The sequence below is a fragment of the Blautia difficilis genome (assembly GCF_014297245.1).
Taxonomy (GTDB): Bacteria; Bacillota; Clostridia; order Lachnospirales; family Lachnospiraceae; genus Blautia_A; species Blautia_A difficilis.
The window spans coordinates 57672-115342 of record NZ_JACOQG010000006.1 but is presented as its reverse complement, the minus strand read 5'-3'; the positions used below and the strand labels follow the sequence as shown (position 1 = coordinate 115342).

Sequence of the window (57671 nt, the reverse complement as noted above, 5' to 3'; positions counted from 1 at the left end):
AAAGCCTGCGTGCAAAGATCGGACTGGGAGTGGAAGATATCCGGGAGTCCATAGAAAACAGTGAGGTTTTGAAGAAAAAATGAAAAAGCGATTGGATATGCTCATGATGGATCGTGCCCTTGCACCTTCCAGGGAAAAGGCAAAAGCGTATATCATGGCAGGAGATGTATATGTAGATGGTCAGAAGGAAGACAAGGCAGGAACAATGTTTCCTGAGACCGTAAAAATAGAAGTAAGGGGAAATACACTTCCCTATGTAAGCAGAGGCGGCCTGAAGCTGGAAAAAGCAATGAAGAATTTTGATGTGACTCTGGAAGGCAAGGTCTGCATGGATGTGGGAGCGTCCACAGGGGGATTTACAGACTGCATGCTCCAGAACGGGGCTGTGAAGGTATATTCTATTGATGTAGGATATGGACAGCTGGACTGGAAACTTCGCAATGATCCAAGGGTAGTCTGCATGGAGAAAACCAATATCCGTTATGTGCTTCCGGAAAATCTGGAAGGTCCGGCAGATTTTTCTTCCATTGATGTTTCTTTTATTTCTCTTACCAAAGTACTTCTGCCTGTGAGAAATCTTCTCACAGAAGAGGGAGAAATCGTGTGCCTGATTAAACCTCAGTTTGAGGCAGGACGTGAGAAAGTAGGTAAAAAAGGAGTTGTGCGGGATCCGGCGGTTCACAGAGAAGTGATCGAGAAGGTACGGGACTATGCTATGAGTATTTTCATGGAGCCTTGTCATCTTTCGTTCTCCCCTATTAAAGGACCGGAGGGCAATATTGAGTATCTGCTCCATTTGAAAAAGCATCCGGAGGGCAGTGAGATCACGGACAGTCTGCAGGTATCGGTGGAGGAAGTTGTTGCAGCTGCCCATGGGGAGCTGGATAAATAGTAATCCGGAGAAAAGAATTAACAGGAACGAATATTATGGACAGGTTTTATATTATTACAAACAGTGACAAGGATCCGGAATTTGCGTTTACAGGCAGGATTGTAGAATATCTGGAAAAATTTCATAAAAGCTGTACTGTGCAGCAGGCATCCAGAAAACAGGAGGGAAACTTTCATTATACGGATCCCTCTAAAATTCCGGAGGATACAGAATGCATTATTGTTCTGGGAGGAGACGGAACACTGCTTCAGGCTGCCAGAGATATGGTGCACAAAGACATTCCTCTTCTGGGTATTAATCTGGGACATCTGGGATTTCTGGCAGAGGTTGACCAACAGTCTCTGTACAGTGCACTGGATAAGCTGATGGCTGGAGATTATGAGATTGAAGAAAGAATGATGCTGGAGGGATCTGTCTATCGGGGACAAAAGCTCATAGGCAGGGATATTGCCCTGAATGATATTGTGATCGGCAGAGATGGACATCTGAGAGTGGTACGTTTTAAAAACTATGTGAATGATGTCTATCTGAATTCCTATAATGCAGATGGTATCATTATTTCCACTCCTACAGGTTCTACAGGCTACAGCCTTTCGGCGGGAGGTCCTATTGTGTCTCCAAGCGCGGAAATGACCATTATGACTCCGGTTGCACCTCATACACTGAATACCAGGAGTGTCATTTTTCCGGCAGAAGATGTGATCACTGTAGAAATCGGCAAGGGCCGGCATAATGACTGTGAAAAAGGACTGGCTTCCTTTGACGGTGATACCACGATCCCTATGGTTACCGGGGATTGTATCATTATACGGCGGGCCGATGCGAAAACCAGAATCCTGAAGCTGAACCATTTAAGCTTTGTGGAAGTTCTTCGAAGAAAAATGCGTGACAGTTAAGGAGGAAAGGTCATGAAGGTAGCAAGACATGAAAAAATTATAGAACTGATTCATCAATATGAGATAGATACGCAGGAGGAGCTGGCTTCCAGATTGAATGAAGCCGGATTTAAGGTTACACAGGCTACGGTGTCCAGAGATATCCGTGCATTGAAGCTTACCAAGGTGGCAGGAAAGGATGGAAAATCCAGATATGCCATTATTAATAATGATTCCGGAAGTCTGGGGGCAAAATATACAAGGGTATTGGAAGACACTCTGCTTTCCATTGATGTAGGGCAGAATATTATTGTGATTAAGACCGTTTCAGGAATGGCCATGGGAGTAGCAGCAGCGTTGGATGCACTGCATTGGCCGGAGATTCTTGGCTGTATTGCCGGGGATGATACCATCATGTGTGCAGCTAAGAATTCTGATATGGCTCTGGGTGCGGCAGAGAAGCTGAGAAGCTTTGTGCGTCTGAACATGTAATGACAGGTTTTTACCGATAACAGTTATGAGAACAGTAACAGGAGGCAGGAAATGTTATCTCATCTCCACGTAAAAAATCTTGCACTGATAGAAGAAATAGAAGTAGAATTTGGTCCGGGACTTAATATCCTTACAGGTGAGACCGGTGCCGGAAAATCCATTCTGCTGGGCTCCATGCAGTTGATCCTGGGAGCCAAGACATCAAAAAACATGATAAGAGAAAATGCGCCCTATGCCCTGGTGGAACTGCTTTTTCAGATAGAGAATGAGAAAGTGGCCCAGGCATTGAAAACACTTGATATTTATCCGGAGGATGGACAGGTTCTTCTTTCCAGAAAAATTATGGAGGGAAGAAGTATCAACAAAATTAACGGTGAGACAAGTACAGTAAGTCAGATGAAGGCAGCAGCAGCCTGTCTTTTGGATATTCACGGACAGCACGAGCACCAGTCCCTGTTATATCAGGATAAGCAGCTTTCTATTCTGGATGCTTATGGAAGAGAAAAAATTTTACCGGTAAAAGAAAAGGTTCAGGAGGCTTTCCACGAATACAGTGCATGTAGGGCAGAGCTGAAATCCATGGATATGGATGAAGAGCAGAGAAACCGTGAGCTTGCTTTCCTTGAATTTGAAATCAAAGAGATTGAAAAAGCCAACCTCAGACCTGGAGAGGACGAGGAACTGGAGCATATATACCGGAAAATGAATAATGGAAAGCAGATTGTAGATTCTCTTCAGATTGTACATAATCTCACAGGCTACGAGGCGAAGGAGGGAGCAGGTGAGACTGTGGGGGAAGCTTTGCGTGAGCTTGCTCGTGTGACACAGTATGATTCTGAATTGAATACTCTGGAGGAAACTCTTACTTCTGTGGATGGTCTGTTGAATGATTTTAACAGGGAGTTGTCTGCATATTTGGAAGAGCTGACCTTTGATGAAGGTGAGTTCTATGAGACAGAAAGACGTTTGAATCTGATTAATGGCCTGAAAGCAAAGTATGGACGTGAAATAAAGGATATTTTTGTTTACAGAGATCGACAGAAGGAAAAACTGGAAAAATTACACAAATATGAAGAAAATTTACAGGAACAGAAAAACAGACTGGAAAAGCTGGAAGCTGTTTTACTGAAGAATTCGAATGAATTATCCAAAATCCGCAAAGAATATAGTGAACAATTGGAAAAAACGGTTATACAGGGATTGAAGGATCTTAATTTTCTGGATGTAAATTTTGCCATTGATTTTCAGAAAAAAAAGAATTATACAGATAACGGACTGGATGATATCCAGTATCTGATCTCCACCAATCCCGGGGAGAGCCTGAAGCCTTTGGGACAGGTCGTATCCGGCGGTGAGCTTTCCAGAATTATGCTTGCACTGAAGGCAATTCTGGCAGACAGAGATCAGATTGAGACATTGATCTTTGATGAGATCGATACAGGAATCAGCGGCAGGACAGCACAGAAGGTATCTGAGAAAATGGCGGTGATCGGAAGAAACCATCAGGTAATCTGCATTACCCATCTGCCCCAGATCGCCGCAATGGCAGACAGTCATTTTGAAATTGAAAAGCATTTAAGAGGAACAGAGACCATCACACAGATCCATGTGCTTCAGGAAGAGGATTCCATCCGGGAACTGGCTCGTCTCCTTGGCGGTGCGGAGATCACACCGGCAGTTTTTGAAAATGCCAAAGAAATGAAAGAATTGGCACAGAAACAAAAAAATACAAGATTGAAATAAATCAGGAAACCATATACTAAGAGAGGATAACCTTTGAGAAAAGGCATTCTCTCTTATTTTTTGTACCCAAAATCCGAAAGAAAGGATGGATAGAGATGAACAGAAGAAAAAAATACAAAATTTTTATCCTGTGCTGGCTGGCTTTGGATCTGATGACTATGGCGTGGCTGGGATACAGGTACCTGGACAGACAGATTCCCGATGAACTCCAGATTTCCAGGGGAGAAACTGTGAGTGTATCTGCGTTGCTGGATCATCCACTGGTAAGCTTTGAAGAAGCTATAGAGGTATCAGCAGACGGAAGCTATACCCTTCCCTGTAAAATTCTGGGATATATTCCTTTTAAAAGCATAAAGGTCACTCCTGTGGATGATAAAGCTGTATATGTCAGTGGCAGCACAGTGGGAATTTATCTCAGAACCAGGGGCGTTCTTGTGGTGGATACCGGGGAAATCCAGTCTCAGAGTGGAGAGACGAAAGAACCCTCCAAAGGTATTGTCAAACCGGGAGATTATATTTTGTCCATGAATGAAGAGCAGATAAAAGATAAAAAGGAACTGATCCGTGATTTGGATGAACTGGATGGAACTCAGGTACAGCTGGAGTTAAACAGAGAGGGAGAAATCCTTCCGGTCTCTGTAACTCCGGTGAAAGATTCCAAGGGCGCTTATAAGCTGGGACTTTGGGTGAGAGATGATACTCAGGGAATCGGAACCCTCACTTATGTGGATGAGCAGGGAAAGTACGGAGCTCTGGGACATGGGATCAGTGATGTGGACACAGCAGGACTTCTGGATATTCAGGAAGGAACTTTATATAAAGCCCAAATTTTGGCAGTGTCCAGAGGCAGCAGGGGAAATCCAGGTGAACTTGCCGGAATGATCCGTTATGATAACAGTAATGTGCTGGGAAGTATACAGGAAAACTGTAAAAACGGAATATATGGACAGATGGATTTGCCTGATGCACAGAAACTTAGTCTGGTGAAGATGCCGGTAGCTCACAAGCAGGAGATAGAGACCGGACCGGCACTAATTAGATGCAGTGTGGACGGACAGGTAAAAGAATATGAAGCACAGATCAAACGGATCGATCTGAATCATGAGGATTCCAATAAAAGCTTTATCCTGCAGGTAACAGACGAAGAGCTGCTGGAGAAAACAGGAGGAGTAGTACAGGGGATGAGCGGATCTCCGGTCATACAGAATGGGAAGTTGGCAGGAGCGGTGACTCATGTGTTTGTACAGGATTCTACCAGCGGATATGGAATTTTTGCTGAGACTATGATGGAACATGAAAACTATAAAATGACATAGATGATACAATTGCTGTCGAAGGTAAACTTATCATATCGAATCCTGAAGATTTCGGTATGAAAAAGGCAAAACAGCTCGATGGAAAATGGCCTGTACTGCCCTGTTTCGGCTTGATTTCTCCCTTCTTATTCCACTATAATAGTTGATGTGCCAAAAAAAAGAAACTAATTGACAGGATTTTTAAGCAGGGAGGAGACAGGCCTCATGGAAAAATTAAATGTGGCAGTTGCGGATGATAATGAGAAAATGGTGGAAATACTTGGTCAAATCATAGAAGAAGATAAAGACCTGGAATTGGTGGGAAAAGCTCACAATGGTGAAGAAATCTGTAAGATTATACGGGAGAAAGAACCGGATGTTGTAGTATTGGATATTATTATGCCGAAGATGGATGGGCTGGCAGTTATGGAGCAATTTGTACATAACAGTAATCTGAAGAAAATCCCGGCGTTTATTGTGGTTTCGGCAGTGGGAAAAGAGAGGATCACAGAGGATGCGTTCAGTCTGGGGGCGGATTATTATGTGTTGAAGCCTTTTGATAACCGAATGCTGCTTAACCGGATTAAGCATATACGAAGTATAGGAGAAAAGAAATACAGAGAAATCAACAGGCAGCCGGCAAAACAGGAGGAAAGCAGTGTGGCTTTGGGAAACCTGGAGACAGATGTGACAAATATTATCCATGAGATTGGCGTACCGGCTCATATTAAGGGGTATCAGTATCTGCGGGATGCGATTATTTTGTCAGTAAATGATATGGAAATGTTAAATTCTATCACAAAGATCCTGTATCCGACCATTGCAAAAAAACATCAGACTACTTCCAGCCGGGTAGAACGGGCAATCCGTCATGCGATTGAAGTGGCCTGGAGCAGAGGAAAAATGGATACGATAGATGCACTGTTTGGCTATACGGTAAGCACAGGAAAAGGAAAACCTACAAATTCAGAATTTATAGCACTGATAGCGGATAAAATCAGACTGGAATATAAAAATCGCTCTTTTCAATAGTCAAAAATTGGGGTATAATTATTTTAACAAAGGCTACCAAGGAGGGGTATACACATGAAAAATATCTTATTTGCAACATCTGAAGCAGTGCCGTTTATTAAAACGGGAGGACTTGCCGATGTAGCAGGCGCTCTGCCGAAATGTTTTGACAAAAAATATTTTGATGTACGTGTGATTTTACCGAAATATGCCTGTATGAAACAGGAATGGAAAGATAAAATGGATTATATCACACATTTCTACATGGATCTGGGGTACAAGAACTGCTATGTGGGAATTATGCATATGGAATATCAGGGGATTCAGTTTTATTTCATAGATAATGAATATTATTTTAGTGGTCCAAAACCTTACGACAGTGCACCATGGGATTTAGAAAAATTTGCTTTTTTCTCCAAGGCAGTTTTATCAGTTCTTCCGGTGATCGGTTTCCGGCCGGATGTGATCCACTGTCATGACTGGCAGACAGGTCTGGTTCCTGTATATCTCCATGACAGCTTTCAGCAGAATGAGTTTTTCTGGAATATAAAAACTGTTATGACCATACATAACCTGAAATTTCAGGGTGTTTGGGATGTTAAGACTGTACAGGATATTACAGGGCTTTCTGATTATTACTTTGCAGCGGATAAGCTGGAAGCTTATAAGGATGCCAATTTCCTGAAGGGCGGTATTGTATTTGCAGATGCGGTGACTACAGTCAGCAACACTTATGCTGAGGAAATAAAGACACCGTTCTATGGAGAACGTCTGGACGGACTGATGTGTGCCCGTGCCAACAGTCTCAGAGGTATTGTAAACGGAATTGATTACGATATTTTCAATCCGGAGACAGATTCCTGTATTGCACAGAATTATAATGCCACAACCTTCCGCAAGGAAAAAGTGAAGAATAAGATTCAGCTCCAGAGAGAACTGGGACTGGAGGAGAATCCGAAAGCAATGATGATTGGAATTGTTTCCCGTCTTACAGATCAGAAAGGATTTGACCTGATCGCTTATGTGATGGATGAGCTTTGTCAGGATGCAGTTCAGATTGTGGCATTGGGAACCGGTGATGAGAGATATGAAAATATGTTCCGCCATTTCGACTGGAAATATCATGGCAAGGTATCTGCACAGATTTATTATGATGAAGCACTTTCACATCGAATTTATGCAGCGTCTGATGCATTCCTTATGCCGTCATTGTTTGAACCATGTGGCTTAAGCCAGCTGATCAGTCTTCGATATGGTACGCTTCCTATTGTTCGTGAGACTGGCGGACTGAAAGATACGGTGGAACCATATAATGAGTATGAGGGAACTGGAACAGGATTTTCTTTCCGCAATTATAATGCCCATGAGATGTTGAATACAGTCCGGAATGCAGAACGTATTTTCTACGACAAAAAGCGGGAATGGAACAAGATGGTTGACCGTGCTATGGCAACAGATTTTTCATGGAATAATTCTGCACGTCAGTATGAAGAAATGTATAACTGGCTGATCGGAGAAAAATAAAAAAGAACGATACTGAAAGATAAAACAGGAAATGTGTGGATAAAAACATGTTTCCTGTTTCTTTTCTCAGATGTTGTCAGAAGGAAATGCTTGACAGACTGGAAAAAGTATAATACTATATTAACAGGGACACGAACATAGGTTCGAAATACGCTCAAGGAGATTAAATAGATGATTAATGAAGAAAAGCAGAAAGCGCTGGAGGCAGCGCTTGGACATATTGAAAAGCAGTATGGTAAGGGATCAGTAATGAAGCTGGGAGAATCCGGGGCAAATATGCAGGTAGAAACTGTACCCACAGGCTCCTTAAGCCTTGATATTGCATTAGGAGTAGGTGGTGTGCCGAAGGGTCGTATCATAGAGATTTATGGACCGGAGTCCAGTGGTAAGACTACAGTTGCCCTGCATATGGTGGCAGAGGTCCAGAAGAGAGGTGGAATTGCCGGATTTATTGATGCTGAGCATGCTCTGGACCCGGTATATGCCAAGAATATTGGTGTGGATATTGACAATTTATACATATCCCAGCCGGATAACGGAGAACAGGCATTGGAGATCACAGAGACTATGGTACGATCAGGTGCAGTGGATATTGTAATTGTGGATTCTGTAGCTGCACTGGTTCCAAAGGCAGAGATAGATGGAGACATGGGTGACAGCCACGTAGGTCTGCAGGCCAGACTGATGTCACAGGCTCTCCGTAAGCTTACTGCAGTTATCAGTAAATCCAATTGCGTGGTTATCTTTATCAATCAGCTTCGTGAAAAGGTTGGGGTTATGTTCGGTAATCCGGAGACTACTACCGGCGGTCGCGCGCTGAAATTTTATTCTTCTATCCGTCTGGATGTCCGCAGAGTTGAGACACTGAAGCAGGGCGGCGAGATGGTTGGTAACCATACCAGGATCAAGGTAGTGAAGAATAAGGTGGCGCCACCCTTTAAGCAGGCAGAATTTGATATTATGTTTGGGACAGGTATTTCCAAAGAGGGAGATATCCTGGATCTGGCAGCTGACTGCGGAATTGTAAATAAAAGTGGTGCATGGTATGCATACAACGGTGACAAGATCGGTCAGGGACGTGAGAATGCCAAGATATTCCTGAAGGAGCATACAGATATCTGTGATGAAATTGAAAAGCAGGTCAGGATCCATTATAATCTGCTTCCGGGGGAAAATGCAGAAGTTCAGTCAGACCCAGTTGGGGAAACTGAGGAATAAGTATGGAGCTTTTGGAAGAGGAACATAAAAAAGCAACCCGTAAAGCGATGCAGCTTCTGGAGCATATGGACCGTACAGAAAAGGGGCTGCGGGACAGGCTGGTGCAGAATGGATTTTCACAGACAGCGATTGAGGCTGCTATGGAGTATGTGAAATCCTATGGATATATTAATGATGAACGCTATGCCAGAACTTATATAGCATATCGAATGGATAGCAGGAGCCGTCAGAAGATCCTGCAGGAACTGATAGGAAAAGGAGTAGACAGAGACATTGCTGTGGCTGCCTGGGAAGCGGAGGCAGCTCTTAATACACCGGATGAGCATATGCTTTTAATAAAAACAGTGGAGAAAAAAATTGCTCCTGGTTCAGAGTTGAATGAGAGGGAAATGCGCCGCCTTTATGGTTATCTTATACGTCGGGGCTTTCAGGGTTCTGATATATCGCATGTTCTGGAGGAACTGGAGATAAAATTTAGCAGAAATTTTCTGAAAAACTTGACATAAGTATCAAAAAAAGATAAACTTGTATTGTTGTATTTGTACAATGAAAACTAAATAAGGAGGTGCTCCTGTGACAACAACAATTATTGTTGCAATTGTCGCTGTGGTAGTCGCGCTACTTATTGCGGTTCCTGTTACTTGCAAAATTGCTGTGAACAACAAAATTCAGAAGGACGCTGAAACAGTTGGAATAGCAGAAGACAAAGCAAGAAGCATCATAGATGAAGCTCTGAAAACAGCAGAAACTAAAAAAAGAGAAGCTTTATTGGAAGTGAAGGAAGAATCTCTCCGTACTAAAAATGAACTGGAGAAAGAAACCAAGGAACGAAGAAACGAACTGCAGAAGTATGAAAACCGTGTATTAGCTAAGGAATCTGCGGTGGACAAAAAAGCAGATGCAGTGGAGAAGCGTGAGGCGGAATGCACAGCGAGAGCAGCTGAGGTGCAGAAAAAAGAGAAACGAGTAGAAGAACTTGAGCAAAAAGGAGTACAGGAACTGGAACGAGTTTCAGGTCTGACCTCCGAACAGGCAAAAGAGGAACTGCTCAAATCTGTTGAAGATGATGTAAAAGTAGATGTAGCTAAGCTTTACAGAGAATTGGAAGGCAGAGCAAAGGAAGAAGCAGGAAAGAAAGCCAAAGAGTATGTGGTGAATGCCATTCAGAAGTGTGCAGTAGATCATGTTTCCGAGACTACTATTTCTGTAGTGCAGCTTCCAAGTGATGAGATGAAAGGTAGAATCATCGGACGTGAAGGTCGAAACATCCGTACACTGGAGACTTTGACTGGTGTGGATCTTATTATTGATGATACACCGGAGGCAGTTGTATTGTCAGCCTTTGACCCGATTCGACGTGAAGTGGCCAGAGTAGCTTTGGAGAAACTGATCGTAGATGGCCGAATTCATCCGGCCAGAATCGAGGAAATGGTTGAGAAGGCACAGAAGGAAGTAGAAGCCCAGATCCGTGAAGACGGTGAAACTGCTGCAATGGATGTGGGAGTTCATGGTGTTCATCCGGAATTGCTGAAGCTTCTGGGACGAATGAAATTCCGATCAAGCTATGGTCAGAATGCGTTGAAGCATTCTATTGAAGTAGCACAGCTGTCAGGAATGCTGGCTGGAGAGGTTGGAGTGGATGTCCGGATGGCAAAACGTGCAGGTCTTCTTCATGATATCGGTAAGTCGATTGACCATGAAGTAGAAGGCTCACATATTCAGATTGGTGTGGATCTTTGTAAGAAATATAAGGAATCCCCCATTGTCATCAATACAGTTGCATCCCATCATGGAGATGTAGAACCGGAATCACTGATTGCATGTATTGTACAGGCAGCGGATGCTATTTCAGCAGCCAGACCTGGTGCAAGACGTGAGACGCTAGAGACATATACAAACCGTCTGCAGCAGCTGGAAGATATTACAAACCAGTTCAAGGGCGTTGATAAATCTTTTGCTATTCAGGCAGGCAGAGAAATACGTGTAATGGTCGTACCGGAACATGTAAACGATGCAGATATGGTTCTTTTGGCACATGATATTGCGAAACAGATTGAATCAGAGCTTGAATACCCTGGTCAGATTAAAGTCAATGTGATCCGCGAAAGCAGAGCCATAGACTACGCTAAATAAATAGTTCTTTGCAGATATAAGCCTTGCAGATTGTGTAAAAACAGTCTGTAGGGCTTTTATTGTGCTACGTGAATCTGATGACAGACGGTTTTGAAAATAACAGATGCCACGCATAATTTTCCTGAGCAGGGAGTAGACTGGTACAGGGTGAAGTTATGGAAGAAAAAAAGAGATTTCCGGGCTTGATTTTGTGTATGTGTGGTTTCCTGCTGGGCAGTTTTATACCTAATTTGATCTGGAAAACAGAGTGGCATCAGGGAACTCTGGAAGCAATCTATTATCTGACATCATTTACTGCATCGGGAAGTGTGTCAGGGGTAGAATATCTGAAAGAGATTATAAAGTTCAGGGGAAGCCTTTGGAGTTTATGTATGATCTGTGGATTTTCTGTTTTTGGGGCACCATTGGCAGTGACAGGGCTTCTGATCCTGGGATGCCGGATAGGGATGGTGATTGCTGTCTCGATTCTGGAGTTTGGATTATTGGGTGGTCTGATCGGAACAGGGCTTCTGTTCCCACAATATCTTTTGTATATTCCGGGATGGATTTTTTTGATGGAACAGATATGGGAACAGTCCATAGATATCTGGAAACACAGAGAATTATTTCCTGTGAACAAAAAACGTTATTTGGGAAAAACAGGTATATCTGCATTGTTTTTGTCCGGAGGGATTCTGGCAGAATGTTATCTGAATCCCTGGATCGCAGAAAAAATTCTGGATTATCTGAAATAATCACAGGAATCAGGCAGTATTCGCCAGATATAAAAAATTTTTACAATATTTTGTGCGGGTTGTCATAAAATATCCGATATGTGGTAGAATTCCTCGAAAAGCCTTGATTTTACTGGATTTCAGAATAAAAAAAGGTTTGATTTTATGTCAAATTAACAGTATAATACATATGCAATATTGAGAAACAAAATCAGGAGCGGAAAGTAGCACACTATGGAACTGGAAATTAGAGAATTTATTGCATATTTGCATGATATAAAGAAAACATCAATAAATACAGAAATGTCTTATCAGCGTGATCTGAAAAAAATGTGGGATTTTCTGAAAAATCGTGGCGTTATGTCTGTGGCAGAGGTAAAAGAACTGGAGCTGGAAGGATATATAAGCTATATGGAGAGGGAGAAATTTGCAGCTGCCTCTATATCCAGAAGCGTGGCATCGATCAGGGCATTTTTTCAATTTCTCTGGAAGGAAGGTGTGATCACCAGTGATCCGGCAGAGAATCTGAAACCTCCAAAGGTAGAAAAAAAAGCACCGGAGATTCTTACTGTGGAGGAAGTAGACAGATTATTGCAGAAGCCTGACCGTGAAAATGTAAAAGGCATTAGAGACAGTGCGATGCTGGAACTTTTATATGCTACAGGAATGAGAGTGAGTGAGATGCTTCATTTGCAGGTTTCGGATGTAAACCTGCAGCTGGGCTATGTGATTTGTCATGATCATGAAAAAGAGAGAATTATACCCATAGGAATTCCCTGCAAAAAGGCACTGGAGAAATATATGGCAGTGTCCAGACCTGCTTTCGTTGAGAACAAAGAAGAAACAGCGTTGTTTACCAATTGTTCAGGTAAAGCTATGAGCAGACAGGGATTCTGGAAGGTACTGAAGGGGTATGCAGATGCTGCAGGGATTAGGGGGGATATTACTCCCCATACATTGAGACATTCTTTTGCAGTTCATATGCTTCAAAATGGTGCTGATATCCGCAGTGTGCAGGAAATGCTGGGACATTCGGATATTTCCACGACCCAGATTTATCTGGGAATGAGTGTAAATAAAATGCGGGATGTATATATGAAATCTCATCCCCGTCATTAAAAAAGATCCGCCAGGTTAACTGGTGGATCTTTTTTGAACGCAGATATCGCGAAGCGACTGCGTTCATGAGCAAGTAGCGAAGCGGATTGCGAATGTCCGCTTTACTCAGCACATTTCTGCGATAGTATACAGAAGTTTTTCTGATTCTTCCCATCCCAGACAAGGATCGGTAATAGATTTGCCATATATGTGATTGCAGCCGATCTTCTGGTTGCCTGGTTCGATATAGCTTTCGATCATAAGTCCTTTTACCAGAGTACGGATTTCCGGGTCAACGAGACGGCTGTGAAGAACCTCTTTTGCAATTCGCACCTGCTGCTCATACTGTTTGTTGGAATTAGAATGGTTGGTATCTACGATTACTGCAGGGTTTTTCAGATTTTTCTGCTGATATTTTTCCAGGAGGAGTCGGAGGTCTTCGTAATGATAATTGGGAATAGTTTCTCCGTGTTTATTGACTGCACCCCGGAGAATGGTATGAGCAAGTTCATTACCGGTGGTTTCCACTTCCCAGCTTCTGTAAATAAAACGATGTCCACCCTGTGCTGCTACCACAGAGTTGAGCATAACAGACAAATCGCCGCTTGTAGGATTTTTCATACCTGCAGGAACGTCCATGCCGCTGACAGTCAGGCGGTGCTGCTGATCCTCTACGGAACGTGCACCTACAGCAACATAGGAAAGAAGGTCTGAAAGATAACGGTAATTCTCAGGGTATAACATTTCGTCTGCGCAGGTCATTCCACTGGTCCGAATAGCGTGGATATGCATTTTGCGGATCGCAATAAGGCCTGCAAGGAGATTTGGCTGTTTTTCCGGATCTGGCTGATGTACCATACCTTTGTATCCTTCGCCTGTGGTACGCGGTTTATTGGTATAGACGCGGGGCACAATGATAACCTTATCAGCAATTTTCTCCTGGACTTTGCGAAGTCTGGTCAGATAGTCCAGCACTGCATCTTCATTGTCTGCGGAACATGGACCAATGATTGCGAGAAATTTATCAGATTTGCCTGTAAAAACATCTTTAAGTTCTTTGTCGCGGGCATCTTTGATTGCCTGAAGTTCTGCATCAATAGGAAATTGATTGCGGATTTCTTCAGGGGTCGGTAATTTTTTTATGAAATCGAATCCCATGGTTTGTATCTCCTTTAAATCTTTTGTCGGCATTCAGAAGTATAAACCATTACAATCGGAATGTCGATACCAAAAGTAAAATAGTCAGAAGCATTTCGCTTAAAAGAAGTCCGCAGAAATATCCCCGGATTCCAAGAAGGGGTATGACAAGCAGAACAAAAGCAACGCGGATACAAATACTGATACTGCTGTAGAGCAGGCAGAGGCCGGACTTTCCAAGACCGTTCAGAATACTGGTGAGCGTTGTGTTTAGGTACAAAAAAGGGCAGACAAAGGACAGAGCCTGAATGCAGATGCCGGCAGTGGTATTGTGAAATAAAAAAGTTCCTAAAAATTGCCCCATAATAAAAAACAGAAACATACATCCGGTTCCCAGAACTGTACAGCATCCAAGGGTACGGCGGATCACATAATGGATCCGTTTTTGACAGCCAAGAGCCTGGAGTTCGGCAATGGAGGGCAGCAGCATGACCGATACGGAGTTCGTAAGGGTAGAGGGAAATAAAATCAGTGGCAGTGCCATACCTGTAAAAATTCCATATATTTCAAGAGAATCGGATCTGCTTAAACCGGATAACCGCAGTCTGTTGGGAATTAACAGAACCTCTATGCCTGCAAGTACTGTGAGCAGAACTTTGTTTAGAGTAAGGGGAACAGATATGGGAAAAAGTTTTTTTAAAGTATTAAAAAATTTTTTCAACAGTGGACCTGCTTTGGGGGATTGGCAGAAAAAAGTATATTTATCAAGATGAAAATGCATACTGATAAGAAATAATGAGAGAAACGCGGCTACAGCTTCTCCGATCAGGTTTCCGCCGGCTGCAATCAGCGGGGTTGCAGGACGTTTCTGTGAGATAAGGATTCGGTATATAAGATAACAGCCACCAATTCTGGAAAACTGTTCCAGGAGCTGGATGGCAGATGGAATACCTGCTTTTTTGATACCGAAATAATAGCTGTTTATACAGACATGAAGAGTGGCCGGAGGAAGGGAAAAAGCAAGCAGCCGGAGCAGACCCAGAGTCTGAGGTTCTTTTAATATTTCTTTCGACCAGAAATCTCCGAAGAAACAGAGCTGACAGGCCAGAATAACAGACAGCACAACAGAAAAAACTGCACCGCAGACAAAGTAGTCTCCTTTTTGATGGCTGTGATTTTGTGCTTTGGCAGAAGCAGTAAGACGGGAAATTCCTGTCTGAATTCCGGAAGCACACAGGGACATAAACAGAAGCTGCAGGGGAACTGTAAGCTGAAAAATTCCCAGCCCCTGCGCACCAATGGTATGGGAAAGGAATATTCTGTAAAAGAAGCCTGCCAGCCTGCTCAGTAATCCACTGAAGGTAAGCAGCAGGGTTCCTCTGATAAAGAGCTTTTTGGACATATTCAGGAACAATTCCTTTTTTTGTCAATATATGTGAAAAACAGCCTTGACAGAACAATTTGTTTTTGATAAAGTAATCATGAAATCCGAGGGAAACACTGGGAATTAAATGAGGTGAAAAAATGAAACTGTCAACAAGAGCCAGATATGGCTTGAAAGCGTTAATAGATCTGGGACTGCACAGTGAAAATGAAACCGTGTCATTACAGAGTATTGCAGAAAGACAGGACATCTCTGTAAGCTATCTGGAGCAGCTCATGGCCATGCTGAAAAAAGCGGGGCTTGTGACAAGCAGCAGAGGAGCATATGGAGGTTACCGCCTTGGCAGACCGGCAGAGGAAATCTCAGTAGGTGATATTCTTCGTGTACTGGAAGGTGGTCTGGAGGCTGCGGTCTGCCCGGGGATTGAGAATGACGGAACCTGCCACGGAAGTGATGTATGTGTGGCAAAGAATGTCTGGAAGAGAATTAATGACAGTATTACAAATGCAGTAGATACTCTGATGCTTGGCGAACTGATCGAAGAAAGCCGAATAGCACATGAGAAAAAAGGGTAAAGGATTCGTAACAGTGAAGATACTTTACAGTTGCGAATATACTATGAATAAATCAGGAGGATAAGAAAATGGGAAAAATGATCTATCTGGATAATGCTGCGACAACAAAGACAGCGCCTGAGGTTGTTCAGGCAATGATGCCGTATTTTTCAGAATATTACGGAAACCCATCCAGCATCTACGATTTTGCCGGAAAGAGTAAAGAAGCTATTACCAGAGGAAGAGAACAGATTGCAGAGGTTCTCGGTGCAAAAAAAGAGGAAATCTATTTTACAGCAGGAGGTTCAGAGTCTGACAACTGGGCACTGAAAGCTGCTTTTGAAGCATATAAATCCAAGGGAAATCACATTATCACAACTAAGATCGAGCATCATGCTATCCTGCATACCTGTGAGTATCTGGAAAAAGAACGTGGAGCAAAGATCACATACCTGGATGTTGATGAGAATGGTATTGTAAAGCTTGATGAACTTGAGAAAGCAATCACACCGGAGACGATTCTGATTTCTGTGATGTTTGCAAACAACGAGATCGGAACTATCCAGCCGATCAAAGAGATTGGCCGTATTGCAAAGGAACACGGAATTCTTTTCCATACAGATGCAGTTCAGGCATTCTGCCAGGTTCCGATCAATGTGGATGAGTGTAACATTGATATGTTAAGCTCCAGCGGACATAAGATCAACGGACCAAAAGGAATCGGTTTCCTTTATATCCGCAAGGGTGTGAAAATCCGTTCCTTTGTACATGGCGGAGCACAGGAACGTAAGCGTCGTGCAGGTACAGAAAATGTTCCGGGAATCGTAGGTTATGGTGCAGCTGCTGCCAGAGCAAATGCATCCATGAAAGAACGTACAGCTAAGGAAATCCAGATCAGAGATCATATGATCCAGAGGATTGAAACGGAAATTCCTTATGTAAAGGTAAACGGAGATCGTGTAAAGAGACTTCCGAATAATGTTAATGTGAGCTTTCAGTTTGTAGAGGGGGAATCCCTGCTTCTGATGCTTGATAATTACGGCATCTGTGCATCCAGCGGCTCTGCATGTACATCAGGATCTCTGGATCCATCCCATGTACTGCTGGCAATTGGCCTGCCTCATGAGATCGCACATGGTTCTCTGCGTATGACACTCAGCGAAGAGACAACCATGGAAGACGTGGATTTTGTTATTGACAGACTGAAAGAAATCGTAGAGCATCTGAGAAATATGTCTCCATTATATGAAGATTTTGTAAAAAAACATAAATAATTATAAAAGTACTTGTCAGGAGGAAGAACAATGGCTTATAGTGAGAAAGTAATGGATCATTTCCAGCATCCCCGTAATGTTGGAGAAATAGAAGACGCAAGTGGTGTAGGTACAGTAGGTAATGCAAAATGTGGAGATATCATGAGAATTTTTCTTGATATTGATGATGAAACACATATTATCAAAGACTGTAAATTCAAAACCTTTGGATGCGGTGCAGCGGTTGCAACCAGCAGTATGGCTACAGAGATGGTAAAGGGTAAGACAATCGAAGAAGCTATGCAGGTTACAAACAAAGCAGTTATGGAAGCTCTGGATGGACTTCCACCTGTAAAAGTTCATTGCTCCTTGCTTGCGGAGGAAGCAATTCATGCTGCGCTGTGGGACTATGCACAGAAGCATCATATTGAGATTGAGGGCCTGAAAAAACCGAAATCTGATATTCATGAAGGCGAAGAAGCTGAAGAGGAAGAATATTGATCAGATAAACTTCCGGCAGCCTGAATCCATAAAAGGAGTTTGTTCGTTATATAGAGTGAAAAAAGTGGGGCGGGTGATTATTATCATCTGCCCTGTGTTATTATAAAAGATATAAGAATAAGGCTGGAGGTAAAAATGACAGGACTTACAAGTGAACAAGTACAGGAGAGAATTGAACAGGGGCTGGTTAATGCCAATGAAAATCCTAATACCAGAACATATAAACAGATCATAAGGGAAAACACCTTAACTTTTTTTAACTTTTTGAACCTTGTGCTTCTGGTGCTGGTATTGTGTGTAAGGTCGTATAAGAATTCCATGTTTGTGGGAATTATTCTGATCAATACTGTGATCGGTATTATTCAGGAGGTACGTGCAAAGAAAACCATTGACAAGCTGGCAATTCTCACTGAGAGCAAAACGGTAGTGCTGCGTGATGGCAAAAAGTGGAGTATTTCTACAGAGAAGCTGGTGCAGGATGATCTGATATTTTTAAAAACAGGAGATCAGATTCCGGCAGATGCAAAAATGCTGGAGGGAACTCTGGAGGTAAATGAGTCACTTCTTACCGGAGAGTCAGATAACCTGGTGAAAAATACAGGAGATGAGCTGTATTCAGGCAGCTTTGTGACATCAGGAGAGGCCTGCTGCCAGGTGATTCATGTGGGCAAGGACAACTATGCATCGAAAATCACCAGTGAAGCCAAGGAGTTTAAACGCCATAATTCAGAACTTCGTAATTCACTGAATGCAATTTTGAAGGTGATCAGTATTATTATTGTTCCCCTGGGTGCATTACTGTTTTATAAGCAATATTATATTGTTGGGGACAGCCTGAAGGATTCCGTGGTCAATATGGTAGCAGCAGTTTTGGGTATGATACCGGAAGGACTGGTGCTTCTTACCAGTGTGGCTCTGACTTTGGGCTCTCTGGTGCTGGCAACAAAAAAAACACTGGTTCAGGAGCTTTATTGTATTGAGACTCTGGCTAGGGTAGACACTTTGTGTCTGGACAAAACAGGAACCATCACAGAAGGTACCATGTGTGTGGACAGTGTGAAATTATATAAAACAGAAGAGGTTTCTGAGAGGATTGCAGAAGAGGCGGAAGCTGCAGAAAATATAGAAAGTACAGAACAGATTTCCGAAGAAGATCAGGCAGCATTGAAAAATGTGGATTATGTTATGGGAAATCTGATGAATGTATTAACAGACCAGAATGCTACAGCAGATGCTCTGCGCCAGCGCTTTTCTGTCAGAAAGGATATGAAGCCGGTACATGCTATTCCGTTTTCATCGGACAGGAAATACAGTGGTGCTGTTTTTGAAGGACAGGGAACTTATCTGATGGGTGCTGCCCAGTTTCTGTTTCCGGAGGGAAATGAACAGCTTACAGCAGCCTGTGCCGGTTATGCCCAGTCTGGAATGCGTGTACTTGTGCTGGCTCACAGCGAACAACAGGCACAGGAAATGAAGCTTCCGGAGGGGCTGCAGCCCATAGCTTTCATTCTTATTACAGATGTGATCAGGCAGGAAGCACCGGATACCCTTGCCTTTTTTGACAGCCAGGGTGTGGATCTGAAAGTGATCTCCGGTGATGATCCGGTTACAGTAGCTGCAATTGCAAAGAGAGCAGGACTTAAGAATGGGGATCGTTATATTGATGCAACAACGATCACTACTCCGGAGGAAATGCAGAAGGCTGTGGCTGAGTACAGTGTCTTTGGACGTGTTACTCCTCAGCAGAAAAAGCAGATGGTACAGGCACTGCAATCCCAGAAGCATACAGTTGCCATGACTGGTGATGGTGTAAATGATGTTCTGGCATTGAAGGAAGCAGACTGCAGTATTGCCATGGCAGCAGGAAGTGATGCAGCCAAGAATATTGCCAATGTGGTGCTGTTGGATTCCAATTTTGCGGCCATGCCTCATATTGTGAATCAGGGACGCAGGGTAGTAAATAATATCCGAAGTGCAGCGTCCATGTTTCTGATCAAGACAATGTTCTCTGTAATGCTTGCACTGATCACTATCTTTTTTGGAAGTGCATATCCATTTGAACCCATACAGATGTCGCTGATCAGTGCCTGTGCAGTGGGAATTCCTACCTTTTTGCTGACACAGGAGAATAATTACAATAAGATTGACCATACTTTCCTGAGACATGTATTTATGAATGCATTTCCTGCTGCAGTTACGATTACAGGATGTGTATTTACCATTATGCTGGTTTGTCAGAATGTTTATCATTCAACTATAATGCTTAATACAGCATGTGTGCTGGTAACCGGATGGAATTATATGTCTGCCCTGCGTACGGTATATTCTCCGCTGAATACCTACAGAAAGACGATTATATATGGAATGCAGTTTATATTTTTCGGAAGTGCAGTCATCCTGCAGAATCTTCTGACCCTTGGATCCCTGGAATTTGGAATGATTATTCTTGTATTTCTGCTGATGACATTTTCTCCTATCGTCATTGATGCGCTCACTGAATGGATCAGAAAAATATATGCGAAGTCTCTGGATAAGGAAGATGCAGAAAAAGGCTTTTTTGCCAGATTTCTTGACAGAGTACAAAAATAAATTACAGAGGAAGAAATTCAGGACTACGGTTTTTGAAAACTGTATAATAACGGAATCCGCAGTCGCTTAATACGTTTGCGGCTTTGGCAAATTCCCAGGCGATTTTATCCGGGGTGTGGGCATCGGCACCTACAGTGATGATTTCACCGCCCAGCTCTCTGTATCGGCGAATGACGTCGATGCAGGGATTTGGCTCTCCCAGACCATAATGGTATCCGCCGGCATTCAATTCAATTCCTTTATTCATGGAAATCAGTTTCTTCAGAATTTCGTCCAGGATATCTTTGTACCGTCCGTATGAATATTCGCGGTTTTTGTTAGGACCGTATCTGACAACATAGTCAAGATGTCCATAAACATCAAAACCATGGTAAACAGACAGATTCTCCAGGATGGATTCAAAATATTCCATATAACATCGGAATTCTTTGCGTCCTTCAAAAAAATCAGGATAATAAGGGTCATACCCATGGACTACATGGGAGGATCCGATTACAAAGTCAAAGGGAGTATTCTCTGTCAGATTGTGGAAATATTTTTCAAGCTGGGGCTGGAGCCCAAGCTCAATGCCGAAACGAAGCTGTATTTTATCCTTATAGATTTCCTGCAGCCGGAACAGCTCTTTCCTGTAGGAAAATAGATCCAGAGAAAAATCAAGAGATTCCGGAGTGGAAGGATAATCGGGATCCAGATGTTCGGTAAAAGTGACACCTTTCAGTCCAAGAGAGAGGGCTTTCAGAACCATGTTTTCCATTGGAGTGTCAGAATCAGCAGAAAAAGAAGAATGCATATGACAGTCCCATAATATACCTTTTTTCATGCTATACCTCCTGTTAAACAGTAGAGAAAATCTACTATAGTATATTAATATTGTTCAGTATAACATAGGTCCTGGGAATTTTTACTTATTTTTAATTGTTTTTTATAAAATCCCCTTGAATTTTTGTTTGGAATTATGTACAATACAATACAGGTTGATGATTCTTTAACAAACAAAAGAATTATTATGATTAACCACTTAATTCATAGGAGGAATTTTATCATGGCAGTAAAAGTTGCAATCAATGGTTTTGGACGTATCGGACGTCTTGCATTCCGTCAGATGTTTGGAGCAGAAGGATTTGAAATCGTAGCAATCAACGACTTAACATCTCCTAAAATGCTTGCTCACTTATTAAAATATGACTCAACACAGGGAAGATATGCTCTTGCAGACACAGTTCAGGCTGGAGAAGATTCCATCACAGTTGACGGAAAAGAAATCAAAATTTATGCAAAGGCTAACGCTGCTGAACTTCCATGGGGAGAAATCGGCGTAGACGTAGTTCTTGAGTGTACTGGATTCTATACATCCAAAGACAAAGCTCAGGCTCATATCGATGCTGGCGCTAAACATGTTATCATTTCCGCTCCTGCAGGAAACGATCTTAAGACAATCGTTTACAATGTAAACCATGATACTCTTACAAAAGAAGATCATATCATTTCCGCAGCTTCCTGTACAACAAACTGCTTAGCTCCAATGGCTAAAGCACTTAACGATCTTGCTGCAATCAAATCCGGTATCATGTGCACAATCCACGCTTACACAGGCGATCAGATGACACTTGACGGACCGCAGAGAAAAGGCGATCTGAGAAGATCACGTGCAGCTGCAGTTAATATCGTTCCGAACAGCACAGGTGCTGCTAAAGCAATCGGTCTTGTTATCCCAGAACTGAACGGAAAACTTATCGGTTCTGCACAGCGTGTTCCAACCCCAACAGGTTCTACTACAATCCTTACAGCTGTTGTTGAAGGAAATGTAACTAAAGAGCAGATCAACGCAGCTATGAAAGCAGCTTCTAACGAATCTTTCGGATACAACGAAGATGAAATCGTTTCCAGCGATATCGTTGGTATGAGATTTGGTTCTCTGTTCGATGCTACTCAGACAATGGTTCTTCCACTTGAGAATGGCACAACAGAAGTACAGGTAGTTTCCTGGTATGACAACGAGAACTCCTACACAAGCCAGATGGTTCGTACAATCAAACACTTTGGTAAATTACTGAACGCTTAATTTTCAGTAAGTGTAAAGGAATAGACTCCAACGAAGGGTCCGGTCTGATTTGGACCGGACCTTTTTCGCGTTGTAACAGTTAAAGAATATTATTAAGGAGGCACCACAAATGCTGAATAAAAAATCTGTTGATGATATCAATGTAAAAGGCAAAAAAGTTCTTGTAAGATGTGACTTCAATGTTCCGCTTCAGGATGGAAAGATTACAGATGAGAACCGTCTGGTTGCAGCTCTTCCTACAATCAAAAAACTGATCGCTGATGGCGGAAAGGTTATTCTCTGCTCTCACCTTGGAAAACCGAAGGGAGAACCGAAACCTGAATTATCTCTTGCACCGGTTGCAGTACGTCTTTCTGAATTGTTAGGACAGGAAGTTAAATTTGCAGCAGATCCTGAAGTAGTAGGACCAAACGCAAAAGCAGCAGTAGCTGAGATGAAAGACGGAGACGTTATCTTACTTGAGAATACACGTTACCGTGCAGAAGAAACAAAGAACGGAGACGAATTCAGCAAAGAACTCGCTTCTCTTTGTGATGTATTTGTTAATGATGCATTTGGTACAGCCCACAGAGCACACTGCTCTAATGTTGGTGTTACCAAATATGTTGATACAGCAGTTGTTGGTTACTTAATGCAGAAGGAAATCGATTTCCTTGGAAATGCAGTAAACAATCCTGAGAGACCATTCGTTGCTATCCTTGGCGGAGCTAAGGTTTCCAGTAAGATTTCTGTAATCAATAACCTTCTTGATAAAGTAGATACACTTATTATTGGTGGTGGTATGTCTTATACATTCTCCAAAGCTATGGGCGGACATATCGGTGTGTCTCTCTGTGAGGATGACTATCTTCAGTATGCATTAGACATGATGAAAAAAGCAGAAGAAAAAGGTGTAAAACTTCTTCTTCCTGTAGATAACAGAATCGGTGACAGCTTCTCCAATGACTGCAATATTCAGGTTGTAAAACGTGGCGAGATCCCGGACGGATGGGAAGGAATGGATATCGGACCGGAAACAGAGAAGCTTTTTGCTGAGGCTGTAAAAGATGCTAAGACAGTTGTATGGAATGGACCGATGGGCTGCTTCGAAATGCCGAACTTCGCTCATGGTACAGAAGCTGTTGCCAAAGCACTTGCTGATACAGATGCTACAACTATCATCGGTGGTGGTGATTCTGCAGCAGCCGTTAATATCCTTGGCTATGGCGATAAGATGACACACATCTCTACAGGTGGCGGTGCATCTCTTGAATTCCTGGAAGGAAAAGAACTTCCTGGTGTTGCAGCAGCAAATGATAAATAAACATTGAACGTTTAATTAAGGAGATAAATTATCATGGCAAGAAAGAAAATTATCGCTGGTAACTGGAAAATGAACATGACACCAAGCGAGGCAGTCAAATTAGTAGAAACATTAAAACCATTAGTAGCTAACGAAGAAGTTGATGTAGTATTCTGTGTACCTGCAATCGATATTATCCCGGTTGTAGAAGCTGCTAAAGGAACAAACATCCAGGTTGGTGCTGAGAATATGTACTTTGAAGAGAAAGGTGCATATACAGGAGAAATCTCTCCGAACATGCTGGTAGATGCTGGCGTTAAATATGTTGTTCTCGGACATTCCGAAAGAAGAGAATACTTCGGAGAAACAAACGAAGATGTTAACAAGAAAGTTCTCAAAGCTTTCGAACATGGAATCACACCTATCATGTGCTGTGGCGAAACTCTTACTCAGAGAGAGCAGGGCGTGACAATGGACTTCATCCGTCAGCAGGTTAAAGTTGGATTCCAGGGTGTTACAGCAGATCAGGCTAAGACAGCAGTTATCGCTTATGAGCCAATCTGGGCAATCGGAACAGGCAAAACAGCTACAACTGAGCAGGCTCAGGAAGTTTGCGGTGAAATCCGTAAATGTATCGCTGAGATCTATGATGATGCTACAGCAGCAGCTATCCGTATCCAGTACGGCGGTTCTGTAAACTCCAAGACAGCAGCAGATCTGTTTGCTCAGGCAGACATTGATGGCGGTCTTGTTGGCGGTGCTTCCCTGAAAGAAGAATTCGGTCAGATCGTAAATTATAAATAAATAGCTAGATTTAGCTAATGTGTCCAAACGAGAAATAATATACTGATACATTTTTGAGATAAAAAATGACAGAAAAAGGCTTCCGGTTATTATGCCGGAAGCCTTAAGTTTTATCATTAGTATTTTAAAAGGTGTATCTGCAGTTCTGTAATATTCAGATTCCTGAAAATTTATCCTTTGTACTGGTGAGTTGCTGTCATTTGTAATTTGAACTGTTTATCCTTTGCATTGTTGATATTTATATTTCTCTTTGGTATGTACAAAGTATAACATATTTTTCTACATTGGTCTACGGATTACAACATAATTCTTCCAAAAACATTTCGACAAAAATATACAATATTCGACTCTGATGCTTGGAAAACATCTGGAAAATAGAGAGAATGTGGATTGCGAATATTTGAAGGACTTGCTATAATGGTGCAGAGATTATAGGCGAATGTCCGCTTGGATCCGCCTTATTGCAAATAGGAAGGGTTGTTATAAATGGAAGAAAAGAGAGAAAAACCACAGTTACCTGAGAAATGCAAGGTATGGAAAAAATGTGGCGGTTGTCAGTATCAGGGAGTCTCTTATACAGAGCAGATTAAAATCAAACAGAAAAATATGAATAAGCTTTTGAAGAAATATGGCAATGTGAAAGCGATTATTGGAATGGAGAATCCTTTTTATTATAGAAATAAAGTACATGCTGTATTTGACAGAGATAAAAAAGGAAATGTAATCTGCGGAACCTATGAGGCTGGAACGCACAGAGTGGTTCCTGTTGAGGAGTGCATGATCGAAGATAAAATCAGTCAGGAAATTATCCGGGCAATCAGAGATATGTTGAAGTCTTTCAGAATCAAAACCTACGATGAGGATACAGGATATGGGCTGCTTCGCCATGTGCTGGTCAGGAGAGGCTTTTCAACAGATGAAATTATGGTGGTTCTGGTTGTAGCTTCTCCGATTTTTCCATCCAAGAATAATTTTGTAAAGGCTCTGCGTAAGAAGTTTCCACAGATATCTACAGTAGTTCTGAATGTAAATGATAAAAAAACCAGTATGGTTCTGGGTGAACGTGATATCGTGCTCTATGGAAAAGGTTTTATCAGAGACAGGCTTTGTGGCTGTACTTTCCGCATTTCACCGCAATCCTTTTATCAGGTAAATCCTGTGCAGACAGAACTGCTCTATAAAACAGCTATTGAATATGCTGGTCTGGGCAGAAAAGAACAGGTCATCGATGCTTATTGCGGAATTGGAACTATTGGTCTGGTGGCAGCTGGAAAAGCCAGGGAAGTGATTGGCATAGAACTGAATAAAAATGCTGTTCGGGATGCAATCGTAAATGCCAGGGAAAACAAAATTACAAACGCCAGATTCTATCAGGGAGATGCAGGAGAGTTTATGGAAGGAATGGTGTCAGAGGGGGAAAGGGCAGATGTGGTATTTATGGATCCGCCCCGTACCGGCAGCACGGAAAAATTCCTGACATCTATGGTAAAACTGGGACCTTCCAGGATCGTTTATATTTCCTGCGGACCTGATACTTTGGCCAGGGATCTGGAATTTCTCACAAAGCATGGATATGTGACTCGGAAAATACAGCCGGTAGACATGTTCAGCTTCACAGAACATTGTGAAGTCGTTTGCCTTCTTACAAAGCAATTTACAGAAAGGACAAGTTATAGCAATCCTCTAAAATAATGCATTATTTACGAGGATTGCTATAGATAGAAAAGATGAGAATACAAAAAGCAACTTCAGCAGATTTGAAAAAAGTATTGGATGTCTATAATAATGCCAGAGAATTTATGAGAACTCATAATAATGGAGATCAGTGGGGAGAGTCCTACCCACCTCGGGAACTGGTAGAAAGAACGCTGGATAAAACCTATTTATGCATGGAAGGAGACCGGCTGGCCTGCGTTTTTTATTATGCAGTTGAGAACGAGGAATGCTATAGCAACATTGAGGGGAAATGGCTGAATGAAAGCCCTTATGCAGTGGTTCACAGAATTGCTTCCACAGGAATTGTAAAGGGGGCAGCAGCCTTTTGCCTGAACTGGGCATACCAACAGTTTCCAAATGTGAGGATAGATACTTATAAGGATAATTATCCTATGCAGAGACTTTTGAAAAAATGTGGGTTCAGTTATTGCGGAACTTTTGAAATGCAGGGAAAAAACGGATGGATGGCATTTCAGAAAACAAAAACAGAGAAAAGTACAAAATGTTCTTTGGAATAACAAAATTTCTATACGATAATAATATAAAAAAGAAATCCATCAGAGAGTGTAATAGGTTTTATTTTTTTCATCATCATCTGGAAGGTGCTCTACGATGTCACTGAAATTACAATCGAGAATGGCACACAGATGATCCAGGGTAAGGATTTCGATATTCTGATTATGGCGGAGCCTGTCCAGAAGTGAACGATGTATACCGTAGGTGGTATACAGGTCATACTGGGTCAGTCCCCGCTTTTTTAGCGTTTCCCAAAATCTGTCATAGCTTATCATTTGTATAAACCGTCCGTTTTGTTCTTGATATAGTCTTATTATCACGGTAAAATAGGAGATAGAATAGTGTCTTTATAAAGACACTATGGGAAGGAGAGGCATTCATGAACAAATGGAAATGTGTAATGATAGCAGGAATTACTGCGCTTTTTGACGGATGCATGCTTCGGTGTCTGATCACTGGTGCACCGGATCAGAAGAAAGAGAAGATGCAATATATTGGTCTGGCAGTGGGGGTTGTGCTATGCCTGACAGGACTGCTTGTAGGGGGAGGACTGTATATCAGGTGGCAGGAGAAAAAACTCCGGAAACTGGAGGCACAGATAAATTGCTGAAAAACGCAGACGAACTTGACAAATGACGGATTCTGCCCTACTATAAAAAACAGCTTTAATTAATCAAAGTGGATTGAGAATATCCGTTAGAAATGAAAGAAGATACAGGCAGAAAGGGGAACTCCGGAAAATGAGTGATAGAGTTATCAAAGCCGCACTGTTGGGACTGGGAACAGTAGGAACCGGTGTGTACAAGGTACTGAAAAGCCAGGAAGAGGAAATGTCAGCCAAAGTTGGCTGCAAGGTAGAAATCACCAGAATTCTTGTCAGAAATGTAGAGAAAGCTGCTGCAAAGGTAAAGGATCCTTCCGTACTCACCAACAGCTGGGAAAGTATTTTAGAGGATCCGGAAATTGAAATCGTAATAGAACTGATCGGTGGGATCAATCCTGCCAGAGAATATATTCTTCAGGCATTAAATGCAGGAAAGCATGTGGTAACTGCCAACAAAGATCTGATTGCTGTCCATGGACATGAGCTTCTGGATGCTGCACATGCGAAGAAGGTTGATTTCCTGTTTGAAGCGGCAGTTGCCGGAGGAATTCCTATCATCCGTCCGCTGAAACAGTGTCTTGCAGGAAATCATATGACAGAGGTTATGGGAATTGTAAATGGTACGACAAACTTTATCCTGACCAAGATGTCTCAGGAAGGGATGGAGTTTAAGGATGCTCTTGCTCTGGCTACAGAACTGGGATACGCGGAGGCTGATCCCACTGCTGATATTGAGGGACTGGATGCCGGACGTAAGGTTGCTATTCTTGCTTCTGTAGCGTTTAATTCCAGAGTAGTGTTTAATGATGTTTACACAGAGGGAATTGCAAAGATCACATCCAAGGATATCCATTATGCAAAAGAAATGGGCAGAGCTATTAAGCTTTTGGGAGTTGCCAGAAATACAGAAGATGGTATTGAAGCATATGTCTGCCCGATGCTGATTCCAAGCACGCATCCTCTTGCTACAGTAAACGATTCTTATAATGCCGTATTTGTACACGGAGATGCAGTAGAGGATGCTATGTTCTTTGGACGGGGAGCAGGAGAGCTTCCTACAGCCAGTGCTGTTGTAGGAGATGTTTTTGATGTTGTGCGCAACATACTGGCAGGCTGCAGTGGCCGGATTGGCTGTACCTGTTACAAGCAGATTCCGGTGAAGAAGATGGAGGATACCCATAACCGTTATTTCCTTCGCCTGAAGGTAGAGGATCGTTGCGGTGTGCTGGCGGAAATGACAGCGATTTTTGCAAAATATCAGGTCAGTGTAGCCCAGATCATCCAGAAAGATACCAAAGTTGAGGGATGCGCGGAGGTTGTTGTGATTACGGAAAAGGTAAGAGAAGGTGATTTCCGTACTGCTATAGAAGAAATCCGGAACAGAGATTCTGTCCGTAAGATTTCCACGATTATCCGGGTGTATGGTAAATAATGTAAAAAAATCCGGAAAGATTTTATAAAGAAAAGAATTGAAAAATTTTCTATTTTTGATACTATATAGTAGGAAACATGAAAGAGATATAGACTGTATATCCTGCAGAGTCAAAATGCGGGATACAGTTACAAAGTCACAATATAAAGGAGAATATTATGAGTAAAAAACCAACTGTATTAATGATCCTTGATGGTTATGGATTAAATGACAGGAAAGAAGGCAATGCTGTTTATGAAGCGAAAACACCTGTAATGGATAAGCTGATGGCAGAGTATCCTTTTGTAAAAGGAAATGCTTCCGGTCTGGCAGTCGGTCTTCCGGACGGACAGATGGGTAACTCTGAAGTTGGTCACATGAATATGGGGGCCGGCCGTATTGTATATCAGGAGCTTACAAGAATTACCAAAGAGATCCAGGATGGAGATTTCTTTAAGAATGAAGCTCTTCTGGCGGCAATGAAAAATGCAAGGGAAAATGATTCCGCAGTTCATTTTATGGGACTGCTTTCTGATGGTGGTGTACACAGCCACAATACACATCTGTATGGACTTCTGGAGATGGCAAAAAGAGAGGGAGTCAGCAAAGTTTATGTACACTGCTTCCTGGATGGACGTGATACACCTCCTGCATCAGGTAAGGAATTTGTAGAACAGCTGGAAGCTGAGATGAAGAAAATCGGTGTAGGCGAGATTGCCTCTGTATCCGGACGTTATTATGCAATGGATCGTGACAATCGCTGGGATCGTGTAGAGCTTGCATATAATGCTCTTACTTCTGGAGAAGGTGTTAAGGGAGCTGCTGCACCGGAGGCAGTTCAGGCTTCTTATGACAATGATAAAACAGATGAATTTGTTCTTCCTACAGTGATCGAAAAAGAGGGAAAACCGGTTGCAGTGGTATCGGATAAGGATTCAGTAGTGTTCTTTAATTTCCGCCCTGACCGTGCCCGTGAGATCACAAGAGCATTCTGTGATGATGATTTTAAAGGCTTTGAGAGAAAAACAAGACCTCATGTAACTTTTGTATGCTTTACAGATTATGATGATACCATCCAGAACAAGCTGGTAGCTTTCCATAAGGTTCAGCTGAAGAACACATTTGGAGAATATTTGGCAGCACATAATATGACTCAGGCCCGTATCGCTGAGACAGAGAAATATGCCCATGTAACCTTCTTCTTTAACGGTGGTGTAGAAGAGCCAAACAAAGGGGAAGACAGAATTCTTGTGAAATCTCCGAAGGTTGCAACCTATGATCTTCAGCCTGAGATGAGCGCTCCTCAGGTATGCGAAAAACTGGTTGAGGCCATCAAAGCTGATAAATATGATGTGATCGTGATCAATTTTGCAAATCCGGATATGGTTGGACATACAGGTGTGGAAGCTGCTGCCATCAAAGCTGTTGAGACTGTAGATGAATGTGTAGGTAAAGCTGTAGAAGCACTGAAGGAAGTTGACGGACAGATGTTTATCTGTGCGGATCATGGTAATGCAGAACAGCTGATCGATTATGAGACAGGTGAACCATGGACTGCTCATACTACAAACCCTGTACCATTTATTCTTGTAAATGCAGATCCGAAATATACTCTCCGCGAGGGTGGATGCCTGGCAGATATTGTTCCTACAATGATCCAGCTTATGGGAATGGAACAGCCTGCAGAGATGACAGGAAAAAGCCTTCTGATTGAAAAATAAGATTCGAAATAAAGAATGATCATGATATATGCAGCCATGCACTTGTAAAAAAGTGCATGGTTTTGCATTTTTTTGAAAAAAATCTGAATAACAGATGCAAATTAGAAGAAGTATGTTATAATAAAGAGACTGAAAATATTTCGGTATATTTAACTGTAATACTTATTTTGAGGAGATAATAAATGGGTAACCAAGAGGAGAAGAAGAAAAGCGCAGATGACGGCAGCGGCGGTGCAAGAATGAAAGCACGCAAATCTGCAAGACCGGACAAGATCGCCTATGTGCCTATTAATGATGAGGATCTTGCACCTTATGAGCCTCCGGTTAAGAATAAACACAAAATATTAAAAATTACCGGTATTACGTTGGGAATGCTGCTTGTTGCAGCAGGTACGGCTTATGCAGGAATATCATATTATTATTCAGATAAATTTTTTGAAGGAACAACGATCAATGGAATAGACTGTTCCGGTAAGACTGCTTATCAGGTAGAGCAGCTGATTGCAGAAAAAGTGGAAAATTATTCTATTGAAGTAGATTCCAGGAACTTGGATCCACAGACCATATCAGGAGACCAGATTGGATATAAATATGTATCTGACGGAAGTGTCCTTAAGCTTTTGAAGGCCCAGAAGCCCTATGAGTGGATTACCGGGTTTACTGAGAACAGAATTTACAGTACAGATGAAAATACGACTTTTGACAAGGAAAAGCTGAAAGCACAGGTGAAAACACTGAATTGTGCACAAGAGGAGAATCAGGTTGCGCCTGAGGATGCTTATGTAGCTTATGGGGAGTCTCAGTTTGAAATTGTTCCTGAGACTGAGGGAAGTCAGCTGATACTGAAGGAAGCATATAATGCTCTTTCGGAAGCTGTGTCCGACAATAAGGATGCGGTAGATTTTACCAGTGATCCGGATGTATATGCAAAGGCTGCAGTGACAAGTGATAATGCAGATCTTCAGGCATCTCTGGATGCATGCAATAATTTTACCAAAGCAAGCATCACCTATACCTTTGGAGATGAGACAGTGACTTTGGATGGCAGTACGATCAAGGACTGGCTGAATTTTGATGAGAAGGGTCAGCTGATCAGAGATGATGCATCCTTCCAGCAGCATATTGCAGATTATGTAGCGCAGCTTGCTGCATCACATGATACAGTTGGTACTGAACGTGAGTTCCATACTACCAGCGGAAGAACCGTTTATGTATATGGATCTGCCTATGGATGGCAGATAGATCAGGCATCTGAGGTGGCGCAGCTTACCCAGGAGATCCAGTCCGGTACTCAGACAGTCAGAGATCCGGTTTATTCTATGACTGCCAATTCATATGGTGTGAATGATCTTGGAAATACTTATATTGAGGTAGATCTTTCGGAGCAGCATATGTATTATTACCAGAACGGAGAAGATATCTTTGAATCGGATATTGTATCCGGAAACATGAGCTATGCAGACCGTCAGACCCCGGCTGGAATTTTTACACTCTATTATAAAAAGAGCCCGGATGTTTTGAGAGGAAAGCAGCAGCCCAATGGAAAATATGAATATGAACAGCCTGTCACATACTGGATGCCGTTTAATGGAGGAATCGGATTCCATGATGCTTCATGGCAGCCATATTTTGGCGGCGACAGATATCTTGAGGGTGGTTCCCATGGCTGCATTAATATGCCGCCGGATAAAGCGGGAGAACTTTACGATATTATTCAGTATGGTGTTCCTATCGTATGTTTCTATTAAAAAATGAATGATTAAAAGGGCTGTCTGTCAGGCAGCCTGATTATTTACAAAGGAGAAACAATTATGAACATGGATTCATTAAGCCTTATTTTAACAGTTGCTGCATTTATAGTGGGAATTATGCTCCTTACAGGACACGGGGAGATTTTCATGAAGGGTGGAAATGCAGATGTCCGCAAAAAGCTTTATGACGAAAAGAAAATGGAGAAGGGCTGTGGATGGGCTCTGATCGCAATCGGAGTGGTATCTGCAGTGGATATGTTTACGACAAGTTTGGCAGCAGAGATCGGATATATTGTAGCGGTTCTGATCATTATAATTGCACTGGTATATTATCTGAGAGTAAAATGTAAAAAATGACAGTATCTCTCATGAAAAGGAAAATAATTGAAAAGAAATACAGTAAGGCAGAAAGGGCGGTTTTTATTGACCGCCCTCATCCTTTTATAGCGCATATGCAGAGAAGAGCAGACGGAACTGAGCTTGCTGTATGTAAGGTTTTGCTAAAAACTTGGGAGAATAAAGGAAATAAAGAAAATGTTAAAAAAAATTGTCATACCATTACTTCAATGGTACAATATAAATAAGCGTGTTCTGCCCTGGAGGGACAAAAATAATGCTTATTATACCTGGGTGTCTGAGATTATGCTGCAGCAGACCAGGGTGGAGGCGGTAAAGCCGTATTTTCAGAGATTCATCACAGCGCTTCCGGATGTACAGGCTCTGGCTCAGTGCCCTCAGGAACAGCTGTTGAAACTTTGGGAAGGGCTTGGATATTATAACCGGGTACGGAATATGCAGGAAGCAGCCAGGCAGGTGGTGTCTGATTATCAGGGAATAATTCCTGAAGATTATCAGACACTTTTATCGTTAAAAGGTATAGGGAGCTATACGGCTGGGGCAATCGCATCCATTGCCTATCATAAATCGGTTCCCGCAGTAGATGGAAATGTACTCAGGGTGATCACCAGAATTACAGAGAACAATGGAGATATCAGCAGACAGTCAGTCCGTAGAGTAATAGAAGAGGAGCTGTCTGAAATTATGCCTGAAGACAAGCCGGGAGATTTTAATCAGGCCCTGATGGAATTGGGGGCTGTAGTGTGTATACCAAATGGAATGGCAAAATGTGAGGAATGTCCGGTGGCTTCGCTCTGTCAGGCATATTGCCATGGTACTGTGGATCGTTTCCCTGTAAAAGCAGCGAAAAAGGAACGAAAACAAGAGGATAAAACAGTTTTTATCATTCAGGACGGAGAAGCAACAGCGCTTCGAAAGCGACCGCCCAAGGGGCTTCTGGCAGGCCTGTACGAGTTGCCCAATGTCCCTGGACATATGGAAAGGGAGCAGGCTCTGGAGTATGTAAGAAAACTGGGACTGGATCCTCTTTATATAGAAGAAATGCCTTCTTCCAAACATATTTTTTCCCACATTGAATGGAGGATGGAGGCATACAGAGTCAGGGTATCATCCCTGGAAAAAGCAAAAGATGAAGATCTTATTTTTGCAGACAAAGAACAGGCAGGACAAAGATACGCCATACCATCTGCATTTGGGGCGTATGCCAGATATATTAAGGAGGAAAAGAGATGAAACTGTTAAGTATTGCCATTCCATGTTATAATTCTCAGGATTATATGGAAAAGTGTATTGAGTCACTGCTCGTAGGCGGAGAAGAGGTAGAAATTCTTGTGGTGGATGATGGATCCTCGGACAGAACTGCAGAGATCGCAGATGCCTATGCGGAAAAATACCCTACTATTGTGAAAGCAATTCATCAGGAGAATGGTGGACATGGAGAGGCTGTAAATGCAGGAATCAGGAATGCTACAGGTTTGTATTTTAAAGTTGTGGATAGTGATGACTGGGTAAATAAGGAAGCCTATATCAGTATTTTGAAAACGTTGTACGAGCTGTTGCGCGGACCTGAAACAGTAGACCTTCTTATTAGCAATTTTGTATATGAGAAACAGGGAGCAACACGCAAAAAAGTCATGCAGTACCGCAGATGTCTTCCTCAGAACAAAATATTTGGATGGGATGAAGTAAGACATATGCCAAAGGGCAAATATCTTCTTATGCATTCTATGATCTATCGTACACAGCTGCTTCATGACTGCGGTCTGGAGCTGCCGAAGCATACCTTCTATGTGGACAATCTGTTTGCTTTTGAACCGCTGCCATATGTAAAGAATCTTTATTATCTGGATGTGAATTTTTACCGCTATTTTATAGGCAGAGATGATCAGTCAGTTAATGAAAAGGTAATGATCAAACGTATTGACCAGCAGATTCGTGTGAATAAGCTGATGGTGGATGCATATATTAAATGTGGCAATACAAACCGGCGTCTGAAAGCATATATGTTTAGTTATCTGGATATTATTACAACAATCTCATCTATCATGCTTATCAGGGCAAATACAGAGGAATCTCTGCAGAAAAAGAAAGAGCTTCTGGAATATATTAAGAGTGAGAATAGGGCTGTATACAATAAACTTCGACACAGCCTTTTTGGAAGGGTAATGAATCTGCCGGGACGTGGAGGCAGAAAGATGTCTGTGGCAGCTTACAAAATCAGCCAGAAATTTTATGGATTTAACTGATAAACTGTAAGGCAGTTATAGGATAGAAATAAAAAAGTGGTACAGAAATGTGTTTGCATTTCTGTACCACTTTTTAATTTTCGCTTTTTTTACGTTTTCTTTCGTTGTAATAGGCGTTCCTGGAAAAAGACAGGGATCTTTCCGGATAGAAAAGAAGATGACCGAAAAGAGCAAGGGTAGCTCCCATACAGACATCAATCACAGAATGCTGCTTCAGGAACATCGTGGACATAATAATAAGCATTGTAAGAATAAAAGAAACAATTCGTACGTTCTTCTTTCCACGAAGAGCCTGGCAATTGGTCAGTGACATATGGATGGCCAGGGAATTAAAAACATGGATGCTGGGAAGAATATTAGTAGGTGTATCCGTTTTGTACAGCCATCTGACTACATCTGTAAAAATGTTGTCCCTGGGGAATTCAACAGGGCGGAGATGCTGTGCATTGGGATAAGCATAGGATACAATAAGGAAAATTGTCATCCCCATCATCAGGTTAAATATCAGCTGATAATATTCATGTCTGTTTTTGTTGAAAAAGATAAAATATACCACTGCCAGGACCATATAAGGAAACCACAGCAAATAAGGTATAATAAAAAATTCACAGAATGGAATCAGATCATCAAAAACAGTATGTACAATATGATAACTGTGAATGGGCCGGGATTCCAGATAATGAAAAGCCAGAATATACAGAATACTGTAAATTCCGATTACCAGGCCGTGACGGTATTTGGATAAAAATTGTTTCAAAATTTCACCTTCTTCAAATGGGATTAAATTTACATCACAGTTTTTTTCATAACAATCATAACATTTCTGAAATACTTTTACAAATAAATTTTTAAGATCAATACATAAAATTTTTATAAAGAAAATCTTAAAAACATGGTAGATTTTACGAAATTTTAACACAAAGAAGAGGTAAGAATTTACGAAGTTTCTTTATACTGAATATATTCAAAAGAATAGTAAAAAATAATCGAAAAAATATAAATTCAGAAAGGAACTATTATGATATATCTGTTAGAAGATGATGAAAGCATCCGTGAACTTGTAATTTACACTTTGAAAAGCCAGGGATATGAAGCAAAGGGTTTTGAACGTCCTTCTTTATTCTGGAAGGAACTGGAAAAAGAGCTGCCGTCTCTGCTGCTTTTGGATGTGATGCTTCCGGAGGAGGATGGAATTACCATTCTGAAGAAATTACGTGTACGGCCGGATACGCGGAGGCTTCCCGTTATCATGCTGACAGCCAGAGGCAGCGAGTATGACACAGTGATCGGACTGGACAGCGGAGCAGACGATTATATTCCCAAACCTTTCCGTATGATGGAGCTGATTTCCAGGATCCGTGCACTTCTCCGCAGAAGTGAGGATGCAGGTGCTGAGGAGTATCAGGCGGCAAATTTGTATGTATGTCCTTCCAGGCATGTGGTAACTGTGGACAGACAGAATGTAAATCTGACTCTTAAGGAATATGAGGTATTGTGTTTTCTTCTGAAAAACAGTGGCACTGTACTCTCCAGAACCCAGCTGTTGAATCAGGTCTGGGGATATGAGTTTGACGGAGAAAGCAGGACTGTGGATGTACATATCCGGACTCTTCGACAAAAACTGGGAACTGCCGGGGATCTGATAGAGACAGTACGCGGCGTTGGATATAAAATTGATTACTGCGCAAATTTGCTTTGTCCCTGACTTTATTTATCATAAAAATAAAAGGTAGAATGTAAGCAGGTTCTATGCTATACTTTGAGTTGAAAATGGCGGAATAAGGAGTGAAAAAATGAAATCATTAGTCATCGCAGAGAAACCTTCTGTGGCCAGAGATATAGCCAGAGTGCTTCATTGTACACAAAAAGGTAACGGAACGTTGGAAGGAAAGGAATACGTAGTTACCTGGGCACTGGGACATCTGGTCACCCTGGCAGATCCGGAGGAATACGATAAAAAATATACAAAATGGGAAATGTCAGCTCTCCCCATGCTGCCGGATAAAATGAAGCTGGTAGTAATCCGTCAGACCGGTAAACAATATAATGCAGTCAAAACCCAGCTTTATCGCAAAGATATCAAAGACATTATTATTGCCACAGATGCCGGTAGAGAGGGAGAACTGGTGGCAAGATGGATCCTGGATAAGGCGGATTGCCATAAACCTATTCGCAGACTGTGGATATCTTCTGTCACTGACAAGGCCATTAAAGAAGGATTTGCAAATCTGAAAAACGGACATGAGTACGATAACCTGTACAGGGCTGCTGTAGCCAGAGCAGAAGCAGACTGGCTGGTAGGGATGAATGGTACCAGAGCACTTACCTGTAAATATAATGCCCAGCTTTCCTGTGGGCGTGTGCAGACTCCCACTCTGGCAATGATCGCGAAACGGGAAGAAGAGATCCGTGCATTTAAGCCAAAGGAATATTACGGACTCACTCTGAAGGCAGGAGAGGTGACCTGGACCTGGAAAGAGCCAAAGAGTAAGAGCTTCAGAACCTTTAATAAAGAGCATGCGGAGGAGCTGGCCAATGTTCTCAGAAACCAGTTTCTGGAAGTGAACTCAGTAACCAGTAAAGAAAAGAAAACTTTTGCACCGGGGTTATATGATCTTACTACGCTGCAGAGAGAAGCAAATCAGAGATATGGATATTCGGCAAAGCAGACACTGAATATTATGCAGCGTTTGTATGAAAATCATAAAGTTCTCACTTATCCGAGAACAGATTCCAGATATATCGGAAAGGATATTGTTCCTACGATCAAAGAACGCCTGAAGGCCTGTGCAGTGGGACCTTACAGAAAACTGGCAGGTGCTTTGATGAATCAGCCAATCCGTGCAAATGGAAGCTTTGTGGATGATAAAAAGATCAGTGACCATCATGCAATTATTCCTACAGAGCAGTTTGTCCAGCTGGATCATATGACAAATGAAGAACGGAAAATCTATGATATGGTAGTTCGCAGATTTTTAAGTGTACTGTATCCTCCGTTTGTTTATGAGCAGGTAAGCATGGAAGGAATAGCAGCAGGAGAAATGTTTGCGGCCAGCGGAAAAGTTGTAAAAAGTGCGGGCTGGAAAGAAGTATATGAAAATACGGATACAGAGGAGGAAGACCTTGATCCGGCAGAGGAAGGAAAGCTTTTGAAGGACCAGAAGCTTCCTCAGATGAAAAAAGGCGAGAAGCTGTATATTGAAAATGTATCTATGAATACAGGTAAGACAAAACCACCTGCAAGATTTACAGAAGCTACACTTCTTGCTGCAATGGAGAATCCGGTGCGGTATATGGAAAGCCATGATGCGAAAGCGGCCAAGACCCTTGGGGAAACAGGCGGACTTGGAACAGTTGCAACAAGGGCGGATATCATAGAGAAGCTTTTTAACAGTTTCCTGATGGAAAAGAAAGGAAATGAAATCTACTTGACCTCCAAGGCAAAACAGCTTCTGGAGCTGGTACCGGAGGAACTGCGCAAGCCGGAACTGACAGCAGACTGGGAGATGAAACTTGGAAATATTGCCAAAGGCAGGATAAAGCAGGAGGTATTTCTCAAAGAAATCCGAAATTATACCTGTGATATTGTGGAAGAGATTAAAACAGGACAGGGAACTTTCCGCCATGATAATCTTACAAACAAAATCTGCCCCAACTGTGGAAAGAAGCTTCTGGCAGTAAACGGAAAGAATGCAAAGATGCTGGTATGCCAGGACAGAGAATGTGGTTACAGGGAAACGGTATCCAGAACAACAAATGCCCGTTGTCCTAAGTGCCATAAACGAATGGAAATGTATGTCAAAGGCAAAGAAGAGACCTTTATCTGTGTCTGTGGGTATAAAGAAAAACTTTCTGCTTTTCAGGCACGAAGAGCCAAAGAAGGGGCAGGAGTGAATAAACGTGATGTTCAGAAATATATGAGGCAGCAACAGAAAGAAGCCAAAGAGCCGGTAAACAATGCATTTGCACAGGCGCTGGCAGGATTAAAGGGACAAATAAATAACTGAGTTAAAACAAGATGATACCAAGAATGGGGGAAACGATATATGGAAAAATATAAAAGAATATTTGTGATCGTACTGGATTCACTGGGAATTGGGGCAATGCCGGATTCTGAGAAATTTGGTGACAAAGGGGTAGATACCTTTGGGCACATTCTGGAACGTATGGGAACACTGGACATTCCCAATCTGCAGAAACTGGGAATGATCAATCTTCATCAGGCCGGAAATATGACTCCTGTGGAGAAACCCATGGGACGATTTATGCGTGTCAGTGAAGCAAGCAACGGTAAGGATACTATGACCGGACACTGGGAAATGATGGGAATCAGGACAGATAAGCCATTTAAAACATTCACAGAAACAGGGTTTCCGCAGGAACTGATCGCAGAGCTGGAGAAGCGCTGCGGGAAACGCGTGATTGGCAATAAGAGTGCCAGCGGTACTGAGATTATTGAGGAGCTGGGTGAGGAAGAAATCAACACAGGAGCTATGATCGTATATACATCTGCTGATTCTGTGCTGCAGATCTGCGGAAATGAGGAGACCTTTGATCTCCAGAACCTGTATCGCTGCTGTGAAATTGCCCGTGAGATCACCATGAAAGACCAGTGGCGTGTGGGACGTATTATTGCGCGTCCATATGTGGGCAAGAAGAAAGGGGAGTTCAGGCGTACAAGCAACAGACATGATTATGCACTGAAACCTACTGGCCTGACAGCTATGAATGCACTGAAGGATGCAGGATATGATGTGATCAGTGTAGGAAAGATTAATGATATTTTCTGTGGGGAAGGAGTGACAGAGGCACTGCATTCCAATAGCTCTGTACATGGAATGGAACAGACTATTGAAATTGGAAAGAGAGATTTTCATGGATTGTGTTTTACGAATCTGGTAGATTTTGATGCATTATGGGGACACCGCAGAAATCCGGAAGGTTATGGACAGGAAATCGAAAAATTTGATAAGAATCTGGGAGTTCTGATGGAAGAACTGACATCCGATGACCTGCTGATCATCACTGCAGACCACGGCAATGATCCCACATATACAGGTACCGACCATACCAGAGAATATGTTCCTTTTATTTCCTGGTCACCTGCAATGGCTGAGGGAGGCTGTTTAGAGGAAGAGAATACATTTGCGATTATCGGTGCAACTGTTGCAGACAATTTCCAGGTTAAAATGCCGGAAGGAACAATTGGACACTCTATTCTGGACAAGTTAATATAAGTGGAAAACAGTTATTTTTCAAATTTGATTAGAAGGAGTGAAAAAATTGGATGTTTTGCAAATTGTCATGCCGGTTCTGGTAATGATCATTCTTGGTATGCTATGCCGTAAATGGAAGATTCTCACAGGTGAGGGAGTCGCCAACATGAAAGTCCTGGTAACGAATGTTATGCTGCCGGTTGCTATTTTTCATGCATTGGCAACAGCAGAATATAATAAAGAAACAGGAATTCTCATACTGATCATGCTGATCATGCTGATTGTTTCCTTCAGCCTTGGATTTGTGCTGAAGCCCTTTCTCAAGGGAAAATATCAGAGGTATCTGCCTTTTATGGTAAGTGTATATGAGGGTGGTCTGATGGCATATCCTTTGTATACCAGCCTGTGTGGAAGCGAGAATCTATCACATGTGGCAGTGCTGGATATTGCGGGACTTCTGTTTGGATTCAGTATTTATATGGGAATGCTGGGACAGGTAGAAGATGGTGGAAAAATAGATGTAAAAAAACTCTTCAGCAGTGCAATAAGAACGCCCGCATTTATTGCCAGCGTTCTGGGAATTATAGCAGGTCTGTCAAAAATTATTATAATACTTCTGGACAGTCCTTTTGGCGGTGTATATCAGAGTGTGGAGAATATTCTCACCACATCTGTAACTGCTATCATTCTACTTGTGGTGGGCTATAGTATGGAACTGAATGCCAATTTGCTGAAACCCTGTATTACTACTATCCTGCTTAGGATGATTCTGCAGGGAGTGATGATGGCTGGAGTACTTTTTGCAGTACATTCTCTGGTTGGGGATTCTCAGATTGTAAACCTGGCCATTATTACCTATATGTCATCACCAGCTACCTTTAGTATGCAGACCTTTATGAAGGACGAAGAAGGCAGCGCTTATGTATCTACAACCAATTCCATGTATTGTCTGGTTTCTATTCTGGTATACATAATCCTGGCAGTTACCATCTGCTGACAGAAAAGAGAAATCATATAAATAAATGATAAAAAGAGCCTGTAAAAAACAAGAGATGTTTTTTACAGGCTCTTTATCGTCACAAGAAGTTTTAAATGAAAAATTATTACTGCTCAATTATTTGATCAGGCTGTTGTCATCAAAATAATTGATCTGCATTGCAGAACGTACATCATGAAGTGTCTGTGCAGCCTTTGCTTCGGCTGTCTTACTTCCTTCTTTGAGGATTTCATATACGTCATCCAGATGCTGTTCCCAGTATTTACGTCTCTCACGGATCGGAGAAAGTTCTGCCTGAAGCACTTTGTTCAGGAATTTCTTGACTTTAACGTCACCAAGACCGCCGCGTGTATAGTGAGCTTTCAGTTCATCCAGATTCTGATATTCAGGCAGGAATTCCGGGAAGTATTCCGGTTTGCAGAAAGCATCCAGATAAATAAATACCGGGTTTCCTTCTACACGGCCAGGGTCTTCCACGCGAAGATGGTTAGGGTCTGTGAACATAGACATAACTTTCTTTTTCACATCTGCTTCTTCATCTGAAAGATAGATGCAGTTTCCAAGAGATTTGCTCATTTTTGCTTTTCCATCGGTACCTGGAAGACGTAAACAGGCTTTATTGGATGGCAGGATGATCTCCGGCTCTGTTAAGGTTTCACCGTATACAGTATTGAATTTGTGTACGATCTCCTTGCACTGCTCAAGCATTGGAAGCTGGTCCTCGCCAACTGGAACAGTAGTAGCCCGGAATGCCGTAATATCTGCAGCCTGGCTGATGGGATAACAGAAGAATCCAACAGGGATACTTGCTTCGAAATTACGCATCTGGATTTCAGATTTAACTGTAGGATTACGCTGTACACGTGCTACAGTAACAAGGTTCATATAATAAAAAGTAAGCTCTGTAAGCTCCGGAACCATAGACTGGATAAAGATAGTGGATTTCTCAGGATCAATGCCGCATGAAAGATAATCAAGGGCAACCTGAAGGATATTCTGACGAACTTTCTCAGGGTGTTCCGCATTATCTGTTAATGCCTGTGCATCTGCGATCATAATATAAATTTCATCATATAAGCCAGAGTTCTGTAAACGAACACGCTCAGATAATGAACCAACATAATGTCCAACATGAAGGCGGCCGGTTGGACGGTCACCGGTTAAAATAATTTTGCTCATTTTGCTCTCCTAAAAGTGAATTTCGATTTTCCAGAGAGTTCTGGAAATTCTAAGTTATCACTATTATAAAGCCTGTGACGGATACCGTCAATATTTTTGGAAAAGGATTTCATTTCCGGAATTGATTAAAAGGAAAGATTCTGCTAGAATAAAAAAATACGGAAAGTTACTGTTTTATACAGGTGAAAGATAAAATAAAAGGAGTATTTATTATGCCAGTATTTGATTTCAGTGGTGCTTCAGACAAGAAAACAGATGTACAGTCTGAATGTACTTATACTACTTTTAAGTCTGATAGAAACGAAACATCTCCAGAACAGCCGATAATGGTCCTGGATAACAGTCAACGCAGGTGGAAGCATCATTCCTGCGGTATTTTTACAAACCCTATCAAACGCACTTCTTTTGAATTTAAAGAAGAGGATGGTGTTTTCAGCGCAGATATCCTTAGCATTGATTCCAGATTTGTAAGCCTTCTGAAATGGCTGGGAGAGAATCATATCAATGTGCGCCTCTCAGGAGAAAATCAAGAGAATGGTTATGCAGTTTATAAGATTCGGGAGACTGCATTTGGAGGTGGAACAAAGCTTTCTGCAGAAGATGGATTTCTCCAGTTTATGATTGAGAGACTTCTGGCAAGCAGTGCACCCATAGAAACCACAGAGGAAGAAGAGGAAGAGGAAACCGGTGATGAGATGAAGCTGACAAGTATTCAGAGCATTACTGATTTTATGACCTGCGCAGGCAGAACCCTGCCGGATAATATTCGTCTGTGGGCACGAAGAAATCTTGCAGTTGCCCGCTCTCATGAAGTATCTCCTGAGGAGAGAAGACATGCACAGAGAGCATTGTCCATTATGATGAACATTCAATGGAAAAATAATTATTTTGAAGCAATTGACCCTCAGGAAGCCCGCAGAATCCTTGATGAAGAACTCTATGGAATGGAATCTGTAAAACAGCGTATTATTGAGACGATCATCCAGATCAACCGTACCCATACACTGCCCGCCTATGGATTGCTTCTCGTAGGACCGGCAGGTACCGGTAAGTCTCAGATCGCCTATGCAGTTGCCCGTATCCTGAAGCTTCCGTGGACAACTCTGGATATGAGTTCTATTAATGACCCTGAACAGCTTACAGGAAGCTCCAGAATCTATGCAAATGCAAAACCTGGAATTATTATGGAAGCATTTTCAGCAGCAGGAGAGTCCAACCTGGTATTTATTATTAATGAGCTGGACAAGGCAGCTTCCGGAAAAGGAAATGGAAATCCTGCAGATGTGCTTCTGACACTTCTTGATAATCTTGGATTTACAGATAACTATATGGAATGTATGGTGCCTACAGTTGGCGTTTACCCTATTGCCACAGCCAACGAGAAAGACCAGATCAGTGCACCGTTGATGTCCCGTTTTGCGGTCATTGATATTCCGGATTACACATCTGAAGAAAAGAAAATTATTTTTTCAGAATATGTTCTGCCAAAGGTACTGAAACGAATGAGTTTGAAGGCAGAGGAATGTGTAGTGACAGAGGAAGGACTGGAAGCTGTTGTTGAAAAACACAAAAACACCAGTGGTATTCGTGATTTGGAGCAGGCAGCAGAGCATATTGCGGCCAATGCACTGTATCAGATTGAGGTTGATCATTTGACAGGTGTGGTCTTTGACGGTGAGATGGTAAGGAAGTTACTTTCCTAATGAGATAAAATTAGAAAGGAAGAAAAAATTATGGCAGTACAGGATGATCATATGATAAGAAATATTCAGGATATAGGAAGACTGATTGCAAAGCTTCTGCTTCATGAGCAGCAGCCGGATTACAGACTTCCTGAAAACGAGGAAGATTACACAGAGGCAGATAAGCTTTTTTCAACTATTATGAAGCTGGCAGAAGAAGGAAAGATCAATGAAGCAGAAAACGAATTATATATGGGTATGGTAGAAGACGATGCAGATTATCTGGAACTGGCACTGACTTTTTATCTGTATCTGAATGATATGGACGGAGATTTCCTGGATGATAATGATTATTCCAGGGAGGAAGTTCTGGAAGGTATGAAAGATCTTGCTTCAGACTGGGGAGTTACAGGACTGGAGGCTTTCTGATGCGGAGAGAACAGACACTGGAAGAGATTTCCGACGGAAAGTTATATGATTCCAATGACATGGTAAAGGCAGACTGCCACGACTGTGAGGGATGCTGTGACTGCTGTCAGGGAATGGGAGATTCTGTAATTCTGGATCCATATGATGTACACAGATTATCTGTGGGACTTAAGAAGCCTGTGGAACAGCTTCTGCAGGAATGTCTGGAACTGGGAGTATCAGACGGCAATATCCTGCCTCATCTCCGGATGACAGGTGAAAAAGAACAATGCGTATTTCTGAATAAAGAGGGCCGTTGCAGTATTCATGCTGTCAGACCAGGCTTCTGCAGGCTGTTTCCTCTGGGAAGACTTTATGAAGATGGGCGATTTAAATATATTCTTCAGATCCATGAATGTCCCAAAACAAACAGAAGTAAGATCAAGGTAAAAAAATGGATCGACACACCGGATCTGAAAAATTATGAGAAATTTGTCAATGACTGGCATTATTTTTTGTTGGATGTACAGGAAATACTGTACAATGCTGAGGATTCAGACTTGATTAGAAATCTGAACCTCTTTGTTGTGAACAGATTCTATCTCAAACCATATGATCAAAATCAGGATTTCTACATACAGTTTTATGAGAGACTGAAAGAAGGAAAAGATTTGCTGGCACTGGCCTGAGTGTGGTTAAAAATGTACTAGCGATAAAAACCTTGCTGTACAGAACAATATCTGTATAAAGATATTTTCTGTACAGTAAGGTTTTTTTACAAAGCATAAATGTTCATCTGACTATATGAGGTGTCAGATGACACAGATAAGACAGAAAAAGTATGCATCAGCAGATCTTCAATAGATTTTCAAAAGAGAAGATCTCTTTTTCAGACATCAATTCTTCGAATCTGTTCAGGTTAAGATCTGAGTGTTCCAGTTCTCTGGAAAACTGATAACAGATACGGATCTGGTCATCCAGCTTAAACTGCCGGTTGTTTTTCAGATAGGTTCCCACATTTAATTCATGGATGAACAGGGTGCACACAACTGCCATTTTTACCTTGGCGAAGATCTCATCATCATAAACTGCACCGCAGAAATAGGTATAGATCCAGTAAATAAGAAGCTGTTCCTCCTGAATCTGCCAGTCCGGATAAGAGAAATCAAATTCACTTTTCTGCCAGGAATAAAGATTTCCGGAGTCAGACTGCGGATCTGTATTTCTATTATACAGTGGAGTCAGACAATTCTTTAAGTATTCCTGCCATCCCGGGCGCAGAACTTCCATTTCCGGGACAACAGCTTTCCACATTTTTTTAAATAATTGTTCTGGTGTATTTGCACAGGCAGATGCAGCAGAACTGTTTTCTATGTTATCTGCATTTATACGAGAGTAAATTTTGCTGCAAAATCTGTCTCCGTATCCGGAATCTTCATGTCGTTTTCGTATTTCCTCCCATTTAAAGAGTTCATTTTTATTTACACATAACTGGAAATCATGTGCAGCTGCCAGAAGTTTCCACAGACGTTTCTGCATGGGTACAGTTCTGTCCTGGATGATATTTATAAGCATATCACGGGTGTCCATAAGCGCAGTGAACAGGAAATAATCAAAGTCATCATAGACTTCTTCTTTTGTCTTTTTTTCTTTTGTGATAAAGTGTACCTTTTCCTTTTGGGAAAGTAAAATCCTTGCTGCTTCCGGACAGGAGAGTGACAGGGAAATTTCACGTAAACCTTCAAATTCTTCAATATGTCTAGGATAATTTTTGCAGGTTCTGCAGAACATTTCCGGTCCTGCTTCTGTGTAGATATCACACAGATTCTCTTCGTTGAGAAAAGCACAGCGTCTGTTATACTGGCAGAAAACATGTTCTTTCCAGTCAATATCATTGTGCAGGCGATTGCGGAACGGACCTTTAAAGTGCTGGTACTTCTTCAGTGTCTGATCGTCAATCACGATCTGCCATCCTGCGCAGCAGGTATCCGGACAGGCTCCTGCAATGCAGGAAAATTCTTTATAGTAGTTTGGAAATGTGTATTGCATAATGTTAAATAGCATCCTTTCTTCTTTTCTTAAGTTTGCGGTAAGTTCCTGCAGTCATACCACAGGATTTGCGAAAGCTCTGAGAGAGATAACTCTGAGAGGAAAATCCTGTCAGATGGGCAATGTCTGAAATTCCGTAATCAGTATTTTCCAGAAGCTCCTTACATACCTCAATCCGCTTTCGGTTTAGATAGTTCATAGGAGAAATCCCGTAATATTTGGTAAATTCATGACTGAGATAATACTTGTTCAGGTGGCTGATGGCAGACAGATGATCAAGAGAGATGTTTTCTCCGTAATTAGAATCAAGATATCGCTTGATATGTGCACATTCCTTGCTTGGATGTTGTGCAGTGATCAGTTCAAAAGGAGAATCTGTGATCCGCTGAAGCTGAAGGATCAGAATATTAAGCATATGTCTGCATATTTTTTCGTACCCTTCCGATTGATTGTCCAGTTCCTGAAACAGAGCATTAAAGTAAAAAAGCAGATCTGTTTTCTTTTTTCTGCAGTTAAAGATACGATATTCTTTCTGATCATTAAAAGAGAAAGATAATCCGTCTACGCCCACTGTGAAATAGCTGAGAGGTGGGTTTCCTCTGGAAATTTCAGTGTGATTAATGTGAGGGTTAACAATGATCAGGTCATCCTTTGAAATAGGGTAGATTTCATCTTCAAGCAGAAATTCCCCCTGTCCGTCCCGCACATAAAATAATTCAGTGAATGCATGGGAGTGGGGAATGCTTGGCCAGTCACCTTCATAGAGGGAAGAAGATGCATTCAGAAGTGTGACCTCCTGTGGTGCAGTATCTTCAGGGCTGAAGCGAAGAGAATGTGTACTCATAAAAGTCCCTCCTTTGTAATTACTGTAACCTGTTTTTGGACATATCGGAAATATATGGTCTTCCATAATTTAGTAATTTTGTCTGATATAGAAAAAGTGAACAAAAATAATGGTGGGAATCTGTTCTACATTTAGTTGCTGCGATTGGACTAAATGCATAAAAAAACCATAAAAATTAAAAAAACATGGGCTATTATGATTAAAAGCAGAATTCCATTCAAAATTTCTGATAACATTTTTTATATAATATCACAATTTAATACGTACAGCAAGATTTCTAAAAAACAAAGCAAAAAGAGAATTGAAAATGTTTTGGAAAGGACGTATTCTATAAACAGATAAGGACGAAAGAAAATTTTCAAACAAAAGTTTAAGGAGGAAAAGAGTAATATGAAGAAAAAAGGATTTTTAAGTATTTTACTGGCAACTGCAATGTTAGGATCTATGGTTGGAGCAGTTCCGGCAGCAGCAGCTGATGAGGACCAGACATTAACTGTATGGTGCTGGGATCCGAACTTTAATATTTATGCAATGCAGCAGGCAGAGAAAATCTATCAGGAAGATCATCCTGATTTCAAACTGGACATCCAGGAAAACGTGTACAACGATATTGAGACAAAGCTGATTACAGCTGCAACATCCGGAGATTACAGCACACTTCCTGATATCTTCTTAATGCAGGATTATTCCTATCATAAAGATGTTACAAGCTTCCCGGATGTATTTACAGAGCTGACAGAGTCAGGAATTGATTTCACACAGTTCTCAGCAGGTAAACTTGCAGACTCTACAGTAGACGGAAAGAATTATGGTGTACCTTTTGATAATGGTGCAACAATCATGGCAATCCGTTCTGATATCGTAGAAGAAGCTGGATTAACAACAGATGATTTCAAAGATATTACATGGTCCAAATTTATGGAACTTGCAAAAACTGTAAAAGATAAAACAGGTACACCGATGCTGACAACTTCCGGCGGTTCAGAGCTTGTACTGGAAATGCTTCAGTCTGCAGGTGCTTCCCCGATCGTAGACGGCGAAGTAAAGATTGCTGACAATGAAGTTCTGAAACAGGCTGTAGAAGTTTATGCACAGCTTGTAAATGAAGGATATATGACAGAGTACACTGACTGGGATCAGTACATTGCTTCTATGAACAATGGTGATGCAGCAGGTGTGATCAACGGATGCTGGATCATGTCATCTGTACAGGCTGCAGAAGATCAGGCTGGTAAATGGGCAGTTGTAAATATGCCTGCATTAGACGATGTAGATGGAGCTACAAACTATGCTAACTGTGGTGGAGCAAGCTGGGCAGTATCTTCTAACTGCAAGAATCCGGAACTTGCTTATGATTTTATTAAATCCACATTCGGCGGAAGTGTAGAGCTTTATGATGATCTTCTTGTAAATGCCGGTGCTATCGCAAGTTACCTTCCGGCAGCTGAATCTGACGTATATCAGGAAGCATCTGATTTCTATGGCGGACAGAAAGTTTATGCAGACATCGTAGACTTTGCAAGCAAAGTTCCTGCATTTGACTGTGGCGCATATTACTCTGATGTCAGAAGTGCGCTGACAGACGTAATCACAAATGTTGTACAGAACGGTGCAGATGTGGCAGATGAACTTCAGACAGCACAGGATACTGTAGAGTTCAATATTGAAGGATAAATAACCAAATCAGGCAGTGTGGCAGATTGTAGATCATCTGCCTGACTGACAGTAAGTAACCTGGGCTGTCGCAAAATACAGAAGTGATTTTGCGGCAGCCCTGTTTTCAGGAGGATATTAATGACAAGTACATCAAATGCAAAAAAGAAAATGAGCCTTCAGAAAAAACACAACCTGATAGGGTGGGCATTTCTGATCCCGGCATCATTGCTGATCTTTGTATTCTGCTTTTATCCAATGTTCCAGGCAATCCTGCTCTCCTTTAAAAAAGGAATGGGAGCAGCACAGACCTGGGCAGGAATTGCTAATTACAGCAGAATTTTAAAAGACAGAACCTTTAAACAATGTTTATTTAATACAGTATTCTACTTTATTATTCAGGTACCGGTTATGCTGATCCTGGCACTGATTCTGGCGCAGCTTCTGAATGATGCCACTCTTCGGTTTAAGGGGTTATTCAGAACTATGATTTTCCTTCCCTGTGCCACATCTCTGGTATCTTATTCTATGATTTTTAAATCACTGTTTGCACCGGATGGATTTGTAAACATGATTCTTACAAAGACAGGAATTGGTGCTGTAGACTGGTTCCAGAATGCGTGGGCAGCACGTTTTGTGATCATTATCGCACTTGTGTGGAGATGGACCGGGTACAATATGGTATTTTATCTGGCAGGACTTCAGAATATTGATCAGTCCATCTATGAAGCCAGCCGAATTGACGGGGCAACTGCATTCCAACAGTTCTTTAAGATTACCATCCCATTGCTGAAACCGACGATTCTTCTCACTGCGATCATGTCCACATCAGGTACTCTGCAGTTGTTTGATGAGTCTGTAAACCTGACAGCAGGAGGTCCTGGTAAGTCAACTATGACTCTTGCACATTACATATTTAACATCTCCTTTGTGGAGACTCCGAAGTTTAATTATGCAGCAGCGTTGTCTGTATTTATCCTTGTATCAGTGGCAATCCTGTCTGCAATCCAGATGAAAGTAGGTGACAGCCGTGACTAGAAAAATAAAACATTTCATATCCTACACGATCTTAATTATTGCCAGCTTACTGTCAGTATTTCCGCTGTATTATATGCTTTCCGGTGCAACCAATAAGAGTATTGATATTGTAAGAGGAAGACTGATTCCGGGCGGATATCTGGTGGAGAATTTCAAGACACTGGTAGCAAATCAGAATCTTGGACTTGCTATGTTTAATTCTTTCAGGAATGCAATATTGATCACAATTATTTCTCTGCTGGTATGCTCTATCGCAGGATATGGATTTGAGATTTATCATGACAAAGGTAAGGATACGCTGATGAGTATTCTCCTTCTGTCTATGATGCTCCCATTTGTAGCACTGATGATTCCGCTGTTCAAGATGTTCTCTACTGTGGGACTGGTAAACAGCTGGATTGCACTGGTGCTGCCGTCAATTTCCACGCCGTTTATGATCATGCTGTTCCGGCAGGCATCAAGATCTTTCCCTATAGACATTATTGAAGCCAGCAGGCTGGAGGGAATGAGTGAAATAGCAATCTTTTTCCGTATGTATGTGCCGATCATGAAGTCTACTTACGGTGCAGCAATGACTGTAACCTTTATGAATGCATGGAATAATTATCTGTGGCCAAAGGTTATCCTGCAGGACAATGCGTCTATTACAATGCCAATGCTGGTTGCAAACCTAAAGAGTGGTTACAGTGTTGATTATGGAATGCTGATGCTGGGAGTTCTGATCTGTACTTTGCCGACAGCGATCATTTTCTTCTGTCTGCAGAAGAGCTTTTCAAACGGACTTACAGGAGCTGTGAAATAAAGAGGATTTTAGATTTATGCATGAATTTATAATGGACAGGAAAGAGCAGAAACAGTTAAAAGCAGAACTGATTTTTGCAAAAAAACTGGGACTGACAGAAGATGATACCCTGGATGGGGTGGCTGACAGATGTGAGAAAGAGAATCAGAGAAGAAAAGAGATGCTTCAGAACGGAGAAATTATTTACGGACCGGAGCACTTTTCACTGCCAGCTTATGTCAGATATGAACAGACATGTTTTCGCCTGGATTTTGTTTCTGAAAGCGAAAAGGTAAAGAAGAATTATTCCTATCAGAGGATTTCTGAGGAAGAAAAGCAGGCATTTTATGAAGCAAACAGAGACCTGTTTACACGGTATCATGGGGACAGTTTTACCTATGAAGAAGTGTCTGTGATCATTAGAAAAAGGATACGGGAGATAGAATATGATAAGGAAATCCAAAACATATTATGTCAGCTCAATTAGGGGAAATGATAAAAATGACGGCCTGACACAGGAGACTCCTTTCAGAACCCTGCAGCAGATCACGGGGAGAGAACTTGGGCCAGGAGACCGTATTTTACTGGAACGGGGATCTGTTTTTGAAGACCAGTATCTGCATATCAGAGGTAAAGGGGAAAAAGAAAATCTGATAGAGATTGCAGCCTACGGGGAAGGTACTCTGCCACATATCTGCGCAAACGGAACCGGCATCTGGTATCAGGATTATGGTATCCGGCTGGACTCACCGGCACATGTATACAGGGGAGATGTTTCTTCGGCAGTCCTTCTTTATGATGCGGAGTATATCTGGATCCATGATCTGGAGATCACAAACAAAGATGATATTGACAGACAGTCTGTTGCAGGAAAACCTTCCGGTGAAGCAAGATCGGAGATCGCAGAGAGATACTCTGCACCTCATAAAATGGACAGAACAGGTGTGGCTGTAGTGGCACAGAACAGTGGTACGCTTCATGAAATTACTCTGCAGAGTCTTATGATCCACGATGTAGATGGAAATGTTTACAACAAACATATGAATAATGGCGGTATTTACATGACAGCTCTTAAGCCGGATAATGAAGAGCAGACAGGTATTGCCAGATACGATGGAGTGACTGTTGAAGACTGCTGTGTATGGAACGTAAGCAGATGGGGAATCGCAGTGGGATACAGTTATCAGCATGCCAGATTTGCAGGTGCCCAGCTTCAGGAAGAGTGGTTTTTGAAATACGGACATGAAAATATTGTTCTCAGAAACAATTATGTAAAAAATGCAGGAGGCGATGGGATTACGCCAATGTATGCATTAAGACCTCTGGTTGAACACAATATTTCAGACTCCTGTGCGACAGAAATGAATGACAGGATTTACTGTTATCCGGAAGAAAGAATGGGGAAAGTGGCAGCAGCTATCTGGCCATGGAAATGTAAAAATGCTCTGTTTCGGTTCAACGAGGCAGTGGATACAAAACTGAATCAGGACGGCATGGCATATGATGCAGATTCAGGGGACGGAACAGTTTATGAATATAATTACAGCAGTCAGAACGAGGGCGGATGTGTTATGTTCTGTCTGGAGGAAGCCATCCATAATACATTCAGAAAGAATGTAAGTTACGATGATCTGGGCGGAATTTTAAGTCCTTCCGGAAATCCGGATGCATATGTGTCAGAGAATCAGTTTTACATCCGAAAAGGAGTACCCTTACTGCGAAAAAATATGAGCGATGGTGAGATAACACTGAAGAATAATGTGATTTCAGAGCTTGAGAATAAGTAAACATCAGAGCAGATAAATAAAACAATAAGATAGGTTTATACAGAGAGAGGAGACAAACAATGAAAAAAGGCCGTGTAACAATACCAACCAATCTGGATGTAGTGCCACAGACACTGGAGATACTGGATGAGTGGGGTGCAGATGCGATCCGTGACTGTGACGGAACAGAATTCCCGAAGGAATTAAAAGACACTGGCTCCAAGATATATGCAACCTATTATACAACTCGTAAGGATAATGAATGGGCAAAGGCACATCCTGAGGAAATCCAGCAGATGTATATCATGACATCCTTCCATACAGCAACAGAGGACAAACTGGAAATCCACCTGATGGATCATTTATATCCGGATATGCTGGCAGTGAATACAAGAGATGATATCTACAGATGGTGGGAAGTTATAGACCGTACTACCGGAGAACCGGTGTCAACAGAGCTGTGGAGTTATGAGGAAGAAACAGGTAATGTAGTGATCAGATCTGCAAAGCTGTTTCATGAATACACTGTAAGCTTTCTGGCATATATTATGTGGGATCCGGTACACATGTATAATGCAGTAGTAAATGACTGGAAAGATGTAGAGCCACAGATCACATTTGATGTGCGCCAGCCAAAAACAAAAGCTCATTCCCTGGAACGTTTGCGCAGATTCCTGGATACCCATGAATATGTGGATGTTGTGCGTTTCACTACATTTTTCCATCAGTTTACCCTTATATTTGATGAGCTTGCAAGAGAAAAATATGTAGACTGGTTTGGCTATTCTGCATCTGTCAGCCCATATATTCTGGAACAGTTTGAGAAAGAAGTGGGCTATCCTTTCAGAGCGGAATATATCATAGATCAGGGATATATGAACAATACATACAGGATCCCGTCTAAAGAATTTAAAGATTTCCAGGCATTCCAGAGAAGAGAAGTAGCGAAGCTTGCCAAAGAAATGGTAGATATTGTTCATGAATATGGCAAAGAGGCTATGATGTTCATGGGAGACCACTGGATCGGTATGGAACCTTTTATGGATGAATTTGCATCCATCGGACTGGACGCTGTAGTGGGAAGTGTTGGAAATGGAGCAACCTTACGTTTATTCAGTGACATTAAGAATGTGAAATATACAGAAGGAAGATTCCTGCCATATTTCTTCCCGGATACCTTCCATGAAGGAGGAGATCCTGTAAAAGAGGCAAAGGTGAACTGGGTAACAGCAAGAAGAGCAATTTTAAGAAGCCCGATCCAGAGAATAGGTTACGGCGGATATCTGAAACTTGCTCTTGAATTCCCGGATTTTGTACAATATATCAAAGAAGTATGTGAGGAATTCCGTACTCTGTATGATAATATTCAGGGAACAACTCCCTATTGTGTGAAACGTGTGGCAGTTCTGAACTGTTGGGGAAAAATGCGTTCCTGGGGTAACCACATGGTACATCATGCTATTTATTATAAGCAGAATTATTCTTATTTCGGAATTATAGAAGCATTAAGCGGTGCACCTTTTGACGTGTCATTTATCAGCTTTGATGACATCCGTGAAAACAGAGAACTGCTGAAAAACTTTGATGTTATCATTAATGTGGGAGATGCAGATACTGCACAGACAGGCGGAGAAAACTGGATCGATGAAACAGTTATTACTGCTGTCAGGGAATTTGTATACAACGGCGGAGGATTTATCGGTGTAGGAGAACCGGCTGCACATCAGTGGCAGGGCAAATTCTTCCAGCTGGATGATATTCTTGGTGTGGAAGAGGAGCATGGATTCAATCTAAACACTGATAAATATAACTGGGAAGAACACAGAGACCATTTTATCCTGCAGGATGCAGAGGGAGAGGTTGATTTTGGAGAAGGCAAGAAGAATATTTATGCATTGCCGGAGACAGAAATCCTGATCCAGAAAGAACAGGAAGTACAGATGGCTGTAAAGAAATTCGGAAAAGGAAGAGGCGTTTATATCAGTGGACTTCCATACAGCTTTAAAAACAGCCGTGTATTCTATAGAGCAGTTCTCTGGTCAGCATCTGCTGAGGAAGAACTTTACTGCTGGTATTCCACTAACTACAATGTAGAAGTACATGCTTATGTAAAGAATGGTAAATATTGCGTAGTAAATAATACTTATGAGCCACAGGATACTACTGTTTACAGAGGAGACGGAAGCAGCTTCCAGTTACATCTGGAGGCGAATGAGATCAAGTGGTATCAGATTTAACTGAATGAAGCAGGATTGTTGTATAAAAAGTATGTTAGATTATATATACGACAATCCTGTTTTTTATATAATAAAAACATAATAATATGATGATTCTGCCAAAGAGGATTGTTTGATAACTGAATAAAAAATAGACAAAATATATTGAAGTACACATAAAATTATTGTAAAATAAAACGAAAGTTAAGCTTTTGGAAAGGAAGCGCAATTTGTGGAAAAAAGATATACGATTGGTGTAATGGTGGGAAATGCAAATTCGCCGCATACGATGGATCTGATGCAGGGGATTTTTCATACAGCTCAATCTATGGATGTTAATATTGTGTTTTTTCTTGGAATTCACAGCAGTTATTATTATAAATCTTATTTTGGAGAAGATATAGAGGATGACTTCGATTATCAGTTTAATGTTGTATATGATTATCAGGCATTTGCAGATATAGATGCACTGATCATTGCCTATGGATCACTCTGTATTTTTCTGGATGAAAATGAGAGCAGTGTATTTTTGAAAAAATACAAAGATAAGCCAAGGGTTCTTCTTGAAGAAAGAGACCAGACTGGAGAATCCACTTCTATTATTGCTGATAATTACAATGGAATGTACACAATTGCAGAACATCTGATCAGGGATCATGGTTTTAGCAATTTCACCTATCTTGCAGGTCCCCATGGAAATACAGATGCCAGAGAACGCAGACAGGCAGTCTATGATGTGATGAAAAAATATGGGATTCCTTTCGGACCGGAGCGGATTGCCTATGGAGATTATTCATCCTGTGTACATAGGCAGGTCAATCAACTTTTGGATGCCTATCCGGACATGGACGCAATGATCTGTGCAAATGATGTGATGGCAGAGACTGCATACAGGGAATGTGGAAAAAGAGGCTTGGTTGTAGGAAAAGATATTGCCATTACCGGTTTTGATGACTGGGAACTTGCAAAAACAATGAATCCTCCACTGACGACTGTATTACAGAATGCGTTTAACATGGGGGATATGGCAGTACTTGGTGCCTTAGAATTGTGTAAAGGTGGAAAAAATCACTCTATCGTAATTCCGGCAGAAGTGAAGATCCGTGAATCCTGTGGATGCTCTGCACGAAAAAAATTTCATAAAAAAGTTTTGATTTCTGAAGAAAAAATACAATGGTCAGATATTACAGAGAGATGCCTGAATGATATAATGAAGGAGATCCTTTCAGAAAATTCAAACCAGGTATTAAAAAATGAAGTGCAGAAGCGTCTGAGAACTATTTTAAAAGTAGATTTCAGAATTGCAGAGAGCGAAGACAATCTAAAGAGAGGGCTGCAAAGTTTATTTCTCAGCAAAACAGGAAATCTGATCAGCAGACATTCTTTGATGAAAACTCTGGATCAGTTTGTTGATGAATGTATTCGAATAGAATTAAACAAAGAAAAACCAGACAGGGAAAATATCAGGAATCTGCTTTTGCGGAAAAGACTGCTGAATGATAAAATTATGGCATATAGTATCAAAAAAGAGAAAGAACGTTTCAGTACCTTTCAGCAGGAGAGCTGGTTTGTACCGTTGATTTCCAAGGATATGTTATCTCATATGAATGATGAGCGGGAAATGTACAGGCGGGCACTTGTAAAATTAAATGCATTAAATGCCAAGGCTTCCTATCTTTATATTTTTGAGGAACCTGTAGCCCATTATAGGAATGAGGAATGGAAATGTCCGGAGAAAATGTATTTGGTTGCGCGTCAGATTGGCGGTGAGGTCATAGCTTATAAAGAGGGAGAACGTCCGGAAGTTTTCAGTGGGGTTTCCGCTGATAGAAAGATTGAATGTAACAAGAAGGATGGCAGTAATTATGTTGCAACCGTTCTTTGCCTTTTTTCAGGAGAAATGCAATATGGGATTCTGGTGACAGAAATTGATCCTGCAAATCTGTCATTGTTTTATCTGATCAGCAGACAGATCGGAAATATGCTTCGTATGTATCAGATGTCCAGAGAGCAGAAAAAGATGCAGCAGAAGCTGGAGACCCTTGTCAGAGAGATTGAGGAGAAGAATGAAGTTTTGAATTTCCTTTCTGAATCAGACGCCCTGACCGGATGTCTGAACAGAAGAGGGTTTATGGAAAAAGCGGTACAGATGAACCGGGAGTACGAGGGGAAAGAGGTTGTAATTCTTTTTGCAGATCTGGATCACCTGAAAGAGATTAATGACTGCTTTGGACATATAGAAGGGGATTTTGCCATCAGGCGATGTGCGGAGGTGTTGAAATCAGCAGCAGGAAAACAGAGTATCACCGGAAGAATAGGTGGAGACGAATTCTGCGCAATGTTTCCTGGAAATGCGCAGGATGGGCAGAAGCTCAGAGAACGGATCCAGGAGGAAAATCTTGCATTTAATATGAAATCAGAAAAGCCATATTATGTGGAACTGTCAGTAGGATATCATGTGATCCGTTGCGGTGGCGATCTGATAATCTCCGAGTCATTTAAGGATGCAGATAAGGCTCTTTATGAAGAGAAGAAGAAGAGAAGAAAATCCGTGAAAAAGTAAAAAACAAAAGGGATGCGAATGATTCGCATCCCTTTCATAATCATCTGGACAATTTAAATTATAACTGAGGACCAGCTGCAACAAGTGCTTTACCAGCAGCGTTTCCTTCGTATTTAGCAAAGTTCTTGATGAATCTTCCGGCAAGATCTTTCGCTTTTACTTCCCATTCAGAAGCGTCAGCATATGTGTCACGAGGATCAAGGATACCTGTGTCTACGCCGTTAAGCTCTGTAGGAACTTCGAAATCGAAGAATGGGATCTTCTTAGTAGGAACGTTAAGGATATCTCCGTTAAGGATTGCATCGATGATACCACGAGTATCTTTGATGGAGATACGTTTTCCTGTTCCGTTCCATCCTGTGTTAACCAGGTAAGCTTTTGCTCCGCTCTTTTCCAT

At 41.7% G+C, this 57671-nt stretch carries 53 protein-coding genes (2 of these 53 cut by a window edge); 44 read left to right on the top strand and 9 right to left on the bottom strand.

The genetic code is table 11. The annotated features are described in order from the left end of the window. From dxs to xerD, 13 genes are all read left to right on the top strand, one after another. Positions 1–83: the 3' end of a 1-deoxy-D-xylulose-5-phosphate synthase gene (dxs, locus tag H8Z82_RS05850; protein ID WP_186994561.1), read on the top strand. It extends 1789 nt beyond the left edge of the window; 83 of the gene's 1872 nt are visible here — the last part of the coding sequence; its start codon lies beyond the left edge, outside the window; it ends in the stop codon at positions 81–83. Next, the gene (locus H8Z82_RS05845) at positions 80–892 is read left to right on the top strand and encodes a TlyA family RNA methyltransferase (protein ID WP_019162325.1); all 813 of its coding nucleotides are present in this window, start codon (positions 80–82) and stop codon (positions 890–892) included. The genes dxs and H8Z82_RS05845 overlap by 4 nt, the downstream gene beginning before the upstream one ends. Before the next feature lie 35 nt (positions 893–927). Further along, a complete protein-coding gene (locus H8Z82_RS05840) occupies positions 928–1788 on the top strand; it encodes an NAD(+)/NADH kinase (protein WP_019162324.1) in 861 nt (286 codons plus the stop codon). Between the two features lie 12 nt (positions 1789–1800). Next, positions 1801–2259, top strand: a complete 459-nt coding sequence (argR, locus tag H8Z82_RS05835) for an arginine repressor (RefSeq protein ID WP_019162323.1) — start codon at positions 1801–1803, stop codon at positions 2257–2259. A gap of 51 nt (positions 2260–2310) precedes the next feature. After that, positions 2311–4002: a DNA repair protein RecN gene (recN, locus tag H8Z82_RS05830; protein ID WP_186994560.1), complete on the top strand. Its 1692-nt coding sequence runs from the start codon at positions 2311–2313 to the stop codon at positions 4000–4002. 95 nt (positions 4003–4097) lie between these two features. Continuing rightward, entirely contained in the window at positions 4098–5318 is a 1221-nt protein-coding gene (spoIVB, locus tag H8Z82_RS05825; protein ID WP_019162322.1) for a SpoIVB peptidase, read from the top strand. A gap of 204 nt (positions 5319–5522) precedes the next feature. After that, positions 5523–6329 (top strand): sporulation transcription factor Spo0A, encoded by an 807-nt coding sequence (spo0A, locus tag H8Z82_RS05820; RefSeq protein WP_186994559.1) that lies wholly within the window; start codon positions 5523–5525, stop codon positions 6327–6329. A gap of 54 nt (positions 6330–6383) precedes the next feature. Continuing rightward, entirely contained in the window at positions 6384–7832 is a 1449-nt protein-coding gene (glgA, locus tag H8Z82_RS05815; protein WP_019162320.1) for a glycogen synthase GlgA, read from the top strand. Positions 7833–8003: 171 nt separating this feature from the next. After that, positions 8004–9050, top strand: coding sequence for a recombinase RecA (recA, locus tag H8Z82_RS05810; RefSeq protein WP_186994558.1), 1047 nt, complete (start codon positions 8004–8006; stop codon positions 9048–9050). 2 nt (positions 9051–9052) lie between these two features. Beyond that, positions 9053–9556 carry a regulatory protein RecX gene (locus H8Z82_RS05805; RefSeq protein ID WP_186994557.1) on the top strand — a complete coding sequence of 168 codons (504 nt, stop codon included), beginning with the start codon at positions 9053–9055 and terminating at the stop codon, positions 9554–9556. Between the two features lie 67 nt (positions 9557–9623). Beyond that, a complete protein-coding gene (rny, locus tag H8Z82_RS05800) occupies positions 9624–11183 on the top strand; it encodes a ribonuclease Y (RefSeq protein ID WP_186994556.1) in 1560 nt (519 codons plus the stop codon). A 155-nt stretch (positions 11184–11338) separates the two neighbouring features. Beyond that, positions 11339–11917 (top strand): hypothetical protein, encoded by a 579-nt coding sequence (locus H8Z82_RS05795; protein WP_186994555.1) that lies wholly within the window; start codon positions 11339–11341, stop codon positions 11915–11917. A 213-nt stretch (positions 11918–12130) separates the two neighbouring features. Further along, positions 12131–13015: a site-specific tyrosine recombinase XerD gene (gene xerD / locus H8Z82_RS05790; RefSeq protein ID WP_019162315.1), complete on the top strand. Its 885-nt coding sequence runs from the start codon at positions 12131–12133 to the stop codon at positions 13013–13015. Positions 13016–13120: 105 nt separating this feature from the next. Here the strand turns inward: xerD and H8Z82_RS05785 are convergent, their stop codons facing one another. Next, a complete protein-coding gene (locus H8Z82_RS05785) occupies positions 13121–14185 on the bottom strand; it encodes a 3-deoxy-7-phosphoheptulonate synthase (protein ID WP_279289715.1) in 1065 nt (354 codons plus the stop codon). 16 nt (positions 14186–14201) lie between these two features. After that, a complete protein-coding gene (locus H8Z82_RS05780) occupies positions 14202–15533 on the bottom strand; it encodes an oligosaccharide flippase family protein (RefSeq protein ID WP_186994553.1) in 1332 nt (443 codons plus the stop codon). A 122-nt stretch (positions 15534–15655) separates the two neighbouring features. On the opposite strand from H8Z82_RS05780, the gene H8Z82_RS05775 reads away from it, so the two are divergent. From H8Z82_RS05775 to H8Z82_RS05760, 4 genes are all read left to right on the top strand, one after another. Further along, complete coding sequence (locus H8Z82_RS05775; RefSeq protein ID WP_173742937.1) at positions 15656–16090, top strand: RrF2 family transcriptional regulator; 435 nt, start codon at positions 15656–15658, stop codon at positions 16088–16090. A 68-nt stretch (positions 16091–16158) separates the two neighbouring features. Then, on the top strand, positions 16159–17343 hold the full coding sequence (gene nifS, locus H8Z82_RS05770; protein ID WP_186994552.1) for a cysteine desulfurase NifS: 1185 nt from the start codon (positions 16159–16161) through the stop codon (positions 17341–17343). A gap of 30 nt (positions 17344–17373) precedes the next feature. Further along, the gene (nifU, locus tag H8Z82_RS05765) at positions 17374–17823 is read left to right on the top strand and encodes a Fe-S cluster assembly scaffold protein NifU (protein WP_019162310.1); all 450 of its coding nucleotides are present in this window, start codon (positions 17374–17376) and stop codon (positions 17821–17823) included. A gap of 135 nt (positions 17824–17958) precedes the next feature. Beyond that, positions 17959–20412 (top strand): cation-translocating P-type ATPase, encoded by a 2454-nt coding sequence (locus tag H8Z82_RS05760; RefSeq protein WP_186994551.1) that lies wholly within the window; start codon positions 17959–17961, stop codon positions 20410–20412. A 1-nt stretch (position 20413) separates the two neighbouring features. Here the strand turns inward: H8Z82_RS05760 and H8Z82_RS05755 are convergent, their stop codons facing one another. Next, the gene (locus H8Z82_RS05755; RefSeq protein ID WP_186994550.1) at positions 20414–21232 is read right to left on the bottom strand and encodes a histidinol-phosphatase HisJ family protein; all 819 of its coding nucleotides are present in this window, start codon (positions 21230–21232) and stop codon (positions 20414–20416) included. A 222-nt stretch (positions 21233–21454) separates the two neighbouring features. On the opposite strand from H8Z82_RS05755, the gene gap reads away from it, so the two are divergent. From gap to H8Z82_RS05730, 5 genes are all read left to right on the top strand, one after another. Further along, on the top strand, positions 21455–22474 hold the full coding sequence (gene gap / locus H8Z82_RS05750) for a type I glyceraldehyde-3-phosphate dehydrogenase (RefSeq protein ID WP_186994549.1): 1020 nt from the start codon (positions 21455–21457) through the stop codon (positions 22472–22474). Between the two features lie 109 nt (positions 22475–22583). After that, a complete protein-coding gene (locus H8Z82_RS05745) occupies positions 22584–23777 on the top strand; it encodes a phosphoglycerate kinase (RefSeq protein ID WP_186994548.1) in 1194 nt (397 codons plus the stop codon). A 33-nt stretch (positions 23778–23810) separates the two neighbouring features. Continuing rightward, a complete protein-coding gene (gene tpiA, locus H8Z82_RS05740) occupies positions 23811–24560 on the top strand; it encodes a triose-phosphate isomerase (RefSeq protein ID WP_019162305.1) in 750 nt (249 codons plus the stop codon). A 486-nt stretch (positions 24561–25046) separates the two neighbouring features. Continuing rightward, positions 25047–26252, top strand: coding sequence for a 23S rRNA (uracil(1939)-C(5))-methyltransferase RlmD (gene rlmD, locus H8Z82_RS05735; RefSeq protein WP_186994547.1), 1206 nt, complete (start codon positions 25047–25049; stop codon positions 26250–26252). Positions 26253–26317: 65 nt separating this feature from the next. Further along, positions 26318–26794: a GNAT family N-acetyltransferase gene (locus tag H8Z82_RS05730; RefSeq protein ID WP_243176400.1), complete on the top strand. Its 477-nt coding sequence runs from the start codon at positions 26318–26320 to the stop codon at positions 26792–26794. 39 nt (positions 26795–26833) lie between these two features. Here H8Z82_RS05730 and H8Z82_RS05720 read toward each other — a convergent pair whose 3' ends face one another. Continuing rightward, a complete protein-coding gene (locus H8Z82_RS05720) occupies positions 26834–27067 on the bottom strand; it encodes a helix-turn-helix domain-containing protein (protein ID WP_019162302.1) in 234 nt (77 codons plus the stop codon). Between the two features lie 104 nt (positions 27068–27171). Between H8Z82_RS05720 and H8Z82_RS05715 the strand changes: the two genes are divergently transcribed. The 8 genes from H8Z82_RS05715 (at position 27172) to H8Z82_RS05685 (ending at position 34882) form a co-directional block, all read left to right on the top strand. Further along, positions 27172–27402: a hypothetical protein gene (locus H8Z82_RS05715; RefSeq protein WP_186994545.1), complete on the top strand. Its 231-nt coding sequence runs from the start codon at positions 27172–27174 to the stop codon at positions 27400–27402. A gap of 130 nt (positions 27403–27532) precedes the next feature. Further along, a complete protein-coding gene (locus H8Z82_RS05710) occupies positions 27533–28828 on the top strand; it encodes a homoserine dehydrogenase (RefSeq protein WP_019162300.1) in 1296 nt (431 codons plus the stop codon). A gap of 158 nt (positions 28829–28986) precedes the next feature. Continuing rightward, complete coding sequence (gpmI, locus tag H8Z82_RS05705; RefSeq protein ID WP_019162299.1) at positions 28987–30528, top strand: 2,3-bisphosphoglycerate-independent phosphoglycerate mutase; 1542 nt, start codon at positions 28987–28989, stop codon at positions 30526–30528. Between the two features lie 182 nt (positions 30529–30710). Continuing rightward, positions 30711–32276: a L,D-transpeptidase family protein gene (locus H8Z82_RS05700; RefSeq protein WP_186994544.1), complete on the top strand. Its 1566-nt coding sequence runs from the start codon at positions 30711–30713 to the stop codon at positions 32274–32276. A gap of 63 nt (positions 32277–32339) precedes the next feature. After that, positions 32340–32636: a DUF3784 domain-containing protein gene (locus H8Z82_RS05695; protein ID WP_019162297.1), complete on the top strand. Its 297-nt coding sequence runs from the start codon at positions 32340–32342 to the stop codon at positions 32634–32636. An 11-nt stretch (positions 32637–32647) separates the two neighbouring features. Continuing rightward, positions 32648–32863, top strand: coding sequence for a hypothetical protein (locus H8Z82_RS17105; RefSeq protein WP_207724628.1), 216 nt, complete (start codon positions 32648–32650; stop codon positions 32861–32863). After that, positions 32814–33869, top strand: coding sequence for an A/G-specific adenine glycosylase (mutY, locus tag H8Z82_RS05690; protein WP_186994543.1), 1056 nt, complete (start codon positions 32814–32816; stop codon positions 33867–33869). Before H8Z82_RS17105 ends, mutY begins: the two co-directional genes overlap by 50 nt. After that, on the top strand, positions 33866–34882 hold the full coding sequence (locus H8Z82_RS05685; RefSeq protein WP_019162295.1) for a glycosyltransferase family 2 protein: 1017 nt from the start codon (positions 33866–33868) through the stop codon (positions 34880–34882). The genes mutY and H8Z82_RS05685 overlap by 4 nt, the downstream gene beginning before the upstream one ends. 73 nt (positions 34883–34955) lie before the next feature. On the opposite strand, the gene H8Z82_RS05680 is transcribed toward H8Z82_RS05685, so the two are convergent. Beyond that, positions 34956–35639: a phosphatase PAP2 family protein gene (locus H8Z82_RS05680; protein WP_186994542.1), complete on the bottom strand. Its 684-nt coding sequence runs from the start codon at positions 35637–35639 to the stop codon at positions 34956–34958. A 261-nt stretch (positions 35640–35900) separates the two neighbouring features. Here H8Z82_RS05680 and H8Z82_RS05675 point away from each other — a divergent pair, with 261 nt between their 5' ends. From H8Z82_RS05675 to H8Z82_RS05660, 4 genes are all read left to right on the top strand, one after another. Further along, positions 35901–36587 carry a response regulator transcription factor gene (locus H8Z82_RS05675; RefSeq protein ID WP_186994541.1) on the top strand — a complete coding sequence of 229 codons (687 nt, stop codon included), beginning with the start codon at positions 35901–35903 and terminating at the stop codon, positions 36585–36587. An 88-nt stretch (positions 36588–36675) separates the two neighbouring features. After that, entirely contained in the window at positions 36676–38889 is a 2214-nt protein-coding gene (locus H8Z82_RS05670) for a DNA topoisomerase III (RefSeq protein ID WP_186994540.1), read from the top strand. Between the two features lie 39 nt (positions 38890–38928). Continuing rightward, positions 38929–40119, top strand: coding sequence for a phosphopentomutase (locus tag H8Z82_RS05665; protein WP_019162291.1), 1191 nt, complete (start codon positions 38929–38931; stop codon positions 40117–40119). Positions 40120–40165: 46 nt separating this feature from the next. Beyond that, the gene (locus H8Z82_RS05660) at positions 40166–41095 is read left to right on the top strand and encodes an AEC family transporter (protein WP_186994539.1); all 930 of its coding nucleotides are present in this window, start codon (positions 40166–40168) and stop codon (positions 41093–41095) included. A gap of 117 nt (positions 41096–41212) precedes the next feature. Here H8Z82_RS05660 and trpS read toward each other — a convergent pair whose 3' ends face one another. After that, the gene (trpS, locus tag H8Z82_RS05655) at positions 41213–42274 is read right to left on the bottom strand and encodes a tryptophan--tRNA ligase (RefSeq protein WP_019162289.1); all 1062 of its coding nucleotides are present in this window, start codon (positions 42272–42274) and stop codon (positions 41213–41215) included. A 212-nt stretch (positions 42275–42486) separates the two neighbouring features. Between trpS and H8Z82_RS05650 the strand changes: the two genes are divergently transcribed. Genes H8Z82_RS05650 through H8Z82_RS05640 form a run of 3 tightly spaced genes read left to right on the top strand, consistent with a single transcriptional unit; the run spans position 42487 to position 45053 of the window. Next, a complete protein-coding gene (locus tag H8Z82_RS05650; RefSeq protein WP_019162288.1) occupies positions 42487–43977 on the top strand; it encodes an AAA family ATPase in 1491 nt (496 codons plus the stop codon). A 30-nt stretch (positions 43978–44007) separates the two neighbouring features. After that, entirely contained in the window at positions 44008–44385 is a 378-nt protein-coding gene (locus tag H8Z82_RS05645) for a DUF6483 family protein (protein ID WP_186994538.1), read from the top strand. Further along, positions 44385–45053, top strand: coding sequence for a YkgJ family cysteine cluster protein (locus H8Z82_RS05640; protein ID WP_186994537.1), 669 nt, complete (start codon positions 44385–44387; stop codon positions 45051–45053). The genes H8Z82_RS05645 and H8Z82_RS05640 overlap by 1 nt, the downstream gene beginning before the upstream one ends. 157 nt (positions 45054–45210) lie before the next feature. On the opposite strand, the gene fliB is transcribed toward H8Z82_RS05640, so the two are convergent. Together fliB and H8Z82_RS05630 are read right to left on the bottom strand one after the other, a co-directional pair. After that, the gene (gene fliB, locus H8Z82_RS05635) at positions 45211–46413 is read right to left on the bottom strand and encodes a flagellin lysine-N-methylase (protein WP_186994536.1); all 1203 of its coding nucleotides are present in this window, start codon (positions 46411–46413) and stop codon (positions 45211–45213) included. 4 nt (positions 46414–46417) lie between these two features. Beyond that, complete coding sequence (locus H8Z82_RS05630) at positions 46418–47257, bottom strand: AraC family transcriptional regulator (RefSeq protein WP_186994535.1); 840 nt, start codon at positions 47255–47257, stop codon at positions 46418–46420. A 390-nt stretch (positions 47258–47647) separates the two neighbouring features. On the opposite strand from H8Z82_RS05630, the gene H8Z82_RS05625 reads away from it, so the two are divergent. The 7 genes from H8Z82_RS05625 (at position 47648) to H8Z82_RS05595 (ending at position 57274) form a co-directional block, all read left to right on the top strand. After that, positions 47648–48931 carry an ABC transporter substrate-binding protein gene (locus H8Z82_RS05625; RefSeq protein WP_186994534.1) on the top strand — a complete coding sequence of 428 codons (1284 nt, stop codon included), beginning with the start codon at positions 47648–47650 and terminating at the stop codon, positions 48929–48931. A 120-nt stretch (positions 48932–49051) separates the two neighbouring features. Next, complete coding sequence (locus H8Z82_RS05620; protein WP_186994533.1) at positions 49052–49948, top strand: carbohydrate ABC transporter permease; 897 nt, start codon at positions 49052–49054, stop codon at positions 49946–49948. A 73-nt stretch (positions 49949–50021) separates the two neighbouring features. After that, entirely contained in the window at positions 50022–50750 is a 729-nt protein-coding gene (locus H8Z82_RS05615; RefSeq protein WP_243176404.1) for a carbohydrate ABC transporter permease, read from the top strand. Positions 50751–50766: 16 nt separating this feature from the next. Further along, the gene (locus H8Z82_RS05610) at positions 50767–51216 is read left to right on the top strand and encodes a hypothetical protein (RefSeq protein WP_186994531.1); all 450 of its coding nucleotides are present in this window, start codon (positions 50767–50769) and stop codon (positions 51214–51216) included. Next, positions 51176–52516: a polyhydroxyalkanoate depolymerase gene (locus H8Z82_RS05605; protein ID WP_186994530.1), complete on the top strand. Its 1341-nt coding sequence runs from the start codon at positions 51176–51178 to the stop codon at positions 52514–52516. Before H8Z82_RS05610 ends, H8Z82_RS05605 begins: the two co-directional genes overlap by 41 nt. 59 nt (positions 52517–52575) lie before the next feature. Next, positions 52576–54732 carry a 1,3-beta-galactosyl-N-acetylhexosamine phosphorylase gene (gnpA, locus tag H8Z82_RS05600; protein WP_019162278.1) on the top strand — a complete coding sequence of 719 codons (2157 nt, stop codon included), beginning with the start codon at positions 52576–52578 and terminating at the stop codon, positions 54730–54732. 211 nt (positions 54733–54943) lie between these two features. Next, entirely contained in the window at positions 54944–57274 is a 2331-nt protein-coding gene (locus tag H8Z82_RS05595; RefSeq protein WP_186994529.1) for a diguanylate cyclase, read from the top strand. 58 nt (positions 57275–57332) lie between these two features. On the opposite strand, the gene pckA is transcribed toward H8Z82_RS05595, so the two are convergent. Next, positions 57333–57671 carry the end of a phosphoenolpyruvate carboxykinase (ATP) gene (pckA, locus tag H8Z82_RS05590; RefSeq protein WP_186994528.1) on the bottom strand. The gene runs 1266 nt beyond the window's last position, so the window shows 339 of its 1605 coding nt (coding positions 1267–1605); its start codon lies beyond the right edge, outside the window — the gene reads right to left on this strand; it ends in the stop codon at positions 57333–57335.

Excerpts from the sequence above, each read along its gene's own strand:
- H8Z82_RS05795 (WP_186994555.1), top strand. The coding sequence starts at position 11,339 with ATGGAAGAAAAAAAGAGATTTCCGGGCTTGATTTTGTGTATGTGTGGT.
- gpmI (WP_019162299.1), top strand. The coding sequence starts at position 28,987 with ATGAGTAAAAAACCAACTGTATTAATGATCCTTGATGGTTATGGATTA.
- H8Z82_RS05675 (WP_186994541.1), top strand. The coding sequence starts at position 35,901 with ATGATATATCTGTTAGAAGATGATGAAAGCATCCGTGAACTTGTAATT.
- H8Z82_RS05685 (WP_019162295.1), top strand. The coding sequence starts at position 33,866 with ATGAAACTGTTAAGTATTGCCATTCCATGTTATAATTCTCAGGATTAT.
- fliB (WP_186994536.1), bottom strand. The coding sequence starts at position 46,413 with ATGCAATACACATTTCCAAACTACTATAAAGAATTTTCCTGCATTGCA.
- H8Z82_RS05670 (WP_186994540.1), top strand. The coding sequence starts at position 36,676 with ATGAAATCATTAGTCATCGCAGAGAAACCTTCTGTGGCCAGAGATATA.
- H8Z82_RS05625 (WP_186994534.1), top strand. The coding sequence starts at position 47,648 with ATGAAGAAAAAAGGATTTTTAAGTATTTTACTGGCAACTGCAATGTTA.
- H8Z82_RS05755 (WP_186994550.1), bottom strand. The coding sequence starts at position 21,232 with ATGAAAAAAGGTATATTATGGGACTGTCATATGCATTCTTCTTTTTCT.
- xerD (WP_019162315.1), top strand. The coding sequence starts at position 12,131 with ATGGAACTGGAAATTAGAGAATTTATTGCATATTTGCATGATATAAAG.
- H8Z82_RS05695 (WP_019162297.1), top strand. The coding sequence starts at position 32,340 with ATGAACATGGATTCATTAAGCCTTATTTTAACAGTTGCTGCATTTATA.
- glgA (WP_019162320.1), top strand. The coding sequence starts at position 6,384 with ATGAAAAATATCTTATTTGCAACATCTGAAGCAGTGCCGTTTATTAAA.
- H8Z82_RS05620 (WP_186994533.1), top strand. The coding sequence starts at position 49,052 with ATGACAAGTACATCAAATGCAAAAAAGAAAATGAGCCTTCAGAAAAAA.
- H8Z82_RS17105 (WP_207724628.1), top strand. The coding sequence starts at position 32,648 with ATGAAAAGGAAAATAATTGAAAAGAAATACAGTAAGGCAGAAAGGGCG.
- nifS (WP_186994552.1), top strand. The coding sequence starts at position 16,159 with ATGGGAAAAATGATCTATCTGGATAATGCTGCGACAACAAAGACAGCG.
- H8Z82_RS05785 (WP_279289715.1), bottom strand. The coding sequence starts at position 14,185 with ATGCCGACAAAAGATTTAAAGGAGATACAAACCATGGGATTCGATTTC.
- recN (WP_186994560.1), top strand. The coding sequence starts at position 2,311 with ATGTTATCTCATCTCCACGTAAAAAATCTTGCACTGATAGAAGAAATA.
- H8Z82_RS05745 (WP_186994548.1), top strand. The coding sequence starts at position 22,584 with ATGCTGAATAAAAAATCTGTTGATGATATCAATGTAAAAGGCAAAAAA.
- H8Z82_RS05610 (WP_186994531.1), top strand. The coding sequence starts at position 50,767 with ATGCATGAATTTATAATGGACAGGAAAGAGCAGAAACAGTTAAAAGCA.
- H8Z82_RS05710 (WP_019162300.1), top strand. The coding sequence starts at position 27,533 with ATGAGTGATAGAGTTATCAAAGCCGCACTGTTGGGACTGGGAACAGTA.
- gnpA (WP_019162278.1), top strand. The coding sequence starts at position 52,576 with ATGAAAAAAGGCCGTGTAACAATACCAACCAATCTGGATGTAGTGCCA.
- H8Z82_RS05665 (WP_019162291.1), top strand. The coding sequence starts at position 38,929 with ATGGAAAAATATAAAAGAATATTTGTGATCGTACTGGATTCACTGGGA.
- gap (WP_186994549.1), top strand. The coding sequence starts at position 21,455 with ATGGCAGTAAAAGTTGCAATCAATGGTTTTGGACGTATCGGACGTCTT.
- spo0A (WP_186994559.1), top strand. The coding sequence starts at position 5,523 with ATGGAAAAATTAAATGTGGCAGTTGCGGATGATAATGAGAAAATGGTG.
- H8Z82_RS05640 (WP_186994537.1), top strand. The coding sequence starts at position 44,385 with ATGCGGAGAGAACAGACACTGGAAGAGATTTCCGACGGAAAGTTATAT.
- H8Z82_RS05760 (WP_186994551.1), top strand. The coding sequence starts at position 17,959 with ATGACAGGACTTACAAGTGAACAAGTACAGGAGAGAATTGAACAGGGG.
- H8Z82_RS05780 (WP_186994553.1), bottom strand. The coding sequence starts at position 15,533 with ATGTCCAAAAAGCTCTTTATCAGAGGAACCCTGCTGCTTACCTTCAGT.
- trpS (WP_019162289.1), bottom strand. The coding sequence starts at position 42,274 with ATGAGCAAAATTATTTTAACCGGTGACCGTCCAACCGGCCGCCTTCAT.
- argR (WP_019162323.1), top strand. The coding sequence starts at position 1,801 with ATGAAGGTAGCAAGACATGAAAAAATTATAGAACTGATTCATCAATAT.
- H8Z82_RS05715 (WP_186994545.1), top strand. The coding sequence starts at position 27,172 with ATGAACAAATGGAAATGTGTAATGATAGCAGGAATTACTGCGCTTTTT.
- H8Z82_RS05805 (WP_186994557.1), top strand. The coding sequence starts at position 9,053 with ATGGAGCTTTTGGAAGAGGAACATAAAAAAGCAACCCGTAAAGCGATG.
- H8Z82_RS05615 (WP_243176404.1), top strand. The coding sequence starts at position 50,022 with ATGCTTTCCGGTGCAACCAATAAGAGTATTGATATTGTAAGAGGAAGA.
- H8Z82_RS05605 (WP_186994530.1), top strand. The coding sequence starts at position 51,176 with ATGATAAGGAAATCCAAAACATATTATGTCAGCTCAATTAGGGGAAAT.
- H8Z82_RS05700 (WP_186994544.1), top strand. The coding sequence starts at position 30,711 with ATGGGTAACCAAGAGGAGAAGAAGAAAAGCGCAGATGACGGCAGCGGC.
- H8Z82_RS05630 (WP_186994535.1), bottom strand. The coding sequence starts at position 47,257 with ATGAGTACACATTCTCTTCGCTTCAGCCCTGAAGATACTGCACCACAG.
- mutY (WP_186994543.1), top strand. The coding sequence starts at position 32,814 with ATGTTAAAAAAAATTGTCATACCATTACTTCAATGGTACAATATAAAT.
- recA (WP_186994558.1), top strand. The coding sequence starts at position 8,004 with ATGATTAATGAAGAAAAGCAGAAAGCGCTGGAGGCAGCGCTTGGACAT.
- spoIVB (WP_019162322.1), top strand. The coding sequence starts at position 4,098 with ATGAACAGAAGAAAAAAATACAAAATTTTTATCCTGTGCTGGCTGGCT.
- nifU (WP_019162310.1), top strand. The coding sequence starts at position 17,374 with ATGGCTTATAGTGAGAAAGTAATGGATCATTTCCAGCATCCCCGTAAT.
- H8Z82_RS05720 (WP_019162302.1), bottom strand. The coding sequence starts at position 27,067 with ATGATAAGCTATGACAGATTTTGGGAAACGCTAAAAAAGCGGGGACTG.
- H8Z82_RS05840 (WP_019162324.1), top strand. The coding sequence starts at position 928 with ATGGACAGGTTTTATATTATTACAAACAGTGACAAGGATCCGGAATTT.
- tpiA (WP_019162305.1), top strand. The coding sequence starts at position 23,811 with ATGGCAAGAAAGAAAATTATCGCTGGTAACTGGAAAATGAACATGACA.
- H8Z82_RS05650 (WP_019162288.1), top strand. The coding sequence starts at position 42,487 with ATGCCAGTATTTGATTTCAGTGGTGCTTCAGACAAGAAAACAGATGTA.
- H8Z82_RS05845 (WP_019162325.1), top strand. The coding sequence starts at position 80 with ATGAAAAAGCGATTGGATATGCTCATGATGGATCGTGCCCTTGCACCT.
- H8Z82_RS05775 (WP_173742937.1), top strand. The coding sequence starts at position 15,656 with ATGAAACTGTCAACAAGAGCCAGATATGGCTTGAAAGCGTTAATAGAT.
- H8Z82_RS05645 (WP_186994538.1), top strand. The coding sequence starts at position 44,008 with ATGGCAGTACAGGATGATCATATGATAAGAAATATTCAGGATATAGGA.
- rlmD (WP_186994547.1), top strand. The coding sequence starts at position 25,047 with ATGGAAGAAAAGAGAGAAAAACCACAGTTACCTGAGAAATGCAAGGTA.